44 protein-coding genes are annotated in these 57,671 nt (G+C 65.6%); 24 read left to right on the top strand and 20 right to left on the bottom strand.

Going from position 1 to position 57,671, the window contains the following annotated elements:
- Nucleotides 1-1,538: 1,538 nt before the first annotated feature.
- Entirely contained in the window at nt 1,539-2,315 is a 777-nt protein-coding gene (locus tag AB2U09_RS04685) for a class I SAM-dependent methyltransferase (protein ID WP_459191532.1), read from the bottom strand.
- Between the two features lie 873 nt (nt 2,316-3,188).
- On the opposite strand from AB2U09_RS04685, the gene AB2U09_RS04680 reads away from it, so the two are divergent.
- Together AB2U09_RS04680 and AB2U09_RS04675 are read left to right on the top strand one after the other, a co-directional pair.
- Nucleotides 3,189-4,262: a Gfo/Idh/MocA family protein gene (locus tag AB2U09_RS04680; RefSeq protein WP_459191731.1), complete on the top strand. Its 1,074-nt coding sequence runs from the start codon at nt 3,189-3,191 to the stop codon at nt 4,260-4,262.
- Nucleotides 4,263-4,306: 44 nt separating this feature from the next.
- On the top strand, nt 4,307-5,095 hold the full coding sequence (locus tag AB2U09_RS04675) for an IclR family transcriptional regulator (protein WP_459191531.1): 789 nt from the start codon (nt 4,307-4,309) through the stop codon (nt 5,093-5,095).
- 43 nt (nt 5,096-5,138) lie between these two features.
- On the opposite strand, the gene AB2U09_RS04670 is transcribed toward AB2U09_RS04675, so the two are convergent.
- Genes AB2U09_RS04670 through AB2U09_RS04660 form a run of 3 tightly spaced genes read right to left on the bottom strand, consistent with a single transcriptional unit; the run spans nt 5,139 to nt 9,321 of the window.
- A complete protein-coding gene (locus AB2U09_RS04670) occupies nt 5,139-7,157 on the bottom strand; it encodes an ABC transporter substrate-binding protein (RefSeq protein WP_459191530.1) in 2,019 nt (672 codons plus the stop codon).
- Between the two features lie 57 nt (nt 7,158-7,214).
- Entirely contained in the window at nt 7,215-8,303 is a 1,089-nt protein-coding gene (locus AB2U09_RS04665) for an ABC transporter permease (RefSeq protein ID WP_459191529.1), read from the bottom strand.
- Entirely contained in the window at nt 8,290-9,321 is a 1,032-nt protein-coding gene (locus AB2U09_RS04660) for an ABC transporter permease (RefSeq protein ID WP_459191528.1), read from the bottom strand. The genes AB2U09_RS04665 and AB2U09_RS04660 overlap by 14 nt, the downstream gene beginning before the upstream one ends.
- A gap of 199 nt (nt 9,322-9,520) precedes the next feature.
- Here AB2U09_RS04660 and AB2U09_RS04655 point away from each other — a divergent pair, with 199 nt between their 5' ends.
- Both AB2U09_RS04655 and AB2U09_RS04650 read left to right on the top strand, forming a co-directional pair.
- Nucleotides 9,521-10,633: an ABC transporter ATP-binding protein gene (locus tag AB2U09_RS04655; protein WP_459191527.1), complete on the top strand. Its 1,113-nt coding sequence runs from the start codon at nt 9,521-9,523 to the stop codon at nt 10,631-10,633.
- Entirely contained in the window at nt 10,626-11,747 is a 1,122-nt protein-coding gene (locus tag AB2U09_RS04650) for an ABC transporter ATP-binding protein (protein ID WP_459191526.1), read from the top strand. The genes AB2U09_RS04655 and AB2U09_RS04650 overlap by 8 nt, the downstream gene beginning before the upstream one ends.
- Before the next feature lie 89 nt (nt 11,748-11,836).
- Here the strand turns inward: AB2U09_RS04650 and AB2U09_RS04645 are convergent, their stop codons facing one another.
- Entirely contained in the window at nt 11,837-14,374 is a 2,538-nt protein-coding gene (locus AB2U09_RS04645; protein WP_459191525.1) for a beta-mannosidase, read from the bottom strand.
- A 280-nt stretch (nt 14,375-14,654) separates the two neighbouring features.
- Between AB2U09_RS04645 and AB2U09_RS04640 the strand changes: the two genes are divergently transcribed.
- The 3 genes from AB2U09_RS04640 (at nt 14,655) to AB2U09_RS04630 (ending at nt 17,268) form a co-directional block, all read left to right on the top strand.
- Nucleotides 14,655-14,942 carry a hypothetical protein gene (locus tag AB2U09_RS04640; RefSeq protein WP_459191524.1) on the top strand — a complete coding sequence of 96 codons (288 nt, stop codon included), beginning with the start codon at nt 14,655-14,657 and terminating at the stop codon, nt 14,940-14,942.
- 23 nt (nt 14,943-14,965) lie between these two features.
- Complete coding sequence (locus AB2U09_RS04635; protein ID WP_459191523.1) at nt 14,966-15,214, top strand: hypothetical protein; 249 nt, start codon at nt 14,966-14,968, stop codon at nt 15,212-15,214.
- Nucleotides 15,215-16,185: 971 nt separating this feature from the next.
- Nucleotides 16,186-17,268: an NAD(P)/FAD-dependent oxidoreductase gene (locus tag AB2U09_RS04630; protein ID WP_459191522.1), complete on the top strand. Its 1,083-nt coding sequence runs from the start codon at nt 16,186-16,188 to the stop codon at nt 17,266-17,268.
- 29 nt (nt 17,269-17,297) lie between these two features.
- Here the strand turns inward: AB2U09_RS04630 and melA are convergent, their stop codons facing one another.
- From melA to AB2U09_RS04615, 3 genes are all read right to left on the bottom strand, one after another.
- The gene (gene melA / locus AB2U09_RS04625; RefSeq protein WP_459191521.1) at nt 17,298-18,617 is read right to left on the bottom strand and encodes an alpha-galactosidase; all 1,320 of its coding nucleotides are present in this window, start codon (nt 18,615-18,617) and stop codon (nt 17,298-17,300) included.
- Between the two features lie 95 nt (nt 18,618-18,712).
- Nucleotides 18,713-20,776, bottom strand: coding sequence for an alkaline phosphatase PhoX (locus tag AB2U09_RS04620; protein WP_459191520.1), 2,064 nt, complete (start codon nt 20,774-20,776; stop codon nt 18,713-18,715).
- A 246-nt stretch (nt 20,777-21,022) separates the two neighbouring features.
- Nucleotides 21,023-21,469 (bottom strand): hypothetical protein, encoded by a 447-nt coding sequence (locus AB2U09_RS04615; protein WP_459191519.1) that lies wholly within the window; start codon nt 21,467-21,469, stop codon nt 21,023-21,025.
- Between the two features lie 942 nt (nt 21,470-22,411).
- Here AB2U09_RS04615 and AB2U09_RS04610 point away from each other — a divergent pair.
- Together AB2U09_RS04610 and AB2U09_RS04605 are read left to right on the top strand one after the other, a co-directional pair.
- Entirely contained in the window at nt 22,412-23,365 is a 954-nt protein-coding gene (locus AB2U09_RS04610) for an ABC transporter permease (RefSeq protein ID WP_459191518.1), read from the top strand.
- Nucleotides 23,366-23,397: 32 nt separating this feature from the next.
- The gene (locus tag AB2U09_RS04605; RefSeq protein ID WP_459191517.1) at nt 23,398-24,474 is read left to right on the top strand and encodes an ABC transporter permease; all 1,077 of its coding nucleotides are present in this window, start codon (nt 23,398-23,400) and stop codon (nt 24,472-24,474) included.
- A gap of 75 nt (nt 24,475-24,549) precedes the next feature.
- Here the strand turns inward: AB2U09_RS04605 and AB2U09_RS04600 are convergent, their stop codons facing one another.
- A complete protein-coding gene (locus AB2U09_RS04600; protein WP_459191516.1) occupies nt 24,550-26,742 on the bottom strand; it encodes an ABC transporter ATP-binding protein in 2,193 nt (730 codons plus the stop codon).
- 214 nt (nt 26,743-26,956) lie between these two features.
- Between AB2U09_RS04600 and AB2U09_RS04595 the strand changes: the two genes are divergently transcribed.
- The 4 genes from AB2U09_RS04595 to AB2U09_RS04580 all read left to right on the top strand — a co-directional run bounded on the left by AB2U09_RS04595 (nt 26,957) and on the right by AB2U09_RS04580 (nt 29,463).
- Nucleotides 26,957-28,051: a Gfo/Idh/MocA family protein gene (locus AB2U09_RS04595; RefSeq protein ID WP_459191515.1), complete on the top strand. Its 1,095-nt coding sequence runs from the start codon at nt 26,957-26,959 to the stop codon at nt 28,049-28,051.
- A complete protein-coding gene (locus AB2U09_RS04590; RefSeq protein WP_459191514.1) occupies nt 28,052-28,804 on the top strand; it encodes a hydroxypyruvate isomerase family protein in 753 nt (250 codons plus the stop codon).
- Nucleotides 28,805-28,863: 59 nt separating this feature from the next.
- Complete coding sequence (locus tag AB2U09_RS04585) at nt 28,864-29,100, top strand: hypothetical protein (RefSeq protein ID WP_459191513.1); 237 nt, start codon at nt 28,864-28,866, stop codon at nt 29,098-29,100.
- A 138-nt stretch (nt 29,101-29,238) separates the two neighbouring features.
- Nucleotides 29,239-29,463, top strand: a complete 225-nt coding sequence (locus AB2U09_RS04580) for a hypothetical protein (RefSeq protein ID WP_459191512.1) — start codon at nt 29,239-29,241, stop codon at nt 29,461-29,463.
- Nucleotides 29,464-29,594: 131 nt separating this feature from the next.
- Here AB2U09_RS04580 and AB2U09_RS04575 read toward each other — a convergent pair whose 3' ends face one another.
- Nucleotides 29,595-31,529, bottom strand: a complete 1,935-nt coding sequence (locus AB2U09_RS04575) for an ABC transporter substrate-binding protein (RefSeq protein ID WP_459191511.1) — start codon at nt 31,527-31,529, stop codon at nt 29,595-29,597.
- Nucleotides 31,530-31,831: 302 nt separating this feature from the next.
- On the opposite strand from AB2U09_RS04575, the gene AB2U09_RS04570 reads away from it, so the two are divergent.
- Both AB2U09_RS04570 and AB2U09_RS04565 read left to right on the top strand, forming a co-directional pair.
- On the top strand, nt 31,832-33,040 hold the full coding sequence (locus AB2U09_RS04570; protein WP_459191510.1) for a HEAT repeat domain-containing protein: 1,209 nt from the start codon (nt 31,832-31,834) through the stop codon (nt 33,038-33,040).
- A gap of 74 nt (nt 33,041-33,114) precedes the next feature.
- On the top strand, nt 33,115-33,258 hold the full coding sequence (locus AB2U09_RS04565; protein WP_459191509.1) for a hypothetical protein: 144 nt from the start codon (nt 33,115-33,117) through the stop codon (nt 33,256-33,258).
- A gap of 48 nt (nt 33,259-33,306) precedes the next feature.
- Here AB2U09_RS04565 and AB2U09_RS04560 read toward each other — a convergent pair whose 3' ends face one another.
- The 3 genes from AB2U09_RS04560 to AB2U09_RS04550 are packed head-to-tail and all read right to left on the bottom strand — an operon-like array spanning nt 33,307 to nt 36,710.
- Nucleotides 33,307-33,798 (bottom strand): DUF7519 family protein, encoded by a 492-nt coding sequence (locus AB2U09_RS04560; RefSeq protein ID WP_459191508.1) that lies wholly within the window; start codon nt 33,796-33,798, stop codon nt 33,307-33,309.
- Nucleotides 33,795-35,798: a DUF58 domain-containing protein gene (locus AB2U09_RS04555; protein WP_459191507.1), complete on the bottom strand. Its 2,004-nt coding sequence runs from the start codon at nt 35,796-35,798 to the stop codon at nt 33,795-33,797. Before AB2U09_RS04555 ends, AB2U09_RS04560 begins: the two co-directional genes overlap by 4 nt.
- Nucleotides 35,799-36,710, bottom strand: coding sequence for a DUF4129 domain-containing protein (locus AB2U09_RS04550; RefSeq protein WP_459191506.1), 912 nt, complete (start codon nt 36,708-36,710; stop codon nt 35,799-35,801). It abuts the gene before it with no gap.
- Nucleotides 36,711-36,827: 117 nt separating this feature from the next.
- Here AB2U09_RS04550 and AB2U09_RS04545 point away from each other — a divergent pair, with 117 nt between their 5' ends.
- From AB2U09_RS04545 to AB2U09_RS04535, 3 genes are all read left to right on the top strand, one after another.
- Nucleotides 36,828-39,491 (top strand): glycoside hydrolase family 2 protein, encoded by a 2,664-nt coding sequence (locus tag AB2U09_RS04545; protein ID WP_459191505.1) that lies wholly within the window; start codon nt 36,828-36,830, stop codon nt 39,489-39,491.
- Nucleotides 39,492-39,583: 92 nt separating this feature from the next.
- Nucleotides 39,584-40,540, top strand: a complete 957-nt coding sequence (locus AB2U09_RS04540; protein ID WP_459191504.1) for an aldo/keto reductase — start codon at nt 39,584-39,586, stop codon at nt 40,538-40,540.
- A 78-nt stretch (nt 40,541-40,618) separates the two neighbouring features.
- Entirely contained in the window at nt 40,619-41,077 is a 459-nt protein-coding gene (locus AB2U09_RS04535; protein ID WP_459191503.1) for a universal stress protein, read from the top strand.
- 48 nt (nt 41,078-41,125) lie between these two features.
- On the opposite strand, the gene AB2U09_RS04530 is transcribed toward AB2U09_RS04535, so the two are convergent.
- Nucleotides 41,126-41,890 carry an IclR family transcriptional regulator gene (locus AB2U09_RS04530; protein WP_459191502.1) on the bottom strand — a complete coding sequence of 255 codons (765 nt, stop codon included), beginning with the start codon at nt 41,888-41,890 and terminating at the stop codon, nt 41,126-41,128.
- A 110-nt stretch (nt 41,891-42,000) separates the two neighbouring features.
- A complete protein-coding gene (locus AB2U09_RS04525; protein ID WP_459191501.1) occupies nt 42,001-42,861 on the bottom strand; it encodes a fumarylacetoacetate hydrolase family protein in 861 nt (286 codons plus the stop codon).
- Nucleotides 42,862-43,453: 592 nt separating this feature from the next.
- On the opposite strand from AB2U09_RS04525, the gene AB2U09_RS04520 reads away from it, so the two are divergent.
- Nucleotides 43,454-44,941, top strand: a complete 1,488-nt coding sequence (locus AB2U09_RS04520) for an alpha-N-arabinofuranosidase (RefSeq protein ID WP_459191500.1) — start codon at nt 43,454-43,456, stop codon at nt 44,939-44,941.
- Nucleotides 44,942-45,037: 96 nt separating this feature from the next.
- Here AB2U09_RS04520 and AB2U09_RS04515 read toward each other — a convergent pair whose 3' ends face one another.
- Nucleotides 45,038-46,633, bottom strand: a complete 1,596-nt coding sequence (locus AB2U09_RS04515) for a GMC family oxidoreductase (RefSeq protein ID WP_459191499.1) — start codon at nt 46,631-46,633, stop codon at nt 45,038-45,040.
- Between the two features lie 152 nt (nt 46,634-46,785).
- Here AB2U09_RS04515 and AB2U09_RS04510 point away from each other — a divergent pair, with 152 nt between their 5' ends.
- From AB2U09_RS04510 to AB2U09_RS04490, 5 genes are all read left to right on the top strand, one after another.
- A complete protein-coding gene (locus AB2U09_RS04510) occupies nt 46,786-47,952 on the top strand; it encodes an ABC transporter ATP-binding protein (protein ID WP_459191498.1) in 1,167 nt (388 codons plus the stop codon).
- A gap of 166 nt (nt 47,953-48,118) precedes the next feature.
- Nucleotides 48,119-49,525 (top strand): extracellular solute-binding protein, encoded by a 1,407-nt coding sequence (locus AB2U09_RS04505; protein WP_459191497.1) that lies wholly within the window; start codon nt 48,119-48,121, stop codon nt 49,523-49,525.
- A 24-nt stretch (nt 49,526-49,549) separates the two neighbouring features.
- Nucleotides 49,550-50,488 carry a carbohydrate ABC transporter permease gene (locus AB2U09_RS04500; RefSeq protein WP_459191496.1) on the top strand — a complete coding sequence of 313 codons (939 nt, stop codon included), beginning with the start codon at nt 49,550-49,552 and terminating at the stop codon, nt 50,486-50,488.
- A complete protein-coding gene (locus AB2U09_RS04495; RefSeq protein ID WP_459191495.1) occupies nt 50,481-51,368 on the top strand; it encodes a carbohydrate ABC transporter permease in 888 nt (295 codons plus the stop codon). Before AB2U09_RS04500 ends, AB2U09_RS04495 begins: the two co-directional genes overlap by 8 nt.
- Before the next feature lie 217 nt (nt 51,369-51,585).
- Complete coding sequence (locus AB2U09_RS04490) at nt 51,586-52,311, top strand: hypothetical protein (RefSeq protein ID WP_459191494.1); 726 nt, start codon at nt 51,586-51,588, stop codon at nt 52,309-52,311.
- A 105-nt stretch (nt 52,312-52,416) separates the two neighbouring features.
- Here the strand turns inward: AB2U09_RS04490 and AB2U09_RS04485 are convergent, their stop codons facing one another.
- From AB2U09_RS04485 to AB2U09_RS04470, 4 genes are all read right to left on the bottom strand, one after another.
- The gene (locus AB2U09_RS04485; protein ID WP_459191493.1) at nt 52,417-54,015 is read right to left on the bottom strand and encodes a GMC family oxidoreductase; all 1,599 of its coding nucleotides are present in this window, start codon (nt 54,013-54,015) and stop codon (nt 52,417-52,419) included.
- A complete protein-coding gene (locus tag AB2U09_RS04480) occupies nt 54,012-54,569 on the bottom strand; it encodes a gluconate 2-dehydrogenase subunit 3 family protein (RefSeq protein WP_459191492.1) in 558 nt (185 codons plus the stop codon). Before AB2U09_RS04480 ends, AB2U09_RS04485 begins: the two co-directional genes overlap by 4 nt.
- A 648-nt stretch (nt 54,570-55,217) precedes the next feature.
- Nucleotides 55,218-56,657 carry an RtcB family protein gene (locus tag AB2U09_RS04475; RefSeq protein WP_459191491.1) on the bottom strand — a complete coding sequence of 480 codons (1,440 nt, stop codon included), beginning with the start codon at nt 56,655-56,657 and terminating at the stop codon, nt 55,218-55,220.
- A gap of 114 nt (nt 56,658-56,771) precedes the next feature.
- Nucleotides 56,772-57,671: PKD domain-containing protein (locus AB2U09_RS04470; protein WP_459191490.1), on the bottom strand; the 900-nt coding region annotated here is incomplete at its 5' end.

The following is a 57,671-nucleotide window of genomic DNA, read 5'->3' as shown; positions in this document are numbered from 1 at the left end:
CTCGAGCCGGCAGTCCGCGCCGTTGCCACTCGTTCAATTGCCGGCAACAGCCGTGGAGAGATCTGGTACCCCGATTATCGAATTGCATTCTATCACCCATTTCGTTTGTTCGTCCCGGATGCCCACTCCCCAGCGGGTATCCGGTAACGTAGTTGCAGCACCGGTCCGCGACTTCAGTAATGTTAGGGAGGTAACGGTTTTACTTAAAACTGGAGGTTTGTGATCCTGATCTTCCGCAATACACGTTTCTACGGGCCAAATTGTTGCAGTTATACAGTAGATAATCCCATGGCCCAATGTGACATACCGGTCCCACTACGGGATCTGGACACCGTTTCAGAGTGACCGAACGGTGTTCACGAGTGAGTGTGAGTTAGTAACAAACATCTCGGATGTTCGGTCACGTGGACGGACGGCAGAACTCCCTACGTCAGGGTCCGGTAAAGACAGGATACAGGAAACGACATCACGGGATGGGCCGCCAAGGCTTGCGTAATTACTCCACAGACCGTTGGCCCCCATTGCCAACATGTAAACTATCTGTAATAAAGTGTCCGTCATACCGGACACTCATTACGTTGACGTGCTCGGTCGGCATCTCACCATTACACGGAGGACGTTCTCTCATCTCACATCGGGACAGATAGTAATCAACTCACAACCACTTCGTGAGTGATCGTTGCGCAGAATACATACAGGTGGCTCAGCCGATGGCTACGGAGAAGTATACGAACGTGAAGGGCATGCACAGTGCATTCTCTGACTTCGAACAGCACAATGCAGCTGCGAGTACGTCAGCAACGGGACCGACGAGGACTTCCCAGTCGTCAGTGTCGCCGACGGCTCGAATATTGAGAAATGGAGATGACCGCGTGCACGGAGACGTTCCATGGGACGGTAGTCCCGACAGGTACTTGCCGCGCCGACCGAGGCAGTCAGCGGCTATATCTCGACAGATAGGGACTGAGATGACCGGTGAGGTATAGAAGATGGGACTCTACACGTGTCAGGATGTCTGTACCGAGACACACTACAGTGCCCTCGAACAAGAATCGCTGATTCAATACTGATACCGTCACGAGGACAGTTCCAACCAGGAATCAGCCGATAAGAGAGGGGCAACCCCGAGTAATTCGAGAAGCTCGCTTGCCGAGGAAACGATTCAGAGAACCCAATCTGCGAATCTCACGTCAAATTTCTCCGCGGGCAATCAAATCACGGCTCGAGCTCGGTAAAATCGGACTTCTAATCGTAGCTCTGCTGTCCAGTTGAACGACAGTAATCGCGGTGTGGTTGCACCGTTGGGGTCGAATGTTTGCTCACGCCACGGGTTCGGTCACCCAGAGAGGACGTTCCGAAGGCGCTCATCAGGTATTGACTCCAGTAGTATAGCCGCCGACTAGCAAGCGTATCGAAAGCTTCCACTGTGGGGAGTAAAGTACGATCGCGGACCGACTATTCTCTCGACCAGAATTCAACCACCAACAGCCGATCAGGAGTCGATACTCCTGAACGGACCAGGCCCGCGAAAGAGGATGCTATCCGTCCGTTAGCCGTTCTCTGGTCTTCGCCAGGTGCTGGTCAACGACAGTCGTATCGAGGTCGTATTCGGGATCAGTGTATGGTTTCACAGCAAATAGCGTATCATCAATCAATCGGTATCGTGATAGATATCCCTCATCGACGAGTAAGTTTGCGTGGCAAAACGTCCTGTAATTTTTCCCGCCCCCAAGCGGGTAACGCTCCGATTTCGGGCGATAATTCTTTTCAGGGGAGTAATCATCAATGATCACTGTCGCCCCCGGGAGAAGATGGTCATAGAAGAGCTCAAAGTCACGATCCAGGTTCCCGTCTGCATCAAGACAGAGTACTGAGACAGGAAGCTCTCCGGAGATCGCCGGCGGTAATTCGGAATCGCGGTCCAGGTGCTGGGTGACTACTTGAACTCGGTCAGCTACCCCCCATTCCCGAATATTCTGTTCAAGTATCCCGATGTTATCTTCTTTTGCCCCGTATTTAGAACGAGATCCCCCTTCGCCCTTTTCAACTGTAATGACCTCTCCATTACTATTACTGTCAGCTAGCCCTAATGCGAGTGCGATAGAGCCGGCTCCGTGGGCTGCCCCGACCTCGATTATATTTCCGTCTTGAGTTGCTTTTGCACTCTTATAGAGTTCTTCATACACCTCTTCCGAGAGCATCCCGTTACATTCGTGTTTGAGCTTCGAGAAGCGAGTTGGCCACAATTTCTGATAGATTTCTCTTGCTGCTGGCTTCAAAAACCATGGCAGTCTATCGTAGACTCCTTGAGCCATACACCCCCTCGGTGCACCAGGTAATTGGATTTGCCGGTCAGTTGAGGGGAGGGGCTCTACCTTGGCATCATCAGCATCCATCAGGCCTCTTTGAGTTCGACCCCTTACGGGAGGGTGTGACATCCTACCAGCAATCAGATTGATTGATTATACATACATCTATCATTTCTGGGCGTGCCGGTGTCGTACAGTTCGCACGGGTAGATGCAGGAGAGAACTAGCAGGGTAGAGAAGGCTCCGTCCCAGCTCGCGTCGAGGAGGGGACAATAAAGCCGCTTACCGATAGTTGGATGGATCCGCTATACTTTTTAAACCGAATGAGTGTCCTCTGTGCCTTGACAGCCGAACGATACGATCGCAGTCGTAGAGTTACTATTCCGTGAAAAAGGCATCAATACGGCTTTTTCCCCAGGGTCGATCTAGAGATCGGTACTCTACCGTTCTGGAAACCACGCTTCCGGCCTCACTCCGAGTCCGGCATGACATCCTGGGGGTCGACATCTCTTCGAATCATATGCGATTGGATAGAAAACAAGACTGATTAAATTACGATCACTTTTCGCTTCGTTTCGCCAGATCACCTCTCTCGTAATTGACCCAACATGGGGCTCACAAGGAAGCCGATCTCACGGATGTCGGTAGACACCACTTCTCTCGGTGTCCTGACCGGCGGTACGCACCAGAGGGCGGTCCGACCGCTTCCCATATTCTTCACCATGTCAAACCCTTCTAGAAGAGGTTTATACACCGTACATCCCTGGAATCCTGCACGTGACCGACCGGATGGAGAAGATCAGTGGAGTCGACGGGCGGTCCTCGCCGTCTGTCACCGAGAAAGGATTAACTGGTGTCCCACTGGAGGGGCTAGGAACCATGGACGAAACGGTGACCGTCGGGGTGGTCGGGCTGGGAACGCACGGGGCGAATCACGCGCGACTCCTGCGGGAGATGGGACACGAGGTGTTCGGCGTCGACGCGGACCCGACGGCGCGGACGGAGTTCGAGGAACGGTTCGACCGGCCGGCGTACGAGAGTCCGACCGACCTGTTCGACCGCGCGGTCGACGCCGTCGTCATCACGACGCCGAACAAATTCCACGAGCCCTCGGCCGTGGGCGCACTGGAGGCTGGACTGGACGTACTCCTCGAGAAGCCCCTGGCACACGACTTGGAGAGCGCCGAGCGGATCGCCGCGACTGCCCGCAAGACGGGCAACACCTGCATGGTCGGCTTTCACCACCGCCACAGGCGGGTCACCCAGGTCGCCCGCTCGTACGTCGAGAGCGGATACCTCGGCGAGTTGACCCACATCGACGCCAGGTACGTCCGGCGACGGGGCGTCCCGGGCCGCGGGACGTGGTACACCTCCGGGGAGATCGCCGGCGGCGGTGCCCTGGTCGACATCGGCGCCCACTGTCTCGATATGTTGCTGTACCTCTCCGGGTGGCCCGAACTCGAGTCGGTCAGCGCCGACGTCGACTCGCATTTCGGCCACCGCGACGACTACGCCTACCTGGAGATGTGGGGCGAAGACGACGACGCGAAGATGTACGACGTCGAGGACACCGTCACGGCCTTCTGCGAGTTCGCGAACGGGCTGACGGCCAGCGTCGAAGTCGCGTGGGCCGCGAACGACGAAGCGAGCCACGCCTATCGGATCAAGGGGAGGGAGGCCGGCGCGAAACTCGACATCACCAACTCGCTGGACGCGATCGAACCCGTCCCGGAGGAGCGCAACGACCTGACGCTCTACGAGGTCCGCAGCGGCGAACACGACCACTTCGTCGACTCGGAGGTCCACGTCCGGCCCAACGACCCCTACGTGGCCGAACTGGAGACGTTCGTCGAGGCCGTCGTCAGCGGCGACCGTCCCGCGGAGACGAACGTCCACGAGGCCATCGACGTCCAGCGCGTCATCCACCGGATCTACGCAACGCAGGAGTCGTGAGCGGGCGGCGACAATTTATTACCCTGGGGCGTATCTCGCGTGACATGACCGAACCCGGCGGGAAAACGGTCCAGTCCGTCGAGACCTCCCTCGCGATCGTCGACGCGATCCGCGAGCGCGAGCGCGCCGGCGTGACCGAACTCGCGACGGCGCTGGACTGTTCGAAAGCGGCCGTCCACCACCACGTGACGACGCTGCGCAAACACGGCTACGTCGAGCGCGTCGACGGCGGGTACCGACTCGGCCTGCAGTTTCTCTCGGTCGGCGGCCAGGTGCGCGAACACCAGCCGCTGTATCACCTCGCACGGGAAGACGTCGACGACCTGGCAGCCGAGACGGGCGAACAGGCCCGGCTCGTCGCCGAGCACGACGGACGGGGGATCACGATCTATCGCGCGACCGGCGAAGCGGAGGAGCACCCGCAACTCCACCTCGGTAGCGACGAACCGCTCTACTGCACCGCCGCGGGCAAGGCGTTCCTCGCCGAGTTGACCGACGACCGGATCGACCAGTACCTCGCGGAGACGACGCTCGACCCCTACACGTCGGCGACGGTCACCGATCCCGAGCGACTGCGTGCCGAACTCGACAGCATCCGCTCGGAGGGGGTCGCCTTCGACGACGAGGAACGGTACGAGGGCGTCCGCTGTGTCGCCGCTGCCGTCGACTCGCCCGACGGCGAACTGCTGGGTGCGATCAGTGTCTCCGGGCCGACCGACCGCGTCACCGACGAGCGGTTCCGCTCGGCTCTGCCGGACCAGATCCGGAACGTCGTCGGCGTGGTCGAACTCCAGAACACCTACGCCGGCTGGACCGACCAGTTCTCGCAGTAACGGACCGGGACGGGACACGGACGATGCAGCTATCCCGGTACGGTCACCTGCCGATACCGTCGACGTCGCCGTGGGCCATCCACTGCCAGTGGTTGCGCATGTAGTAGACGTCGTCGTCGGGGTTCGGAAAGACGAACTTCTCGGTGTTGCCGTAGTGGGTGAACACCTCGTCGAACAGTTCGAGGTTCGGCACCGCCCAGTTCGCGTACCAGGCGAACTCGGAGGCGAGCGACTGCAGTTCCTCCGTGGACTGCGTGCGGCGCATCGAGTCGTTGAGCACGAACGGTTCGAGCGTCTTCGTCTCCTCGACTTCCGAGAGATCGAGCGTCTCTGTACCCACCTTGGCGGGATACTCCGGCCGGATGGGCTGGCCGAGTCGGTCGTCGACCTCCTTGCCGTCGGTTATCTCGAGCGGTTGCGGTTCGCAGGTCTCGGCGCTCTTGCCGGGGTTTTCGAGCATGTTCAGCCCCCAGCCGCGCAGTTCCTGCCAGCCCTTGCCGTTGCGGCCGAGGCTGTACCACACCGCCGGATGAAGTCCCGACTGGAACCACGTCATCACGTCGAACTCGAAGGTGTTCTGCCACTTGTTCATCAGCCCCGAGTACGACAGCGACTGCACCTTCGTCTCGATCCCGAACTCTCCGAGTTTGTTGCTCAGGTAGTCGGAGATGAACTTGTACTTGTTCCACGGCGGCGTGATGTGCGTGAGTTCGATCGACCGCCCCTGGTCGTCGGTCCACGTCCCGCCCTGTTTGGTGTAGCCGGCCGCTTCCATCAGTTCCGTCGCGCGCTCGGGGTTCGCAGTCGACCCGTAGTCGATCAGATTACCGAGGAAGCCGTCCGGGAGGTAGTTGTCCTCCATCGGCCGGGAAGTCAGGTTCTGGGAGCGCACCGTCTGGGCGTTGACGCCGAGGCCACTGTCGAGGACCGTCGTGATGTCCTCGTAGTTGATCAGGTACGCCAGCGCGCGGCGGACCTCCGGTTTGGCGAGGTGGGGGTTGGCCTTGTTCAGTCTGAGGCCGATCTGTGCGCCCGTCGGCACGCTGTGGACGATCTCCATGTTCGGGTTGGGGACAGACGTTCCGGAGATCGCACCGACGTTCCCGGCGTCGACCTCGCCGTTCGAGATGGCCTGCGTGATCTTCTGGTTGCTCCCGAGCAGGTCGATAGTGAACTGCTTCAGGTTCGTATTCTCGGCGCGGGGGTGGTCGGAGACCTTCTCGTGGACGATCTGCTGGGTGTCCCAGTCGGTCGGCTTCCAGAGGCCACAGCCCCACCCCTCGTCGACGACTGTCTGCAGTGAGAGGCTCTCCTCGTTGATCTCCTTGTTGATGCTCTCGATCTCCGACTCGCTGGAGGCGTCGGCGAACCGCTCGAACCACGGCTCGTAGAACTCGTATTTCGGGAAGTTGAGGCTGTTGCGCTGGTTCAGCAGGGCGAGATCCGGGTTCGTCGGGCAGTTGTAGTTGAACCGGATCGTCGCCGGCTCGGTATCGATCACCTCGGCGGGGTTGTCGGGGTGTTTCTCCTGGTAGTGCTGGGTGAAGTTGGTGTAGGTCCGGGTAGAGAGGACGTCCTTCGGGCGGACCGGCGTTCCGTCCCACCAGGTGTACCCCTCAGCGAGCGTCAGGGTCGCCGAGCTGCCGTCGTCGGCGACCTCGAACGAGTCGGCCATGAACTTGATCGGCGTCCCCTGGAGGTTCGCCTGGATCGTCAGGTCCCCCCAGATCCGGTTGAAGAACCACTCCGAGTTGGAGTTCGGGCTCTGCGGATTGAAATTGCCCTCGACGGGGTTGAAGTCGCTCTTGAACGCCCAGTTGAAGTTCGAGTCCCGGGGTTCGACATCCTCGGCCACGGCCGTCTGCTCGGCCACGCTCTCCGTCGCTCCATTCCCCCCGCTCGTCTCGCCGTCGCCACTCGTCCCGGTTCCGCCATCGCCGGCAGGAGCATCCTCCTCTCCCCCGCCACTACACCCCGCAAGCGTCGACGCACCGACGCCCAGCACCGCTGACAACCACGTCCGGCGGCTCAGCTGGTCGTGTCCACCGCTATCATCCTGCATGGATGTCTGTGCCAATTCGTCGTTACTATAAAATAGTTTTGAATATTTGCGTATGTGTCAGTCGGCGTCGATGGCGGTCTCCTCCTCGTCCTGGAGGTGCCGGGCGCGGAGCCGGACGTTCCAGAGGCGGTCCAGCGACTGTGCGGTGAGGATCAGCCCGAGGACCAATGCGACGATGGTCAACATCGGGAAGACGAGCCAGTGGAGCTGGGCGACGTTGGTCAGGTCGGAGTTGTTGTACGCCTCCTGCATCATGATGCCCCAGTTCTGGGAGGTGGTCGGGAGCAGTCCGAGGAAGTACAGCCCGACCGCCTCGAAGATGATCCGCCGGGAACTGTTGGCGAAGTTGATCGAGATGTACGGCATCAGGTTCCGGACGACGTACTTCCGGAGGATCCGCCGGTCGGACAGGCCCATCACGCGGGCCGCCTCGATCACCTCGTTCTCCCGGATCGACAGCACCTCCGACCGAACGGTCCGGGCCAGCCCCGGCCAGTTGTTGATCCCGAGGATCAGGCCGACGACGAGCGGTCGCTCGGGCGCGTACACTGCCGCGAGGACGACGACCAGCGCGAGCGCCGGGATGGTCATCACCGTGTCGGAGAGCAGCATCAGCGCGTAGTCCCACCACCCGGCCTTGTAACCGGCGACGGTGCCGATCACCGTCCCGAGGACCATCGACAGCAACGCGCCGGAGGCGATCATCTTCAACATCGCCGGCGTCGCGTGGACGATCTGGCGGTCGATCTGCTGGCCGAGCACGCCCGTCCCGAGCGGGTAGGCCATGTCCTGGAACGGCGGCGCGAAGATCGGCGCCTCCATCGTCGTCGGCTTCGGGTAGACGAGGACGCCGACGGTTCCCATGAGGAAGAACCACGCTAACAGCCCGATGCCGACGACGCCGCGCGGATCCCCCCTGATGATCTGGAGCGGTGCGATCAGATGCTCGCGCACCCCGTGGCTGATCCGGTCGACTAGCGACTCCCGCTGGACGGACGTGTCCGGCGAGAACAGGTCCTCGTCGGCCGCGGTCCCACCGTCCGTGCGGACCAGCGCAGGCGGCGACCGGTCCCCGTTCGACGACGGGCGGTCCCCGGGCGGTGCCGTTCGCTCGTCGGTCGACTCGTCGCCGTCAGAAGGCTTCACGGTCACCACCTCCCTCGACGCGCGGGTCGATGACGCCGTAGGTCAGGTCGGCGATCAGGACGCCGAGCAGCGTGATCGCCGTGAAGAACATGAACGAGCCCATCAGCAGGGGGTAGTCGCGGTTGAGCAGCGCCTCGTAGGTGACGTAGCCCATCGCCGGGTAGCCGAAGATGGTCTCGAGGATGATCGACGAGGAGAACACCGTCGCGATGGCGAGCGTGAGGCTCGTGTAGATCGGGAGCAGGGAGTTGCGACCGACGTAGCGGATGGCGATCCGGGCGTCGCCGATCCCCCGGAGGTGGGCGACGCGGATGTACCCCTTCCCGAGTTCGCGGATGCAGTTGCCGCGGTAGGCCAGCGCCCCGCCGAACCCGGCGACGAACGACGCGAGCACCGGCAGCGCGGCGTGGCGGACGATGCTCAGCATGAAGTCCGGATTGAGCCCCGGCGTGTACGCGCGGTTGTAGAGGCCGCCCGACGGGAACCACCCGAGGTTGAACGAGAAGACGATAAGCACCACGATCCCGACGATGTAGAAGGGGACGGTCCGGTTGAGGATCGAGAAGCCGGTGACAAGTTTGTCGAAGCGGCTCCCCTCTTTGTAGGCCATCCCGGCGCCGAGCAACAGCGAGGTGGTCCGACCGAGGGCGATGCCGTAGACGCTGATGAAGATGGACCACTGCATCCGGGTGGCGAGTACCTCGGTCACGGGTTCGCTGAAGTGAAACGACCGCCCGAGGTCCTGGTGGAGGAACACCTGCTGCAGGTAGTCGAGGTACGCCAGCGGGATCGGACGGTCGGGGTTGATGTTCGTGTACGTCTCCACCATGGTGTTGATCCGTTCGAGCTCCGCCTGGCTGAACGACCCCGACGTGCTCATCTGTTGCATGAGCCGGAGCCGGACCATCTCCACCGGCCCGAACGGCATCAGCCGGAAGAGGGCGAAGGCCAGGGACGTGACCACGGCGAACACCAGTACGGCGTGGGCTGTCCGCTTGAGGAAGTAACTCGACGCCATGTGTTCGCCGTCGTAACTATCATGTTTATTCTTTGTGGTGCCGGCGGTCGGCGCTGCGCTACACCCGACAGGAGTTGGGCTACAGAGCGGACTGGGCGACGACAGCGAGAGAGGGGCGTTCGAGTTTCTTCGACGCACGCTGCTCCCGGTGGCCCATCTGAGGCGTAATTTTTTGTAGGAGGATAGAGAACTCCGGCGCATGCCAGTCGCGGAGTCACGAGCACGGCCAGCGGAGGATGTGGTCTTCGAGGTCCGGGACGTCTCGGTCACCTTCGACATGGAAGGCGGCGAGTCGCGGGTCCTCGACGGTGTGGACTTCGACGTCTACCGCGGGGAGACGCTCGGCGTCGTCGGCGAGTCGGGGTCGGGCAAGTCGATGTTCGCCTCGTCGCTGTTGAACGCCGTCGTCGAGCCCGGCCAGGTCGGCGGCGAGGTGACCTACTACCCCGAGGACGGCGACCCGATGACCGTGACCGACATGAGCGAGTCGAAACTCAAGGCCGACGTCCGGTGGTCGGAGATGGCGTTCGTCGTCCAGTCCGCACAGAGCGCGTTCAACCCGACGATGACCGTCCGCCAGCACTTCCTCGAGACCTTCGCCGCCCACGGAGTCGAGGAGGCGGCCGGTCTGCGTCGGGCCGACGAGATCTGCCGCGACCTCTACCTCAATCCCGACCAGGTGCTCCCGTCGTACCCCCACGAGCTATCGGGCGGGATGAAACAGCGCGTCCTGCTGGCGCTGGGCGTCGTGCTCGACCCCGAGGTGGTCGTCCTCGACGAGCCGACGGCGGCGCTGGACCTGCTGATGCAGCGGGCAATCGTCTCCCTGCTCTCGGACATCAAGGAGAAGTACGACCTGACGCTCGTGTTCGTCACCCACGACCTGAACCTGATCTCGCTCATCGCGGACCGGCTGGCGGTGATGTACGCCTTCGAGTTCGCGGAGGTCGGCCCGACCGAGCGGATCCTGACGGAGCCGGAGCATCCCTACACGCGTGCCCTGCTCAGTGCGGTCCCGAACGTTTCGGCGCCGATCGAGACGATGGAGGCCATCCCGGGGTCGACGCCGAACCCCAGTGACGTACCGAGCGGCTGTCGGTACCACCCGCGCTGTCCCGTCGCCGACAAGCGCTGTACTCGCGAGGACCCGCCGCTCGACGTGTTCGGGAGCGCCCACGCGGCTGCCTGCCACTACCCCGAGCGGTCACAGCGCGAGGTTCCGATCCCGACGGGGTCGGATCCGGTACACGACGTAGGGCCGAAGTCCGGCGGCGACGACGCCGCGAGCGAGGAGGACGACCGGGATGAGTGACGACGTCGTCGTCTCGCTGGAGAACCTGCACGTCCACTTCGAGAACAGCAGCCTGTTCGGGTTGCGGGACACGGAGACGGTCAAGGCCGTCGACGGCGTCTCGCTCGACGTCCACGAGAACGAGGTCCTCGCGCTGGTCGGCGAGTCCGGGTGCGGGAAGACGACGCTCGGGAAGGCCGCCATCGGGCTCCACCGCCCCAGCGAGGGCAGCGTTCGCTACCGCGGGACGGACGTGTGGGAGGCGAAAGACGCGAGCGGGCTGTTCGGCGGCGGGGACCAGGCCCACGACTTCGAGTCGATCCGCCGGGCGCTGCAGATCATCCACCAGGACCCCGAGGCGTCGCTGGACGCCAACTCCCGGATCGAGTCGATCCTCGCCGAACCGCTGCGGCGCTGGGAGCCCGACATGGGCCGCGCCGACCGCCGCGAGCACATCTACGGCTTCCTCGAGTACGTCGGGCTCGAACCCCCCGCGGACTACGCGGACCGGTACCCCCACCAGCTGTCGGGCGGGGAACAACAGCGCGTCGCGCTCGTGCGCGCCCTGCTGATGAGTCCCGACCTGATCCTCGCCGACGAGGCCATCAGTGCGCTGGACGTGAGCCTCCGGATCAACATGATGGACCTCATGCTCGAACTGCAGGAGGCGGTCGACACCTCCTACCTGTACATCACGCACGACATCTCCAACGCTCGCTATCTCACCGAACGGTCCGGCGGCCGCATCGGGATCATGTACCTCGGGAAGCTCGTCGAGGTCGGGCCGGTCGACCGGATCATCGAGGACCCGCAGCACCCCTACACGAAGGCCTTGCTGTGGGCGACGCCGGATCTCGCATCCGGCGAGCGGGCGACAGCAGCCCACGGCATCGAGGACGCACCGCTCCGTGCCATCGACGTCCCCGACGCCTCGAACCCACCCGACGGATGTCCGTTCCACGACCGCTGTCCGGAGGCCCGTGATGCCTGCACGGACGAACTACCCCCGAGGACGGAGGTCGCCAGCGGGCACCGGGTTCGCTGTTTCCGCGCCGAGGACGACCACCCCTACTGGGAGAGCCCCGAACTCCAGTCCGCGGAGAGCTCACCGACCGGCCGGTCGGCGGGCGACTGAACGCAGCGTCTCGCGGACAATCCCACTGCAGTCCGATTCTGGGCGGCCCTTTCCTGCCCTCGCACCGGACGACCGTCGAGCGGAGCCCGTCAGTACGTTTCTCGCAGGTGCCTGACGGAGAGTTCGTCTTCGAGGTGGGCCTCGACGAGCGCGTCGCGGCGGCCGTCGTAGGCGTCGAAGGTGAGCGTCCGCCGTTCACCCGCCGTGAGGTGGACGTAGTTGTCCGAGAACGCACCCGGCAGCGTCCCCGGGTCGAGTTCGACGAACAGCGCCGCTTCGTCGGCGGCGACGGTCACGTCCGCGCCGTCGATCTCGACCGATAGATCCGTCTCGGGCAGCGATAGCCGCTTGTAGTCGGTGAAGAAGGCCGTCGCCGGGTACGTCGTCGGCGTGTCCGCCGAAGGGCCGTCGGGCTCGAACGTCGCGCGAACCATCACGTCCGAGGGGTCGATGTCGTCGGTGAGGTCCGCTCGCTCCACGGTCGTCAGCGCGGTGCTCTCGTGAGCGTCGATGGCCACTCCGACGGTCTCGTCGCGAACGAGATCCCCGTCGAACGTCCGGACTTCGACGGTCACGTCGCCCGAGACGGGAGCCGTCTCGTCGCTGGTGACCCAGAGCGTCTGCGCGGTCAGGTCGTCCCAGTCGGGGTCGTCTGGATCCTCAGCCTGGGCGTTGTCGATACCGCCTCCGCCTTCGAACGCGGGATGGAACGACAGGAGCAGCGGCGCGAACTGCCGGCGCGCGGCGTACTGCTGGGCTTTCCACTTGCCGTCGTACTCGACGGATGCCCACGAGGCGACCGGCCAGAGGTCGTTGAGTTGCCAGTACAACGCGCCCATCGTCGTCGGCTTGCGGCGGCGCCAGTGTTCGATGGCGGTCGACATCGCCTCGGCCTGCAGCAGTTGCGAGAGATAGACGAAATCGGCGAAGTCGAAGGGGATCCGGAAGTAGTCGGCCATCCGCCGGAGGATGGTCGTGTTGCCGCCTGGATTCCGCTGGTGATGTTCCATCGTCGGCGACGTAGGGTTGAACTCCTCCGGTTCGGTGAGAACGGTCCGGAGCGAGTCTAGCGAAGGGAACGACTGGTAGCCGAACTCGGAGACGAACCGCGGTTCCGTAGTGAGGTACTCCTCGAAGGGCTGGCCGCTGTGCCAGACGTCCCAGTAGTGGATGTCGCCCTTCTCGAAGACGTACGGGTCGAGTTCGTCCGGGCCGCTGGATGGCGATCCGGGCCAGTAAGTGCGCGAGGGGTCTTCCTCGCGGCAGGCCGGCCCGACGGTCTCCGCGTAGAGTTGTCGGTAGTCCTCGCGGTGGTCCTCGTGGCGCTCGTGGTCGCCGTACCAGTTCTCCAGCGCTTCCTCGTTCTCGTTGTTGGCACACCAGAGCGCGATCGACGGGTGGTTCGCCAGACGACGGACCTGATAGCGCACTTCCGCTTCGACCGTGTCGAGGAACGCCTCGTTCGCGGGATAGAGCGAGCAGGAGAACATGAAATCCTGCCAGACGAGGATTCCATACTCGTCACACAGCTCGTAGAAGGCGTCTTCTTCGTAGTACCCACCGCCCCAGACCCGCAGCATGTTCATGTTCGCGTCGGCGGCGCTCCGGATCAGGTGCTCGTAGCGTTCGTCGGTGACGTCGCCGTACAGCGGCGCGGTCGGGATGGTGTTAGCCCCTTTCGCGTAGACCGGTTCACCGTTGACCTCGAAGTAGAACGACGTACCCGCTCCGTCGGGTTCGACAACCAGTTCGATCTCCCGGAAGCCGATCCGGTCAGTATGGGTATCGTCGCCGACGGCCGTCGTCAGGTCGTACAGCGGCTGGTCGCCGTAGCCGTTGGGCCACCATCGCTCGACCGTCTCTTCGTCGAGGGGGAGCGTGACCTCCACCTCCTGTTCGCCCTGGTCGAGCGCGATGGACTCGGCCACCGTCTGGCCGGCCACGTCGACGGACAGGTCGTATGTACCACCGGTCGGTGCGTCGATGCCGACGCGGACGGTCAGGTCGATCCCCTCGCCCGCGTGGTCCTGTTCGGTCTTCACGTGGCGGATCCGCGGGTCGGAGTAACCGATCAACGAGATGTCGCGGTAGATCCCCATCGTCGGGAGACACGGGCCCCAATCCCAACCGTAGTGACACTGCGCCTTGCGGATGAACGGTCGGCCCGGCTGGTCGACGGGGTACCGAATGCAGGGGACCTCGTAGGGGTGCGCCGCCGCGCGCTCCTCGCCGTATTCGACGGGCGAGCGGAACCGAACGGCGACCTCGTTCTCGCCGGCGTGGAGGGCGCCGGTGACGTCGAACTCGTTGCCGACGTGCATGTTAACCGACTCGCCGACCCGCTGGCCGTTGACGAACACGGTGGCCACGGTGTCGAGGCCGTCGCATCGCAGCACGACGCGGTCGTGTTCGAGGAGTCGGTCGTCGACGTCGACAGTGCGACGGTACTCCCAGTCGGTCCGTCCGACCCACTGCACGTCGAGTTCGTTGTCCCCCACGAACGGGTCTGGAATCGCGCCCGCGTCCAGGAGGTCGGTGTAGACGCCCCCCGGGACGCGTCCCTCGCGCCACGCTCCGCCGTCGCGCTGGCGATACTGCCAGCTACCGTTCAGCGACTGAGTACGCATACGGCTACAACACCAGCAGTCGTTCTTAAGCGTGTCGACGCCGACGGTGGGAGCCGGTATTCACCCTCGAAACGGCCCGATTCGCCCGGAATACGGACCAGACGTTTGCAGATGGCAAACGATCCCGTCGATTGCCCGAGTTCGTTTGCTCAATGCAAACATCGTCGGTCAGATACTCCACCGATGTGGCGTTTCCCACGGGCGAGGAGGTCCGTCTGGCGCGTAGTTACCCACCGGAGGCACCCGAACACTGAAGCGGGGTCGGTGACACTGCGAACGTATGGCGGAGACGTTCAGAGAGCAGCTCCTCGTTCAGGCGTGTGCGAACCAGCAGGTCATCGTGCTCCTGCTGGCGGCGAACGTGGTCGCGCTGGTACTCGATATTGCCATCCTCCTGTTCGTCAACGAGCCGGGTAGCCCGGGTGCGACGGTCGGACTGATGAGTCTGCCCGGTATCGCCTTCATGATCGCCTGGACGAGTTACGCGCTCTATCGCTGTCGGGACGGGCTGCCCTACGGTCGGTCCGGCCCGACTCTCGAGACCGACGACGGGCCCCCATCATTATAAGTCTGGATTGCGGACTCGAAACCATGTCCGCGTTGCAAGACGACGGGGAGCCCGTCGACTCCAGTTCCGAGGAGACACATCCGTTGTTCAAGCCGCTCGTCGCGGTGCGCAGTTCGTTTCTCAACTTCGTCGTCGCCCTGGGCGTCGCCTTGCTTCTCGGAGCAGTTGCGACCTCGGGCCCACTCGCCGGAATCCTCGGGGTACTCGGCATTAGCGCCGTCATCTACGCGCTACTGGGGGAACTCGGCCTCCGTGCGATCGGGTACAAGTGATGGACGAAACACGGACCGACAACCCGACTCACACCCGAAGAATAGCCGGGCATACACGGTGCCACCTGTCGTCCGTTTCGTGTCACGGTGTCCTATGACTGCCGCATCCACGTTTCGTTTACCTATCGCAAACAACCGATTACAGGTATAGGTCCGTAATTACAATCACGGGTGTTCGCTAAGTACCCTGTCAAACAGTATCGACGGACGTCTCTGGCCGAACAAGCGAAACGCTCGGTGAGGCTTCCAAGAACAGTTTCAAGACACACCTCGGCGCAATAGGGTCCTCGTCTTTTTACCAACTTCCAATAGTAGTAATTTCAATTATGTGGTTGAATTTTCTTCCTTCACGCGACCATCCGGCTCCCCATGCTGATCAGCGATCGGGACCAATCAGTCGCTCTCCAACCTCATTCCGGACGCAATTCCGACATGGCAGGCAGTGACCGCTTCGCTGTACGGATCGCTGATTCGGACGGGACGGTATTTCCAGCACTACCTCGGAACAGACGATCCACGGCAACCGTGCGACGATAGGGCCGAAATTTGACGGTTTCGGTCCTCTTGTGACCGTGTCTCCCGAGTTCACTGTCACATGCGTCTAGTTCTCCAGACAGTCGTCTGAAAGTATGCTGATCGCAAGGCTATCGTGCCCAGGCCGGCATCGCCGCCGGTACAAGACCATCTGGTCGCAAGGGACGATATCGGCGGTATCTGGACTTTTCGCGCCGTTTTTCCACCGATCCGAGCGCTGGGAAGACCCAACAAACCGACGCTGACGAGGGCACCCAATCTCTGGGGTTATATATTTACTATACTCGTATAGTTCGTTGATATAGTCAGTAAAATTATAATCATACCTGCAGACGCGGATCAGTGACCGGACGCGATACGAAACACCTGTGAGTAGTTAGGGCTCGCCGGCGAGTGACGGCCGTGCACTGACAACGCGACCGGCCCAAGCCGGTCCGATGGGCGACCGACTGACGTACGACGTCGTCGTCGTGGGCGGGGGACCGGCTGGAACCACAGCGGCGCTGTACACGACCCGACTCGGCCATTCGACGGCCCTCTTCGAGAAGGAGGGTGGCCGCCACGCCGCCGTGAGCCACGTCCACAACGTCTACGGTGTCTCCGAGGACGTCTCCGGCCAGGCCCTTTCGAGCCACGCCGTCGCGCAAGTCGAGGCGTACGGCGCCGACTACTACGTCGACCCGGTCGAGGAAATCTGCCGGTGGGACGGAGAACTCGACGACGATGGGACTGGCGCCGACAGCCGCTTCGTCGTCGAGGCCGACCACGCGACCGTCGGGGCCGATCGGGTCGTCCTCGCGACCGGATTCACGGACCGGGAGCCGTCTGTGCCCGGCCTCCGTGAGTTCACCGGGCGAGGACTGCACTACTGCCTGCACTGCGACGGGTACGTGCTCGGCGACGCGAGCGCGTACGTCCTCGGGCACACCGATCGCGCTGCCCACGTCGCGATGGTCCTGCTCAACTTCACCGCCGACGTCGACCTCCTGCTCGACGGCCGCGATCCCGAATGGGACGACGACGTCGATCGCCAGCTCCAGGCCCACCCCGTCGAGCGCGTCGGCGCCGAGGTCACCCGCCCGTTCGCGGACGAGGATGACGACGGCGCCGAACCACGGCTCGGCGGGCTCGAATTCGCCGACGGGAGCGAGCGGTCGTACCGCGGCGGGTTCGCAGTGTACGGCAAGGAGTACAACACCGGGCTCGCGGAATCGCTCGGCTGTGTGCTAGCCGACGACGGCGCGGTCGAAGTCGACGAGGAGTTCGAAACCAGCGTCGACGGCGTCTACGCGGTGGGCGACCTCACGCACGGGCAGAACCAGACCGTCGTCGCAGCGGGCGACGGCGCGAAAGCCGGGACGGCCATCGACAAGGATCTCCGCCGTTACCCCCGACCACCGGGCGAGACCGTCGACGAGTCGGCCGTCCCGGACGCGCCCGCCGACCTCCGAGCGCGGATGCGACTGCTGCGCGAGCGTGGTTCCCATCCCGGACTCGGGAAGTCGGAATCGGATCAATAGCGGGCCGAGGAACCGTGTGGGCGGGCCGCTCAGTTCAGTTCGGGCAGGTATTCCGCGTTGGCCTCCAGCAGGTCGTCGACCATCTCGTCGATGGCGTCCAGATCCAGCGCCGCGGCGGTCAGTGGGTCGAGTTTGATCGCGCGTCGGAGCGCGTCCTCGTCGTTGTCGAGGCCGGCGCGGACGGCCTGCTCCTGAACGTTGATGTTCGTCCGGTTCAGCGCCGCCAGCTGGCCGGGCAAGTCGCCGACCGTCGTCGGGTGGATGCCGGTCCCGTCGACCAGACACGGCACCTCGACGCAGGCGTCGTCGGGCAGGTTCGCGATCGCGCCGGTGTCGTTGCGGACGTTGAGGTTCATCCGGCGGACCGTGTCCGTCTCCCGCGAGTGGATGATGTGCGAGCCGTACTCCGACGAGCGGTCCAGCGAGAGGTCCTCCTCGGCGGGGTCGAACTCGGCCTCCAGATCGGGCTGGTAGGACTGCCAGTGCTCGAAGTACCGCCCGGTGGGCATCCACTCGATCGTGTAGTGGCCGAACTCCTCGTCGGGCGTGTAGTCGTCGATGATCCCCTGGTCGGTCCGGAAATACGGGAGGTACTCGCTGAGGTGGTGGCTCGACTCGGTGATGAACGCGCCGAAATGGTCCATGACGTCGAAGCGGACGGGGTCCCGTTCCCGGATCTCGGGGTCGTCGGCCGCCTCGCGGAGCGCGGGGTACAGATCCTCGCCGTCGTGCGTGAGATCGAGGTACCACGCCATGTGGTTGATCCCGGCGACCTGGTGTTGGATCTCCTCGGCCGGCACGTCCAGATAGCGGCCGATAGCCGCGGTCGTGTGCTGGACGCTGTGGCAGAGACCCACCACCTCGATGTCGGTCGCCTCGTCGACGGCCCAGCACAGGATCGCCATCGGGTTCGTGTAGTTCAGCAGGACGGCGTCGGGGCACAGCTCCTCCATCTCGCGGGCCATCTCGAGCATCATCGGCATCGTCCGGAGCGCCCGGAAGACGCCGCCCGGGCCGAGCGTGTCGCCGACGGCCTGCTCGACGCCGTGTTCCTGCGGGATCCGGACCTCGTTCTCGAAGGGTTCCTCGCCGCCGACGTTGACCATGTTCAGCACGTAGTCAGCGCCGTCGAGCGCCTCTCGGCGGTCAGTCGTCGCGCGGATCTCGGCGGGGAGGTCGTGTTCGTCGACGAGCGCCTCGCCGACGGCGGCCGTCCGGTCGAGTCGCCCCTCGTCGATGTCCATCAGCGTGATCGTGGCGTCCTGAAGCTCCTCGAACGAGAGGACGTCCGTCATCAGGTTCTTCGCGAAAACGATGCTGCCCGCGCCGATAAACGCGATCTCTGTCACGGATACGTTCTCTCAGAGCGGCCACAAAGAGATTCTGAAGCGGGCAACCAGTACAACGACGAAACGAGGGGGTCAGTCAGCACTCCCGGTACCGACTACCCCTGCCAGCGGGCCGTGTCCTCGTCGCGGAAGACGTAGAGGCAGTCGTTGCTGTACGAGCGGCCGAACTGGTCGGCGTCCTCACAGCACAGCACGCGGCCGTCGTCCATGACCAGCAGGTTGTCGACGTTGATCAGTGCGTCGTCGGCCACGTCGGCCGGGTCGCTGGCGTCGGGGCCGACGATGACCGGCTCGAGCGTCGAGACGTTGTAGTCCGATTCGAGCGTGCCGCGGTAGACGACCCCGCCGTCGACGCGGTCGAGCCCGACGTCGCCGACGTCGTCGGCGAGCGCGTCGTTCAGCTCGGAGATGGCGAAGTAGACGTAGTCGCCGGGCGTCGCCTTGTCGACGCTGTCGACGCCTTCGGCCTTGTTGAACTCGATGGACGCGCCGATCTCCTTGGCCGCCGCGCGGGTTTCGAGGAACGGCACCTTCCGCAGGTCCTCGTCGACGCCGTCCGGATCGCTGGCGCTCCACTGGTCGGCCCACTCGACGATGTCCTCGTTCGCGATGTAGTTCTGGTTGCCGTTCTCGACGACCTCGCGGTCAGCCTCTTCGAGGATTTCGGCGGTGACCTCGTCGCCTTCCCTCCACGAGGAGTGGGCGGCGAGGTAGTCCGCCTGCGTCACGTCGTCGTACTCGGCGATCCACGACTCGACCTCGCGGTTCGTCGCGCTGCCGAGCGGCCACCACTCGATCTCGAGGTCGACCTCGGCGGGCGAGCCCGACGTGGCCTCGTCCGCGTTGGTGACCTTCGGGGCGTAGAGCGTCCCCTCGACGTCCATCGGGGTCTCGTAGCTGTGGATCGGCCGGTCGGCCTCGAACTTGTAGATCCCCTTGCTGTCGCCGTCGGAGCACTGGTAGACCGTCTTCTTGTTCTTCTGGACGTCGGGCGACTCCCAGGCGGACCGCCCCATCACGTAGTACTTCACCGGCTTCGGCGTCTCCGCAGCCGGTTCGCGGACGTCGACGTGGTAGCCGTAGCGGTAGGGGTTGGGGTAGACGTCGCTGATCGGCTCTGTCGTGTTCTGCCGGTCGCTCCCCGCGGCGTGGGGCGGCGCCGACTGGTCGACGCGATCGGCACCGAGGTAATACGCGAGGAACTCGACGCCCGTCAGCGCCCAGTACCCCTGCACGGACCAGGCGTTGTCGCCGTAGTACTCGTCGATAGCCGACTGGATCGAACTCGGGTTCGGCCGGTTCCAGAACTGGCAGCCGCCGATATGACCCTCGCCGCTACCGGCGTCGACGATGTCGCCGACGGTCGACGTCAGCGACACGCGCGTGTGGGCGTAGTTCTCCTCCGAGGAGAGCATCGTGCCCCACGGGCTCAGGTCGCCGTAGCAGTTGATCCGTGTCCCGCCGATGTCGCGGAAGGCGTCGGTGTTGGCGAGGTTGATCGCCTCGTCGAGATCCGCGTGCCATTCGCCGTCGCTGTCCTGCTGGATCGGGATGCGCGAGATGTTCCCCGGGCTGTTCTCCCAGTTGGTGAAGAGGTAGCCCTCGGTGTAGGCGCCGTTCGTCGGGACGAACTGATTGCAGTCGGGGTTGAACCCGGCGTCGCCGTACTGGGTCCCCGCGAAGTTGTCCTGGGTGAGGTCCCAGCCGTCGGGCGTCTGGGCGACCCCGAGCCGCTCGGTCCCACCGTTGATGGGGTCTTGCTCCTGGGCGAGGAACGTGTACTCCCCCTCGGCACTGCGGACCCGCTGGCGCTCGGCCTCCGTCTCGGGCACGGGCAGTTCGTCGAAGTCGTCGTTCGAGCCGTCGAACTCGAACTGGAAGCCGCTGAAGTAGCCGATGCCGGCGCGGCTGAACTCGCCGACGTTGTCGCGGCTCGGGTGCTGGAGACTGTAGAGCAGCGATCCGTCGTCGAAGACGTACGGACCGGTCACTTCCGCACCGAACGCGGTCGAGGAGAACCGCTTGAGTTCCCCCCGTACCGTCGGTGCGCCCTCCGTCTGTTCGTCGTCCGTCGCCCCGCTCGCGACACCTGACACGCTCGCACCGAGCGCCGCCGCAGCGGACGACGCCAGGAGCGTTCGCCGGTTGAGATCGACCATACGTCCGGGTCGTCCCGCCTTCGAAACGTGAACCCTTCTAATAGTGATATATCTCGATTGTATGAAGAACGATCCCTATTGTGTGCTACATACTCCACTCACCGCAACCAGGGACGGACGCGATCGAGGCGGCGGCTGAGCAGTGACCGGGAAACAGGACAGCGGCGTGGCTCGCCACTGGGATCGAGGGACTGCGTAAGGGAGCGAAAGAAGGGGTGATAGGGGCGTCCGCGAACGGGCGGCGTCTCAGGCGGCGTCGGCGGCCCGTTCGAGGTCGCGCTCGGCGACCTGCGTCCGGATCTCCGCGGCGCGGCGGCGGACGGCTTCCACGTAGCGTTCGATCTCGTTCGGTCGCTTGCCGTAGAAGGAGGCGACCCAGTTCGTATCCGTCCCGGGCATCGTGAGGAAGTACGACGCGAGCGTGTCTCGGCCCGCCTGGACGACTTCCGGCGGGACACCGCGCTCGCCGGTGCCCTCCTCCTGGAACCCGTTCGTGTCGAAGTAGACGGCGGCGTAGAGCGTCGCCGTCTCGGGGTCCTCGAAGGTCACCTCGACGTGTTCGGGCGCCTCGAACCGGTAGCGCGGCTCGGCGCCCTCCTCGGAAACGACCTCGACGACGCGAACGCCGAGAACGTAGTCTTCGTGGACGGTGCGGTCGGCTGGACTCGCTGATCCGTGCTGGGAACCTGACATAGTGGTCTGGATGGCCGTGTGCGCTGTCGGAGGTCCGGCCGGTCGGGCGACCGGACCTCCGATTCATCGGACGTTCCGGGACGCCGATTATCAGGGTTGCTAGTAGCGTTCTGACGGGTACGTACCGCTCGTGGGTACTATTGAGACGGTCCCGCCGCCTGACAGAACTCCACCTGTGACCACCAGTCCGATCGCAGCCAGATTCAGCGACCAGAGGGGAGACAGGGGGCAGATCCAACTTGCCGTTTCGGCCGTCGGATCGCGTCGAGATCCGATTGGGGATGCGGGGTCGGCGGGTGAATTCTAACTGATTCAGCAATGCTATCACGTTCTAATAGTAAATTTTAATCTGAGACAATAGTCGATATATCGGGAGACCATCACTAGATCGCAGCTCTGAGCAACGCCCGATCGACAGACTGCAGGACTCGGATCACGAGCCGTGGGACAACATTACGAATCGCAAATGGAACCGTTCGGGCACCCGCCGTTACTGCACGGAAACGGTGTTTACTGGCGACCTGCCCCATCCCGTGGATCTGCTTGTGGAACTGGCAGAGGCGATATCGAGAACAGCACGTCTGAACCCGGAACCTGCTCAGATTCGCTCTGTTGACCGTGTCGATCGCTACGACCTGTCCTGTCTTTCAAATATTGATTACTATCGTATTATTTATCCATTTTGTTTATAGAGTATTTATTATCTGCTGGGGAAAGCGATCAGGAGCTGTTCTCACGCGGCCGACCAACTACGAGAGAGACGCGAGTTATCCGACGAAATACGGGGAGTATCGCCTCACTAGATTGTGAACCACCAAAAGTTTGAAGGTGAACTCACTTTTTGCCCATAGATAGCCGATGAATTATTATGTAAAAAGGACGGGCCAGGCGGTTTTCACCGTGTGGGCGACGTTAACATTCACCTTCGTGTTGACGCGCTACATGCCCGGTGGGCCGCTGGATTTCATCAAGGCCCAGATGGCGCTCGGGAATCTGGGTCCCGGGTCCAGCGGCGGCGGATCCGGGTCGGTCGACATGGCACAGTTCTCGCAACTCGCCCAGGATTACATCGGTATAGATCCGTCGAAGCCGATCTACCTACAGTACGCCGAGTACATGGCGAACCTCCTGCAGGGAGACCTGGGACAGTCGATCTGGTACGGCGAACCGGTCGCGCAGGTGCTGTTCCCGGCGGTCCCGTGGACGGTCTTCCTGGGCTCGATCGCCGTCACGGTGTCGTTCACCACCAGAGTTGTCATCGGCGCCTTGCTGGCGTACGTGGAGGGGTCGAAACTCGACCTCGGCGGCACGACGGCGCTGATCTGGGGCCACTCGATCCCGTTCTACATCATCGCTATCGTCCTGATCTACGTGTTCGGGTACCAGTACGGCTGGTTCCCGATCTCGGGGCGGGTCAACGCGAGCGCCACACCGGGGCTCAACATCCCGTTCATCCAGGGGATACTGTGGCACGCGGCGCTCCCCATCGTCTCGCTAGTCTGGGTCTCGTTCGGCCAGGGAGCGCTCGCGATGCGGGCGAACTCGATCCAGGTGCTCGGTGAAGACTACCTCCGGGCCGCGAGACTCCGCGGGATCAACTCCGACCGCATCGCGCTGCTGTACGTCGGTCGCAACGCGATCCTCCCGATGTACACGCAGATGCTGATCCAGATCGCGTTCGTGTTCGCTGGGTCGGTGTACCTGGAGTCTATCTTCGCGTACCCGGGCGTCGGGTACTACCTCTTCCAGGGGATCCAGTCCCGGGACTACCCGCTGATGATGGGCGCGTTCATCCTCATCACCGTCACCGTCGTCATCGCGATGTACGTGGCGGACCTGACCTATTCGTTCCTCGATCCGCGGATCAAACAGGGTGATGCCAGTGAAGCGTACTGAGGCGACCGACCGACGCCACGGAGGTTCACAACATGTCTGACCAGACCGCGAGTCCGGTCCGTTCGCTCGAAGAGGAGTACGACGGCGCAACCAACGTCTCGCGACTCGACCGGTGGCGGACCCAGATCGACCTGTGGCTGATCGCACCGGCCCGGATCATGTGGGAAGACACGCGCACGCGACTCGGTGCGTTGATCGTCCTCTTCTACGTCCTGATGGGGACCGTCGGCGTCGTTCTCACCGACCCGCCCACCCAGAACGAAGGCGAGCCCCTCATCGGCATGTTCCCCGGCGGAATCGTTCCGTCCGGGGAAACCCCCTGGATCTCGGCCGGCCAGACGGCGATCGGCGGAGCGACCGTTCCGTGGCCGGAGTTTTACTTCCCGCTCGGGACCGACCTCATGGGGAACAGCCTCCTCGAGATGACCGTCCACGCGACGCCGGCGATGCTGAAGATGGCGTTCGCGGGCGGGGTCGTTACCACGCTCATCGGCACCGCGGTCGGCACCGTCGCCGGGTACAAGGGCGGCCGGACCGAGCGGGTCCTCATCACGGCCGCGGACATCCAGATGGCGATCCCGGGGCTCCCGCTGCTCATCGTCCTGGCCGTCGCGCTACAGCCCCGAGATCCGCTCCTGGTCGGGTTCCTCCTCAGCGTCGACGCGTGGGCGGGGCTCGCCCGGCAGCTCCATTCGCAGGTGCTCTCGCTCCGCAACGAGTCCTACGTCGAAGCGTCGCGGCTCATGGGCTTTTCCTCGCCGCCGATCATCTGGGACGACGTCCTCCCCAACATCATGCCGTACGTGATGATCAACTTCATGGGGAACTCGATCCGCGTGATCCACGCCTCGGTCGGGCTGTACTTCCTCGGCGTACTCCCGTTCACGACGCTGAACTGGGGGGTGATGATCAACATGGCCTACAACGAGGGTGGCCTGTTGACCTGGAACGCGGCCCACTGGTTGCTGATCCCGATCGTCGCGATCGGACTGCTCGGGTTCGGGATCACGCTGTTCTCACAGGGGATGGACCGCCTGTTCAACCCGAAGGTCCGGGCGCGGTACGCGAGTTCGATCGACACCGATGGGAGCGACGCGATGAACAGGTGACCGACGACGGGAGCGGGTCGCGACTGCCGGAACTGTTTTTACGATGTCTGTGACGGAACGGCCGTGATTCCGCGGCTACGAGAGCGATTCCGCTCCGGCGTCCGTGCCGGTGCCGCGGTCCTCGGCCTCGTCGAGTATCGGATCGCTGTCCCAGTACTCGTGGTCGGGATCGACGCGGAAGCAGGACACGTCGCTGACGCCGTCCATCCCGGCGTACGCGTCGGGACTCCGTTCGCGGCAGATCTCGCGGGCCTCGGGACAGCGCGTGTGGAACCGACAGCCAGCGGGCGGGTCCGCCGGGTCCGGGATATCGATGCTTCGGACGGGGATCTCCGCCGACTCGTCGCCGGCGTCGAAGTCCGGGGTCGCCCAGATCAACGCTTTCGTGTACGGGTGCTGGGGGTTCTGGATGATCTGCTCCGCCGGCCCGACCTCGACGATCTGCCCGAGGTACATCACGGCGATCCGGCCGTCGGCCTTCTCGGCGAGGTACCGGGCGTTCGAGAGGTCGTGACTGATGAACACGAACGACGTGTCGAAGACGTTCTGGAGCTCGAGGAAGAGATCCATCATCTCGACGCGGAGGCTCACGTCCAGCGCGGAGACGGCCTCGTCGGCGAGTATCAGGTCGGGGTTCATGAACAGCGCCCGGATGAGCGCGACGCGCTGTTTCTCGCCGCCGCTCAGCTGGTGGGGATACCGGTCGGCGTAGTCCTCGGGCGGCGTCATCCCCACGTGTTCGAGCATCGTCAGGATCTGGTTGTTTCGCTCCTGACGAGACATGTGGGGGTGGGTCTTGTGCAGGGGCTTCGACAGCGTCCGCTTGACGCGCTTGTTGGGGTTGAGCGAACTGCCCGGGTCCTGATGGATCATCTGGAGCGCCAGCCGGATCTCCTCGAACGGGATCCTCGCGTCCCCGTTCCCGTCCCGGGCCTCCCAGACGTCCTGTCCCCGATACGACACCGAGCCCTCGGCGGGGCGGTGGATGCCGATGAGCGTCTTGCCGAGCGTCGTCTTGCCGCAGCCGGACTCGCCGACGACCGCGACGACGTCGTTCTCGTAGACGTCGAGGTCGACGCCTTCCACGGCCCGGAGCGTGCTCGTCCCGCCGAGGAGGCTGTGGACGCCCTCGTTCACTTCGAACTCGATAGTCACGTCGTCGAGTTCGACCATCGGGTCGGTCCCGTCCGGCGTGACCGTCTCCTCGGCAGTGTACTCCCTGTCGCGGTAGTCGAAGTCGATGGGGATCTCCCGCGCGGCGTCTTCCCAGTGGTAGCAGGCGACGTCGTGGGTCCCGTCGACGGGTCGCATCTCGGGTTCGTCGTCCCGACACCGGTTCGTCGCGAGGGGACAGCGCGTGTGGAACCGACAGCCCGCCGGGACGTTGATCGGGTCGGGGCTCGACCCCGAGATGGTGTCCATCTCGTCCAGCGGCGCGTCGAGGTTCGGCGTCGATTCGAGCAACAGTCTCGTGTACGGGTGCGAGGCGTTCTCGATGATCTCCCGGGTCGGTCCCACCTCGGCCAGCTGGAAGGCGTACAGCACGGCGATCCGGTCCGAGAGGTTCGAGACCAGCGGGAGGTTGTGGCTGATGAACACCATCGTCAGCCCGTACTCCTCCTGCAGGTCGCGGAGCAGGTTGATGATGGACTGCTGCATCAGCAGATCCAGCGAGGCGGTCGGTTCGTCCATCACGAGGACGTCGGGTTCGAGGACGAGCGAGAGGGCGATGAGCGCGCGCTGTTTCATCCCGCCGGAGAGTTCGTGGGGATACGAGTCGAGGACGCGGTCGGGATCGAGATACAGGTCTTCGAGCAGGCGGTAGGCTCGCCGCATCCCCACGTCGATCGGCGTGTCGTGGGCCTCGACGGTCTCCTCGAAGTGGGCGCGGAGTTTCATCGTCGGGTTCCACGAACTCATCGCGCCCTGGAAGACCATCGACATCTTCTCCCACCGGAACTCCATGAGTTCGTCGTCGGACAGCTCGAGGACCTCGACGGGGTCGCCGCCGTCGGGCGGGTAGTACTCGACGCTCCCGGAGACCTGTCCGGGGTCGACGACGGCGTCGAGCAACGAGTCCGCGAACATGGACTTGCCCGAGCCCGACTCGCCGACGACCCCGAGGATCTCCTCACGTTCGATGTCTATCGTTGCGCCGTCGAGGACGGTGGAGACGCCCCGCTCCATCTCGAATTCGACCGTGACGTCCTCGACCGAGAGGATGTGGTCCCGGGTGGCTCCCGCTCTACCCAGAGTCTCCGTGGACATATGAGCTATCTGCGCTTCCCGATCCCGTAAGTGTTATCCCACCACACGATTGTGGATATATGACACAGCCAGAGCAGGCCGGGTCGGTGAATCCCGGGACCGGCCGGACGATCGGTGGAAGTTCGCGATTCACGTCGTGGCTGCCGGGGCCGTTCCGGCGGAGAGACGTTCCGTGATACGCACTATTAAGGAATTGATGTCTGTATGGACTGACATGCCTTTCGACGTAGCGGTGATCGGTACCGGAGCGGAACCCGACGACCCGGGCGGTGACGGATACGCGATGGCGTATCACCACGCGAACGGGTACGAGAAGCTGGACGAAGTGAACCTGATCGCGTGCGCGGACATCGTCCGCGAGAACGCCGAGGCGTTCGCGGCGGAGTACGACATCGACGAAGGCGGCATCTACGAGGACTACGAGGCGATGCTCGAAGAGATCGAGCCGGACGTCGTCTCGGTCTGCGTCCCGCCGGCGATCCACGCGCCCATCTGCGTCGACTGCATCCGCAGCGGGGCCGTCGAAGCGATCCACTGCGAGAAGCCGATGGCCGACACGTACGGCGGGGCGAAGCTGATGGCCCAGGAGGCCGAGCGCCACGACGTCCAGCTCACCTTCAACCACCAGCGGCGCTTTTCCGACGCCGTCCGGACGGCAAAGGAACTGCTCGACGACGGCGAGATCGGTGATCTACAGCGCGTCGAGTTCTCGGCGGGCGTCGGCATCTTCGACTACGGGAGCCACTCGTTCGACCTCTGTAACTACTTCAACGACGAGACGCCCGCCGAGTGGGTGATGGGCCAGATCGACTACCGCGAGGAGAACGTCCTCTTCGGCTCGCACAACGAGAACCAGGCGATGGTCATGTGGGAGTACGAGAACGGCGTCCACGGCCTCGCGGGCACGGATAGCACCGGCGCGGGCGGTCCGGCCGCGGCCGTCGCCTGTCACAACCGTCTCGTCGGCTCCGACGGCGTCATCGAGGTCGGGCCCGCCGAGGAAGACGCGCCCCCGTTGCGGATCCGCCGCCACAGCGACGCCGAGTGGGAAGCCGTCGAGACCGAGGACGGCCTCCACAGCTGGACGTTCGTCGACCGGGCGATCGCGGAGAACGTCCGCTGTCTCCGAGAGGACGACGAGCCCGAACTCCGCGCGGAGAACGCGCTCAACGCGACGGAGATCATCTTCGCCACGTGGGAGTCCTCCCGCAAGCGCGGTCGCGTCGACCTCCCGCTCGACATCGACGACAACCCGCTGGTCGAGATGGTCGAGTCGGGGGAGCTAACCCCCGAACCGAGGGACGGATAGATGCCGGACGTCTCTGTCTGCGTCGAGATGGTCTTCGACGACGAGCCGTTCCACGAGCGCGTCTCCCGAGCGGCCCGGGCCGGCGCGGACGCAGCAGAGTTCTGGGGGTGGCACGACAAGGACCTCGACGCTATCGAATCGGCCGCCGAAGCGGCCGAGATCCCCATCGCCGCGTTCGGCGCGGGCGGAACCCTCACCGACCCCGAGGAGGCCGAGGACGCGATCGCGACGATCCGCGAGTCGATCGAGACGGCCAGCGAACTCGACTGTTCGACCCTCATCGCGACGACCGGTTCCGATCTGGACCGGCTCGACCGCGCCGCCCAGTACGAGAACATCGTCGACGTGCTGTCGGAGGTAGCCCCCGACGCCGAGGACGCGGGCGTGACGCTCGCGCTGGAACCGCTCAACACTGCGGTCGACCACCCCGGCTACTACCTGACCACGTCCGCGGAGGGGTTCGACATCGTCGACGACGTCGGTTCGCCGAACGTCCAGCTGCTCTACGACGTGTACCACCAGCAGATCACCGAGGGGAACGTCATCCAGACGATCACCGAGAACGTCGACCGGATCGGACACGTCCACATCGCCGACGTACCCGGCCGCCACGAGCCCGGAACGGGGGAACTCAACTACGAGAATATCTTCTCGACCCTCGACGACGCCGGCTACGACGGCTACGTCGGCTGCGAGTTCCGACCGACAGGCGACCCCGAAGCAGCGATGGACGCCGTTCTGGATTGCGCCTAGCGGCCGGTCTGTTCGGTCCGGAGGAAATTTTAAGAGGCGTGCACGAGCAACGGTAACTAATGACATACAAAGAGTACTACCAGACCGATCGGTCGGTCGAGCGGTTGTTCAACGACCACCGGTTCAAGCTCTACTACCTGCTGTTCATCGCTCTGACGCTCGCCTCCGCCGTCGCCGCGGAGCTCGTCGGATTTTCGACCGTCGGCGGAATGCTAGTCTCGTACGTCGTCCTCTTCACCGTCGTCTCGGCCCTGTTCATCTTCGTCCCGGTCCTGGTCCTCTCAAAGCTCGCCTGAGAGGCGCCGGGTTCCGCTGTTCTACCGCTCCTGCTGGTCAACCGCTCCGGTTGTTCGAGCGTACCCATGGGCCCCATCGCTGACTGTCGGGGGGACTGGCGGGGGAAACTATACAGGGTCCTGTCATCAACTCCGCGTATGGAACTCGAGGAGCTAGCCCGGAGAGCGGTCCCGGTCAACGTCATGCTGACGGCGCTGCTGGCGTTTTCCGCGGGCGCCATCGTGTTCACCGACGTGGACATCAGCCCCGCAACCCGCTACATCATGTACTTCTCCGCGGCGTTCCTCGCGGTCAACTTTCTCGTCATCTACGCGGTGTACCGCTACCGGATCCAGCCCGAGCACGACGATTACACCGCGTAACACGGCGTTGCGAGCCATCGAAGTCAGCACCGACTCCGCTGTCTCTCACGTGGGCCTGCCGAACGCCCTACAGCCGACTGAAGCGGAGACCAAACACGGAAAATCCGTCCAGAACAGAGTAGCCGACGTATTCACCGCGTCTTGCCGGTGATCGACGGGATGCCGCGGCGAAGCTGGCGCCAGTTCTCGGTCGCGCCCCACACCGGGTGGTGTTCGTCCGTCGCGGTCGCGACGCCGTTGTCCGCCTTCTCCGGCATGGGCTGGGGCCACTCGAAGTGGCGCGTGTTCACTATGGTCTGGTTCGGGTAGGGGAACAGGATGATGTTCGGCATGTGGTACGCGAAGGTCCAGATGATCTTCGGCAGGACCTCGTTGTTCGCCTCGACCGACTGCGTCGCGAGTTGCTTCCACGCTTCGCCGGCGTTGAACGTCTCCGACGTCTCACCCTCGTAGTCGCCGATCTCCGCGGGGATCTCGTAGTCGATGACGCGCCTGCTGTCGTACCACGCGCCCGGACTAAACCGCGCCTCGACCTCGCCCTCGTACGGGCCGTCGGCGCTGGTCCAGACCTGAGCCGCGCCGAACGAGCCCTCGCTCAGCTCGCTGAACACGACAGACGACTCCGGCGTCGAGTGCTCGACGTCGAACCCGAACGAGTTGAGGTCCTCTTTGATCGTCTCGAACATCGCGCGGTTGCCCGCGTACGACTGGATGGTGAACGAGATCGGCTCGCCGTTGGGCTTCACCCACATGCCGCCCTCCTTCGTGAGTCCGGCCGATTCGAGCCGCTCGGCGGCGACGTCGGTGTTCTGCCCGGCAGTGACCTCCAGTTTATCGACGACGTCGGGGAAGCGCTCGGCGGCCGCCGGCGTTCCGATGAGCGTCTGTTTCTCCCAGGGACTGATCGCGCTGGCCGCGCGGGAGCCGAGCTGGTTCTGGATGATGTCCTGTTCCGACATGACGTGGGCGATCGCCTGCCGGATCTTCCCGGCCCGGGCCGGGACGACGCCGTTGTCGTGGTCGGCTTTGAGCCACGGGTCGACCTTGTCCCCTCCGTAGTTGATGACGAAGGTCCAGCCGAAGCTCGCACCCGGCGCGGAGGAGACCTCCGTGACGTTCTGGGGGGCGTTCGAGATCGCCGACGGGAGCCCGCCCTGTTCGATGTCGATCTTGTCGCTCGCCAGTCCCTGATACCCGGAGTTGCCGCCGCCGCCGAGTCGGACGAGTTCGAAGTTGTCGAAGTTCGCCGCTCCGGCCGACCAGTGGTCCGGGTTGCGCGTGAACTCCGCCTTGTTCTGGTTGACGTTCTCCAGCATCCACGGCCCCGAGAGCAGCGGGTCGTCCGCGAGCGTCTCCGAATACTCTTGGACCTCTGTTCTGATGGAGTTGCGTTCCTCTACCGTGGTGGCGTCTTTGATCGCTTGGAGCTTCCCGGCGTACCAGCCGTCCCGGTACTGGTCGATCTGGATGCGCCAGAGACCGGTCGCCAGGTTGGCGTTCCAGCCGTCGGGATTCAGCTTCCGGACGAGCGTCTTGTCGTTGTCGCCCTCGACCTCCCAGCCGACGACCAGCGGGTTTTCGGCCCGGTTGGCCTGCGGCGTCATCCGGCGGGCGAGTTCCTCGGAGACCTTGAAGTCCTCCGCGGTGACCTCGTCGACGATCTCGGTCCCCCGGTGCCAGTGGACGCCGTCTTTGATCGTGATCCGCTGTTCGTTGTTCTCCTCGTCGATCTCGGAGGGTTGCTCCTCCGAGTGTTTGACCTCGTCCAAGTTCATCCACTGGCCGGTCGTGAGCGACTGACCGCCGAGGCGGGCGTAGATGAGGCGAATCGTCTCGTCGTAGTTCTTCGGACTGAACGGGTTCGTTTCGTGCTCGGTGAGCGGGTCCCCGCTCCGAGCCGCCGCCCACCGCAACGGCGTGTCTACCATCTGCGCGGTCGATCCGCCGTCTGACCCGTCCCCGGCTCCGCCGTCAGATCCACCGTCTGATCCGCTCGTCCCGCCGTCGGAGACGTCGTTCGCTCCGCCGCCACTGCCGTCGTCGCCGTTCTGGGAGCATCCTGCCAAGATAGCGATACCCGAAACCGCTGAGAGTCCCTTTAGCGCCTCTCGTCGCGAATACGGTCCACTTCCAGGGTTGCCATCTGTTGGCATGCATCACACAACTCGTCTACCCCTGATAAATTTTGCCCAGAAGATAATGTACAATCGATTCGGAGGAGCATCGGCTCGGAACGGGACGCAGTGGCGCCGAGACTGCCCACAGCATCACGGCAGTCGGTTGATAAATGGGTCGGCGCGAGGCGATTCCCGCGAGAACACGTGGCCACCCCGTAACGATTTACGTTCGCCCGCGGAGAAGGATTCACATGGCCGAGCAACCGGACGTGATCCGTAAGCGTGCCGATGTCGACCCAGAGGCGATCGCCCGATCGCTCGACGCGTACCCGCAGGAGGCGGACGCTGTCGGCGAAGCGCTCCGTTCTCTCGACGCCGAGCGCCGACACGCCGCTGCGGCCACCGTCGCCGATCGACTCACTGCCGGCGACGTCGCTATCCGGCGGGCTGCGGCCCTCGCGCTCAGCGTGTGTTTCGAGACACACCCGGAATCGGACGCAGCACCGGAACTGGCTCGCGCCCTGGAAGACAGCGACCACGTCGTCCGGAAGCACGCGGGGACGGCGCTCCGGGCAATCGCGCATCAGGATCCCCGAGACGCCGTCGTGGCGGTGCAATTCCTGCCGGCGCTGTTCGACCCCGAGAGCCCCGACCTCCTGCACGCGGGCCTCGATATCGCGTCCGACGTCGCCGAGGTGGATCCCGACGCCGCGGCCCCGTTGCTCGATCCGCTGCTCGATACACTGCGCGGGCTCGCCGACCAAGACGCCCGTCCATCTGAAATCCCGGCGACGGGTGCCGCACCCCCGCCTGCAGTTCGGGAATACCAGCAGCAGTCCGCGACGCAACTCGATCGGCACCGGGCTCAGGCCGTTGCGGTCGTGGAGCGACTGCTGGCGTCGCGACCGGACGCCCTCGCGGCTGTCGATGCCTCACTCTCGGACTTGCTCCGACGCGAAACGCTCGGGGCCACCCGGGCGACGCTGGCGAAGACGCTCGGACAGGTCGCCGAGTCCGAGCCCGAGACGGTCGCGTCGGCTATCGACGATCTCGCTTCCCTCCTCGCCGACGAAGATCCGGTCGTCGCCGCGAGCGCCGCCTGGGCGCTCGGCATGATCGCGGATCCGCACGGGCGACGAGTCGCCGACGCGGTCCAGTCGGATACCGATGCGCTCGCCGCGCTCCTCACCGTGGACCCGCACGGTGCACGCATCGCGAGCGCGACGCTGCTCGCCTACGTCGCCGAACACCGCCCCGACGCGCTTGACCCGGCGACCGATCCGCTCGTCGCAGCGCTCGACGACGAGCACCCCGACGTCCGTGCGAGCGCAGCGCTCGCGCTCGGACACGCTGGACGAACGGACGCGCTCGCGGCCCTACGTGACGCGACCGACGACCCGGACGAACAGGTGCGCGCGACGGCGAGGCAGGCCCTCGACCGCATCGAATCCCGCTCGTGAGCGAGGCGCGGACCACTCGGTCGGCGTCTCGATTCCGGGACGCGCCTTTTACTGGCTCCGTTCCAAATCGCAGTATGAGGTGGCACGCGGCCCTCGTCGCGCTCCTCGCGGACGCGCATTTAGCGGTGCTCGACGGGCGGTCGTACGTTCGCCGCGTCGAGCGGCCGGCGCGGGCGGATCGGGAGTTCAGCGTCGGGAACGAAACGAGCACGGACTGACACCGAAGGTCCCGACCGCGCTCCGATAGCCGGGAACGGAGGACAGCATCATCGGAGCGCCGAGGCCAACAGTGCGGCCGCGACGAGCAGACACAGGAGCGCGAGGAACGGCATCCCGCCGCTTGCCGTCCGATAGACGGCGTATCCGCCGGCGGCGGTGAGGGTTCCGACGAGCGCGCTCGCGCCCAGACGAACGGCTTCCAGTCGAGCCGTGTCGGCGGCGCTGCCGAGCTGGTCGCCGATGGTGATCGCCGTCCCCCCTGAATCCCACGCGACGACGGTCGCGGTGACGCCGATCAGCAACACTTCCACCGGTGCGCCGCCGACGCCCGCGAGGACCGACGCGAGTAGCAGAGCCGTCGCGCCGGCGGTCACGGCTCCGTTGGCGCCGCGGGTCACGCCGACAGCGAGCGCGAGGAATCCGAGGAGCCCGGCCAGTAGGGCGGTCTGATCGTAGACCCCCGGTGCGAGAGCGATCAGCCCGATCGCGACCGCGGCGCTCCCGCTGAGAGCGGCCGGCGAGCGGTCGACTTCCGTCACGGCGACCGCCCCCGTTGGCCCCGCGAGAGCGCGACGGCGAGGGGCTCCTCCCAGCCCCAATTCACGACGGGGATGCCTGAACGCCGCAGGTCGGTGACGCGCAGCTTCCTGACCACGCCGGCCAGCCGGTGCTTGGGTAGCCGGTCGGCGGTCGGGTCCGGGCCGACGACGGTGACCGGGTAGCCGTACGCCTGCAGGTGGCGGGCGACCCGCGGGACGGCGTCGTCGACGAGCGGCGAGACGACGATGATCTGCGCGTCACCCGGCAACCGCCGGCGGAACTGGCGCTCCCAGAGCGCCAGCAGCACTCCGTCGCCGCGGGGCCGCGGCTGGAGCACGGGATGGCGGGCGAACAGATCCCGGGCGCGGGCCCGGTGGTCGGCGCCGGCCCCGGGCGCGAGCCAGCAGTCGCGGTCGCCCAGCGCGGCGACGCCGACCCGGTTGCCCGCGTCGGCGAGGCTGGCGAACAGACTCCCAGCCGCTTCGACGCTCCGGTCGATCGCGTTCGGGCCGTCGATGGAGGGGGCGACGGCCGACGTCGCCGTCCCGTCGACCACGATGACGACCGTCGCCGCCCGCTTCTCGCGGAACTCCAGCGTGGCGAACTCGCCCGTCCGCGCCCGTCGGTTCCAGTCGACCCGGCTCAGCGGGTCGCCGGTGCGGTACTCGCGGGTCGCGTGGAAGGTCACGCCGTCGCCGCCCGTCGGGGCCGCGACGCGCCCGGTGTAGCCCGTCACCTGCCGGCGGAGCGGGACCTCGGCCTCGGTGGGGCGCAGGCGCGGCACGCACGTAATCTGCGTCTCGTCGCGGATCCTCGTCTCCCGCTCGACCGTCCCGGCGAGGTCCCGCGTGAGCGCGAGCAGCGGACCGAACTCGTGAGCGCCGCGGCGGGCCGTCACCGCGTACGAGAGGGTCGCCGCTTCGCCGGGCCGGAGCGACGTTCCCGCGCGCGGCGAGCCGTCGTCGACGGCCAGCGGTTCGGGGACGCCGTCGATCAGACGGACGTCCGGCAGCGTCTCCTCGCCTTCGTTTCGGACCGTGACCGTCACGCGGACCTCGTCGCCGGGGTCGGGCTGCGCATCGGACACCTCGCGCTCGATCGACAGCGACGGGTCCGGTCCCGGTCCGGAACGTGCAAACGCGCCGTATCCGAGCCCGACGACGCCGCAGAGCAGCACTGCTGGCGTGCTCGTCAGCGCGCCCGCGCCGAGACAGACGAGCGCGACGGCGCTTACGCCGAGCCAGTGACCGGTCTCACGTTCGGTCGTTGCGTCCGGGTCCTCGCCTTCAACTCGACTCCCGTCGTCTCTCCTCCCCCCGTCTGCCCGACTACCGACTCGCCGTCCGGTCGGAATCGTATCCGAGACGGTTCGCGGTCGGTCGCTCCCGTCGCTACGGTCGGCGTCGTCCGCGTCGGGAGACGGTGACGAGGACGGTGACGACGGCAATCTCGCCACCGCGGCGATGGCGTCGACCGCGTGTTCGAAGCCGCGGTCGAACACCGAGCGGCCGCGAAGTCGCCGCCGGAGTCGGTCGCGGAGCGAGGCCGCGGGAGCAGTCCCGTCACCGAGATACGCCGCGGCGTACGGATCGTCGGTCCACGTTCCCGCCTCGATCCGCCTGCGGGCCTCCTCCCGGTCGCAGCCGCCGTAGGCCGCCAGCGCAGCGACGGCGACGGCTTCGAGGCCGTCTCGGGTTCGCGTCCGGACACCCGAGGCCGCGCTCCCGGCGACCGACCGAAGCACCTCGTCCACATCGTCTCCAGGTGCCGGCGATCCGCCGGCCAGTTCCGGATCCGGCGTCACCACCCACTCGAGGTCGCCGCGCCAGCGCGTCCGGGCGATCCGGACCGCCTGGACGAGCGCGACGACACCGAACGCCGCGACGAGGGCGTCGACCGCGCCGAAGCCGCCGAGCCCCGGCGCGACCGACAGGGCGAGTCCGAGTGCGAGCACCCCTTCGCCGGCGACGAGGAGCATGCGCCGTCGCAGGTCGCCCATCTACTCGGCACCTCCCGACGTCGCGTGGTCGCCCTCGATCCGGCGGAGCAGCGCCGCGCTCCGGCGTTCGTCCGCGTCGGTCGGCGCCCGGTCGCCGTAGCGGACAGCCTCGAACAGCGTCGTCAGTTCCCGGACGTCCTCGGGGGCCAATCCGGCGTCGACGGCCACGTCGGCGAACTCGCCGGGCGTCGTCGTCTCGGGGTCGGTCACCTCGACCCGGTCGGTCATCTCGCGCCACGCGCGGTAGATCTCGTTGTCCACGGCTTCCGCGGAATCGGCGGACTCGATGCGGTCGGCCGCCCGGCCGGCCGCCTGCGCGATGACCTCGGCGTCGGTCGGGTCCTCGCCGGGTTCCTCCGGGTCGGGGTCGGCCGACTCCGACCGGAGGCTGGTCGCGACGAACGCGCCGGCGAGCAGTCCGAACCCCGCGAGCAGCAGGACGAGGAGCAGCGGCGGGAGCGGCGTCGTCGAGCCGGTGTCGCCGCCGCCCCCGCCCGAAGTCGGTGGGGCGAGGACCTCGACCACGGACTGCGATCCGGCGAACAGCCCCGGGGGCAGTAGCGTCAGGAAGACGATCGACCCGACGAGCAGGACGGCCAGCGCCGCGACGAACCGGAGCGTGTCCCGCCAGTTGCGGATCGCGTACCAGGTCACGACCGCGAGCGTCACGGCGAGCATCGCCAGTACGATCTCGCGGAAGTAGGGGACCCCGACGAACACGGCGCCGCCGGATCCGAGCTCGCCGATAGCGTCGCCCAGTCCGGGGGGGCCGCTCCCCTCACTGCCCCCACCGCCGCTCGATCTACCGTTCCCGCTGGGCGACACTGACGACGAGAGCGTCGCTGCGGAGAGTGCCACCGCGAGCGTACCGGTAGCTGCGACTGCGATCCGCTGTGCTGTCTCACCGTCCACGGCCCCGCATACGGAAGTCTCTGTTAAGGATGTTCGGGCCGTCGGACCCGTCCGCGCCGGCCCGGACGCGCTGTACCGACGGTAGTGTTTTGCCCTACCGGGCGCAATCGAAGCGCCATGGAGTCACCGAACGGCGAGAGGCGAGTCACGGAATCGCTCGACGGCGAGTGGCTGTTTCTGACGGCCCCGGACGGCGACGAGGAACGATCGCTCGCCGACCCCGACGCGGACTGGAGCGAGGCCGAGCGCGTGACCGTCCCGCACGCCTGGCAGGAGGACGAGACACATCGCGAGTACACAGGGACGGCGTGGTACCGCCGAACGGTCGAGTCCGACGGAAGCGGTGACCGCGCCTTCCTGCGGTTCGGCGCCGTCGACTACGAGGCGACCGTCTACGTCGACGGGCAGGAGATCGGGACCAACCGCGAGGGCTACCTCCCCTTCGAGGTGGAGGTGACCGACGCCATCTCGCCGGGCGAGAGCGTCGTCGCCGTCGAAGTGACCGACCCCGAGGACCTCTCGGAGATCCCTCACGGCAAGCAGGGCGAACCGTGGTACACCCGCGTCAGCGGCATCTGGCAGTCGGTCTCCCTCGAATCCCGGCCCGAGCGGTTCGTCGAGGACGTACAGGTCACGCCGGATCTGGACGACGACACCGCGACCGTCGAGGTGACGGTCGACGGAAGCGCCAGTTCCCTCGACGCTGCCGTCACGGTCTCACGTGACGGCGAGGAAGTCGCCACGGCGACCTGCGACATCGAAGGCGGCGAAGGAACCTGCACCGTTTCCATCCACGACGCCGACTACTGGACGCCCGACGACCCCGCGCTCTACGACGTTCACGTCGCACTTCGGGACGACGGCGACGCGGTCGACGCGACGGAGACCTACTTCGGGATGCGCAGCGTCGACGCCGACGGCGACCGCCTCTATCTCAACGGCGAGCCGCTGTACGTCCGCGGCGCGCTCGACCAGGCGTACTACCCGGACACGCTCTATCGGCCCTTCGACGACGATCTGTTCGAGTACGAGATCCGGACCGCGAAGGAGCTGGGGTTCAACATGCTCCGCAAGCACATCAAGCCGGCCCACCCCGACTTCGTCGAGGCCGCCGACCGCCTCGGCATCCTCGTCTGGCAGGAGCCGGCGAACCCGACGATATACTCCGAGCGCTCCAAGCGGGAGGTCCGCGAGCAGTTGTACGGGCTGATCGACCGCGACTACAACAGCCCCAGCGTCGTCGCCTGGAGCCTCTACAACGAGGAGTGGGGCATCGGCCTCGACCAGGAGGACTACTCCATGCACGATGGGCGCCTCTGGAACGACGAGGAGAAACAGGCGTACCTGACCGACCTCTTCCACGAGGCCAAGGAGTGGGACCCGACGCGGCTCGTCTGCGACAACTCCGGGTGGGCCCACGTCGCGACGGATCTCAACGACTACCACGAGTACTACGTCAGCCCCGACCGGGCGGAGCCGTGGGCCGACGCCCTCGACGAGATCGGGGCCAACCCCGGGGACAACTACGCGACCGAGAACACGCCCGCGGAGGACGCGCCCGTCCTGATCTCGGAGTTCGGGACGTGGGGCTTCCCGGACCTGCCGAAGCTCCGCGAGCACTACGACGGCGACCCGTCGTGGTTCTCCCACGACTTCCTCGACGACCCGCTCAAGCGCCCGGAGGGCGTCGACGAGCGCTACGAGGCGACGGACCTCCCGGAGGTCTTCGACGACTACGACGACCTCGCGGAGGCGTGGCAGCGTCGCGAGGCCGTCTCGCTTCAGGGCGTCGTCGAGGAGATGCGGACTCACGACGCCGTCGCGGGCTACGTCGTCACGGAGTTCTCCGACATCGAGTGGGAGTTCAACGGCATCCTCGACTACCTCCGCGACCCGAAGGAGTACCTCGCCGACGACTTCGCCACGGTCAACAGCGAGGTACTGGTCGCGATCGATCCCGAGAGCCACGCCGTCGCGCCCGGCGACGAGGTGACAGCGACTGTCCGCATCGTCAATGACACGACGGAGACGCTGGAGGGACAACTCCGGTGGAGCGGTCCCGGAGCGGAGGGATCGCAGTCGGTCACCGTCGACGGATTTGGGACGACGACCGCCGAGGGAGCGATCACGCTGTCACCCAGTGTAGACGCTGAGACTGACGCTCACGCGCTCGACGTGACGGTCGATGTTGCGGACCGGGACGTCTCGAACGCGGAACCGGTGTTCGTCGTCGCGAGCGAGGCGCCCGACCGGACGGTCTACGCGGACGAGCCGCTCGCCGCTGCACTGGAAACGGGGGGCGTCGACGTCACCGACGACCTCGACGCGGCGGACGTGGCTGCGGTCACGGAGGTCGACGGGTCGGTCGCCGAGTTCGTGGAGAACGGCGGGTCGGCGCTGGTCGTCCCCGAACCCGACGGACGGATGGTCGATTCCGACGCCTTCGACTACCGGAACCTCCCCGCGGGCGAGAGCTGGAACCTCGTGTCGTCACTCCTGTATCAGGACAGCGACCTCCTCGGCGACCTGTGTACGGACGCCCGCGTCGGCTGGGCGTTCGAGGATCTGTTCCCCCACGACCTGATCGAGGGGCTCGACGCGTCGGCCGACGAGATCCACGTCGGGTCCGTCGAGGGGTGGATCGCCAACTGGGGCAGCCCGCTCGTGGTCCGCGACCGGGGCGACGGCCGACTCTGCGGCTGCACGTTCCGCGTCACCGACCGCTACGGCGACCATCCGACCGCGACGGCGCTGGTCGACCGGCTCCTGCGAGACCTGTAGCGGCGCCGGGCGGCCCCACGCCACGGCCGGTCGGACAACGCCTCGGCTACGCCGACCGCCAGTGCTTTTGTCCGCGACGCCAACACACAGGCGTGAACGAACGACCGCTCGGTACGACTGGTGAGAGCGTCAGCCCGCTCTGTCTCGGCGCGATGTACTTCGGGAGCCGGACCGACCCGGAGACCTCGCGAGCGATCCTCGACCGCTACTACGAGGCGGGCGGCCGCTTTCTCGACACGGCCAACATCTACGCGACGTGGGTCGACGGCCACGACGAGCCCGCGAGCGAGCCGTTCCTCGGCGAGTGGCTCGACGACCGCGGCGTCCGCGACGAGATGTTCGTCGCGACGAAGGTGGGGTTCGACTACGGCGACGTCCCGCAGTCGCTGGACCCCGACCTGATCGAACGCGAAGTCGAGAAGAGCCTCGACCGCCTCGGCACCGACTACGTCGACCTGCTGTACGCCCACGTCGACGACCGGGAGACGCCGCTCGGCGAGACGATGGCCGCCTTCGACCGGCTGGTCGAGTCGGGCAGCGTCCGCCACCTGGGCGCCAGCAACTACCACGGCTGGCGGCTCGCTCGCGCCAACACGCTCGCCGAGGAGCGCGGGCTCACCGAGTTCAGTTGCGTCCAGCCGCGGTTCTCGTATCTCGTCCCCCACCGGAACGCGGACTTCGCGCCCCAGCGGCCCGCCACCGACGAACTCGTCACCTACTGCGACGACCACGGCCTGACGATGCTGCCGTACTCGCCGCTGTTGCAGGGCTGTTACGGCCGTGACGACCGCCGGATCCCCGAGGGATACGTCACCACGGAGAACCGGCTGAAGATGGAAGCGGTGCAGGACGTCGCCGAGCGGAAGGACGCCTCGGGCAACCAGGTCGTGCTCGCGTGGCTGACTCAGCGGGATCCGCCGACGATCCCGGTCGTCGGCGTGAGCTCCGTCGAGCAGCTCGAGGAGAACCTCGCGGCGCTCGACCTGGAGCTCACCGACGCCGAGATGGAGCGGCTGAACGGCATCGAGACCCTCGGCGGGTTGCAGTAGCCGCCCGTACCCCGACTCCGGGTCGTTCCCGTCCGCACCATCATTTTATGAGGGATCGGACGAAACGATAGAGGCAGCATGCCGATCGAATCCATACTGTTACCCGTGGGACTGGACGACAGCGACCGCGTCGACCGACTCGTCGCGGAGACGGTCGCCGTCGCGAAGCCGGCAGACGCGACCGTCTCGGTCCTGCACGTGTTCAGCGAGTCCGAGCTGGAGAACACTATCGACAGACTCGACATCGAACGCGGCAGCGAGGCCGCTACCCCGGACGTGGTCGCCGACCGCTTCGCTCCCCTCCGGGACGTGACGTCACAACTCGCGGACGCCGGCGTCAGGTACGACGTTCTGGGGGAGGTCGGCGACGCCGCCGAGCGCATCGTCGCTACCGCCGAGGAGATCGACGCCGACCGGATACTTATCGGCGGGCGCAAGCGGTCGCCAACGGGGAAGGCCGTCTTCGGGTCGACCGCTCAGTCGGTCATGCTCGACGCGCCCTGCCCCGTCACCTTCGTCCGCACCGGGAACCGCTGACGGCGAGTTTCCCTCGGTTCCCGGGATTCACAGCGATCTGTCGCCGGATCACCGGTGGCGCATGTTGACTTCGATGACGTTGACGGTGCTCTCCACTTTCTGCGGGATCCGCTCGTGGAAGTGTTCGCCTCGCATCCGGCTTTTGATCCCGGAGACGCTGACGGCGCCGACGACCGTATCTCCGGACGTCCGGATGGGGGCGGCGATACACCGGATCCCTTCCAGGCGTTCCTCGTCGTCGGTCGCGTATCCGCGCTCGCGGATCGCTTCGAGCTCCGCGCGCAGTTCGGCTTCGTCCGTGATCGTGTTCTCCGTCACTCCGGGAAGCCCGTGTTCCTCGATGATCCCGTCGAGTCGATCCTCGTCCATGTAGGCCAGCATCGACTTCCCAAGCGCGGTGGTGTGAAGGTGGACGCGCTTGCCTTCGAAGGTGTCGAGCGAGAGCGCCTGGTCGCCCTTGCGCTTGAGGAGGAAGACTCCGAGCCCGTTCTCCTCGACCATGAGGTTCGCGTGGTCGCCGACGTCCAGCGCGAGGTTCTGTATCTCCGACTCGGCGATCCGGCAGAGCTGCGACCGCGTGCGAGCGTATCCGCCCAGTTCGAGGAACTTCATGCTGAGCACGTACTCGTCGCCCTCGCGAATCAGATACCCCAGGTCCGTCAGCGTCTGGAGGTGGTCGTGGACGGTGCTCGTCGGCTTGTCGAGTTCCTCGACGAGTCCGGTCAGCGTCAGCCCGTCGTTGTCCTTGATGCGTTCGAAGATACGGAAGCTCACCGCGGTCGCGCGTATCTTCGGTTCGCGGCGGACGTCCATACCTGAACGGTCGAAGTAACAACGCTTAATAGTTCCGGCCATTTCGGAATCGGGCACGACCGAACAGACCGAGCCCGTGAAAACGGGAGTTGCCTGCATCGGCCGAGGGGTCAGACCACGACGACCTCGTTTTCGAGCGTCCCGATGTCCTCGATGGTTATCTTCACTGTGTCGCCCTCCAGGAGCGTCACGTCGGCCGGCGGGATGATCGAAGTGCCGGTGAGCAGGACGGTCAGTTCCGGGACGTAGTTGTGGCGTCTGAAGTACGACGCCAGCTCCTCGCAGGTACGGACCATCTCCGAGGTCGAGGTCGACTCCGCGAACACCGACTCGCCGTCGCGCTCGATGGTCATCGTCATCTCCAGATCGTGTGGGTCGTCGACCAGCGCGACGGCGGGCCCGACCGCGCAGCTCCGGTCGTAGATCTTGCTCTGGGGGAGATACAGCAGGTTCTCGCGCTCGATCGACCGACTGCACATGTCGTTGCCGACGGTGTAGCCCACGACCTCGCCGTCGAGCAGGACGAGCGAGAGTTCGGGCTCGGGCGCGTTCCACTCGGAGTCGCCCCTGATGCCGACCGCTTCGCCGGGGCCGACCGTCCGGGTCGGCGTCGCCTTGAAGTACACCTCGGGGCGGTCGGCCTCGTACGCGTTCAGGTACGTCTCGCCGAGTCCGCCCTCCTCCTGGCGGTCTTCCTGGCTGATAGCGTAGGTGACGCCCGCGCCCCAGATCTCGTCCGGCTGGACCGGCATCCGCAGGTCGCTGCGGACCGCAGCCCGCTCGACCAGCGGCGCCTCCTCACACAGCGCGGCCGTGAGTTCGTCCAGCGGGCGATCCGCGATGGTCGCCGCCCGCGCGAGTTCCCGGAACGAATCGACGCTCGCCCCGGTCTCGCTCAGATCGTACAGCTCGTCGCCTCGCTCGGCGACGACAGCGCTGCCCGTCCCGCGACTGGTCTTGAAGTATCTCATTCGTCACTACTCGATATCTCTCGTCCGGAATAAATAGTTTGCCGCGATGACGACCGATCCAGACTTCCGACGACAGGCCCATCGAAGGCCGGTCCAGAGACGGGTTGCTCCCTCCGAGAGATGTACGTTCGTCCGATTATACAGTATCTGTTCCGAGATAACCGGAACGGATTCAGCCCGCAGTCGGCGTCGAGTCGACGCCCTCGAATTACACACCTAATAGCGTAATGTAAATGAATCTTTAACAAATAATCACGCGCAATAGCGCCCCACGAAACGGCAGTGAACCAATCCGAAGTTGTCTAACACGGACGATCAGGATGTATCAAAGTCGCGTCCAGTCAGATTCGGTATATCCTTCGATATCGGCTGACAACACCGAAAATCCGGGTGGGTGTGGTGGTTACTCATAGCACATGCGTTCCGAAAGTATCGGAATCGAACCCGGCTCCCACGCCATCACCGATGGCCAGACGATCACATTCCACACGCTACTGGCTGCGAGGATCCGACGAAACTCCGCCGCGCGAGGGGGCACCGAAATCTCCCCGATCGGTTGTTTTATTGTTGAGTCAGCGGGGGTTGTATTCGTATGTCAGACACTCGCATATCGGTTCATCCGGAAGCGGGCATCGACCGTATCGAACCCGAACTCCACGGGCACTTCGCCGAGCACCTCGGACGCTGTATCTACGACGGCGTCTGGCACGACGAGACCGTCGACGAGGACGGCTTCCGTGAGGATGTCGTCTCCCTGCTCGACGAACTGGAGATGCCGGTGTTGCGCTGGCCCGGCGGTTGTTTCGCCGACGACTACCACTGGGAGGACGGCATCGGCGACGAGCGGCCGCGGCGTCGAAACCTCTTCTGGGCGCAGGGCCGCGAGGAGGTCCCCGAGGAGCCCAACACCTTCGGCACCGACGAATTCCTCGAACTCTGCGAGCGCGTCGATACCGAGCCGTATCTCGCGCTCAACGTCGGATCGGGCGACCCGCAGGAAGCGACCAACTGGGTCGAGTACTGCAACTACGGCGGCGACACGGAGCTGGCCAACCGCCGTCGCGAGAACGGCCACGAGGAGCCCTACGGCGTGAAGTACTGGGGCATCGGCAACGAGAACTGGGGCTGCGGCGGCCAGATGTCGCCCGAGCAGTACGCCCGGGAGTACCGCCGCTTCGCCACCTACGTCGGCGGGCTGGACAACCTGATGGTCGAGGAAGCCCACGAACTCATCGCCGTCGGGTTCGAGCGCCACGAGTGGAACCGCCGGTACCTCGAAGAGGTCGGCGAGACGGCGTGGGGCGTCGAGTTCCCGCTCGACCACCTGACGCTGCACCACTACTACGGCCGCGACATGTCCGTCGCCGAGGCCGACGAGGAGAAGTACGACGAGTTCCTCGCCGAAGCGCTGGAGATGGAGCGACACATCGAGCGCATCGCCGGCGCCATCGACGCCGTGGCGACGACCCGCGACATCGGCGTCATCATCGACGAGTGGGGCGCCTGGCACGTCGAGGCGACAGCCGACTCCGGCCTCGAACAGCCCGGAACTGTCATCGACGCCCTCTCCGCGGCCGCCGTGCTGGACATCTTCAACCACCACGCAGACGTGATGACGATGTCCAACATCGCCCAGACGGTCAACGTCCTGCAGTGCCTCGTCGAGACCGACGGCGACGACGCCTTCGCCCGGCCGACCTACCGCGTCTTCGACCTGTACGCCCCCCACAAGGGCAACGAGGCCCTGACGACCTCGGTCGACGCGCCAACGCGCGAACTGGACGACGGCGAGTTGCCGCTCGTGGGCGCCTCGGCCTCGGTCGCCGACGACGGCGAGGTGTACGTCACCGTGACGAACCTCGACTGCCGCGGGAACCAGACCGTGGAGATCGACGTCGGGAACGCCGCTTCCGACGCCGCCGAGGCGCAGGTTCTCTTCGACGGCCACGACCCGGGAGCGACGGTCGACGCCGACAACGCCGGCGAGTTCGAGCCCGAGGACCTCGACGTGTCCGTCAGCGACGGAACGCTGACCACCGACCTCGGCCCCGCGACGGTCGCGGGCATCTCGATCCAGTGAGAACCGCGCCTGCCCGGTAGCGCTCGACTCCCCCGCCGCGTCGGGCCGATCCTCGGCCCGTCCGCGATCTCTCGGACGACGCCGTGACCCTCGCCTCTACAGCTCCTCGTCGACGTGCTCGACCGCTTTGAGCGTGAGCGCGACGATGGTAAGCGTCGGGTTCATCGCGCCGCCGGTGGGGAAGACGCTGCTGGAGGCGATGGAGAGGTTTTCGAGGTCGTGCGTGCGAAGCCGCGAGTCGACGACGCTCTCGGCCGGATCCGTCCCCATCCGGGTCGTTCCCATCGGGTGGCGTGCCGGGCCGGGGTGGTGGACGCCCGTCTGTCCGGTGACGCGCGCGCCCATCGTGGTGAGGATTCGTCGCTGAATCTCGTGGGCGCGCTCCATCGCGGCGACGGCGTGGTCGCCGACGTCCCAGGAGACGTCCGGAACGGGGTTGCCGTGGTCGTCGGTCTCGTCGGTGTCGAGCGTGACGCGGTTCGTCGGGTCGGGCAACTGCTCGACGAGCGCGCCGATCTGCAGGTGGTTGCCATACTCGAAGTCGACGGCCTCCAGCAGGTCCGCTCCCCACCGTCCGTCCCCGAGCGCGACGTCCAGTGGCGACGGGCCGGCGTAGTTGAAGAACTCGAGTTTGATGCTGCCCGGGGTCGGTTCCTCGTGGTCGTAGAACTGGTGGGACTCGCTGGTGATGAACCCGATCTCGTGTTGTTCGGTCCGCTCCAGCACGAGTGCGTTCGTGCCCGCGAAGGCGTGTTCCATCAGGTACCGCCCCACCGCACCGGAGGAGTTGGCCAGTCCGTCCGGGTACTGTTCGGACTTCGACAGCAGCAACAGGCGCGGCGTCTCGATGCCGCCACAGGCGATCACGAACTGGCGGGCTTCCTGGCGGTGTTCGGCACCGTCGGGGGTCGCGTAGACGGCAGCCTCGACGCGGTCGCCGTCGTGGCCGTGTTCGAGTCGCTGGACCGGCGCCCGGTCGACGATGCGTGCGCCTGCTTCCTCGGCCTTGCGGACGTGAACGGTCGCGTCGTACTTCGCGCCCGAGGGGCAGACCGGCGCACACGTGCCCCATCCCTGGCACGCCGCCCGACCGTCGTACGGTTCGCTGTTGCGCGCCTGCGGGACCGAGTGGACCGCGACGTCGAGTTCCTCGCAGGCCGCGGCGAACAGCGAGTCCGAGTAGCTCGGGGGGAACCGCTCCATCGGGAACGGCTCCTCGCGGGGCGGGGCGAAGGGGTTGTCCTCGCTTCCGGCGACGCCCATCTCGCGCTCGGCCTCGGCGTAGTAGGGCCGCAGGTCACCGTAGGAGATGGGCCAGTCGGTCGCGAGGCCGTAGCGGGACTCCATCTCGAAGTCCTTCTCGTGAAAGCGGGGCGTGAGTCCTAGCCAGTGCAGCGTCGTCCCGCCGACGCCTTTGACGCGGGTCGTGTTCAGCGGGTAGTCGACGTTCCCGCTCGACGTGTAGGCGTCCCGCGGCCCGCCCATGTCCCAGATGTCCGTCCAGCCGTGGGCGGGGCGCAGGTACCGCTCCATCCGGCGCTGTCGGTCAGCGAAATCGAACCGCGGGCCCGCCTCGAGAACGACCACCTCGTGGCCGCGCTCGACGAGCCTGGCGGCGGTGACGGCACCGGCGGGCCCCGCCCCGACGATACAGACGTCGACGCGGTCGGACGGTGTCCGCGGGTCGGTCACTGTCCACCTCGACGCGCGGGCGCCGCGATCCCGGGACCAGCCGCTCTCTCGGATCGCATACACCCCGGTATCGGGATGGGAATGTTAACTGTTTCGCCGGTAGTGCACAGATGGCCAAAGATATTTTAACAGGTCCCGGCTTATGGAGCGGTATGGCTAGTGTTAGCATCGACGACGTGACGAAGATCTACGAGGACAGCGACGAGGGGCGGATACTGGCCGTCGACGGTGTCAGTCTCGAGGTCGAGGACGGCGAGTTCGTGACGATCGTCGGTCCGTCGGGGTCGGGGAAATCGACGCTGCTGCGGATGGTCGCCGGACTCGAGGACATCACCGATGGGACGATGAAGATCGGGGACCGGGTCATCAACGACGTCCAGCCCCAGGACAGGGGAGTGGCGATGGTCTTCCAGAACTACGCGCTGTACCCGCACATGACCGCCCGGAAGAACATGTCCTACGGGCTGAAACTGACCTCGGACCTCTCGGACGAGGAAGTCGCGGAACGCGTCGAGGAGGCCGCCGAGATGATGGGGATCGAGGACCAGCTGGACAAGAAGCCGGGGAGCCTCTCGGGCGGCCAGCAACAGCGCGTCGCCACCGGCCGGGCGATCGTGCGCGACCCCGAGGTGTTCCTGTTCGACGAGCCCCTCTCGAACCTCGACGCGAAGCTGCGCGTCCACATGCGCACGGAACTCCAGCGCATCCAGGAGGAGCTCGGGACGACCTCGATCTACGTGACCCACGACCAGGAGGAGGCGATGACGATGTCCGACCGGATCGTCGTTCTGGACGGCGGGAAGATACAGCAGGTCGGAACGCCGGAGCAGATCTACAACGAGCCCGCGAACCTGTTCGTCGCGGACTTCGTCGGCAGTCCGTCGATGAACACCTTCGACGTGCAGCTGGACGGGAACACGCTCGTGGGCGAGGCCTTCGACTACCACCTCTCGGACCAGCACCTGGAGCAGGTTCGCGAGGACGCCAGCGACGGGGAACGGCTCGTCCTCGGTATCCGTCCGGAGAACATCCATCTGACCGACAACGGTGAGAAAAACGCCATTCAGGCACACCTCGACGTCCGCGAGCCGATAGGCAGTGACAACTACCTCTATCTCACGATGGGCGGGGCCGAGTGTCGGGTCCGCGTCCCCGGCGACGTCAAACCCGAGGTGGGGACCGACATCACGGTTCGGTTCGACGAATCGAATCTCCATCTCTTCCGGGAGAAGAACGGCCAGAACATCCTCGCGGACGTCGAACCGACCGCACAGGCGACCACGACCGGCGAGAGCTCGGTCGCGGCCGCCGAAGACTGACCGCGATAGCGCTCGAGCGGGCCGACCGCCCGCTGCGCGTCGTGGCTGTTGGTCCCCGGCATCCGATCACGCTCGATCCCTCTCAGGTGCTCTCGTTCTGCGGATTCTACATACTTGTATTATTTATTACAAAACTCTTATATGTGGCCGTTCTATATCGTTCCCTATGTCACTCGATGACAACGGCGTGAACAGGCGTCGTCGTAAATTTATCAGAGCGGTCGGTGTCACCGGCGCTGTGGGGCTAGCCGGTTGTAGTGGTGGTGGCGACGGTGGTGATGGCGGCGGCGACGGTGGCGGCGACGGTGATGGTGGCGGCGACGGTGGCGGTGGCGGTGGAACGGCCACGGGGACCCCGTCGGCGACGCCCCCGGACGCCGACACGGTGCTCACGTACTGGACGCTGTTCGGTGGTGGCGACGGCGTCGTGATGGCGAACATCATCGACAAGTTCAACCAGGAACGGCCGCTCGGCGACGGCGTCGGGATCAGGCGCCAGCGCGTCCCGTGGGACCAGTACTACGACAGGTTGTTCACGTCCCTGACCGGCGGCGCGGCCCCCGACATGGCGATCATGCACGGGTCGCTGCTGCGGCGGTTCAGCGACGTCCTCGTGGACCCGACCCAGCACCTCGACACCAGTCTGGAGGACGAGTACCTCGCCTCACACAGCGACCTGGTCACGATCGACGGCGAGGCCCAGGCCCTGCCGATGGACTTCCACCCGGCAGGCATCTACTACAACAAGACCATCTTCGAGGAGGCCGGTCTCGACCCGGAGAGCCCGCCGAGCAACTGGGAGGAGTTCAAGGCCGCGGGCGATGCGATCGTCTCGGAGACCGACAACCACGCGTGGGTGCCGACGCCCTACCAAGACGGGGTCGGCTCCTACCGCGCCTGGAGCGGCTGGGTCAAACAGGCCGGCGGCGAACTGTTCAACGAGGACGCCAGCGAGCCCCGGTTCAACAACGAAGTCGGCAAGGAGATGACCCAGACGTTCTACGACATGACCGGCGACTGGGGCTGGGCCGAGCAGACGTCCGAGGAGAACTGGGGGAACCGCGTCTTCCAGAACGGAAACCTCGGGATGGTCACCAACGGGACCTGGTACGTCAACGTCATGCGCGAACTCGACGACTTCGACTGGGGCTTTTTCAAGCCCTACGTCGCTCCCGGGCACGAGCAGAACGCCGCCTGGGCGGACGGACACACCGTCATCCTGCCCCAGAGCGCCGACCGAAACGAGCGGAAGACCCGGCTGGCCGCCGAGGCGGCCAACTGGATCACCACCCAGAACCCCGAGTGGGGGACCGAGGCGGGCCACCTGCCCGCCAGTAAGGAGATCAACGACTCCGGCGCGCTCGAGGAGTCGCCCATCTACGACAAGACGCTCAGCAAGTTCCTCGAGATGGCCGAAGCCGAGGAGTACTTCTTCCACCCGCAGTGGCCCCAGGGCGACCCGAACGACGAGTCCAACTGGAGCTGGCTGGTCGACGTCTGGGCGCACAACTCCGAGCCCGACGAGGCTATCCAGGGAGCCGAACAGACGATCAACAACGCCATCGGAAACTGACATCGCAGAGTACACACTCCCATCATGTCGATACGTAACCGATTGGCAGGCCTGACTCGGACCGAGGAGGGTCACAAGCGCCAGAACATCGGTCCCGTCAGCCGGGAGACCGTCCAGGGCTATCTCTGGGCCCTGCCGTATCTGGTCGCGTTCGCCGTGTTCCTCCTGTGGCCCCTTGGCAAGGGACTGTGGATGAGCGCCCACGACTGGAACCCGCTGCTCCCCTCGGCGTCGGAGTGGATCGGGATCCAGAACTACGTGGAACTGATGAGCGACCCGTTCTTCTGGCGAGCCCTCTGGAACACGATCTACTTCGTGATCCTGACGGTGGCGCCGATGGTGGTCCTGAGCCTCGTCCTCGCGCTGGGCGTCAACCGCAACGTGAAGGGCAAGACCGCGCTCCGGACCATCTACTTCAGTCCCTACGTGTTGACGATCGCGGTCGTGGCGATCGTCTGGCTGGAGTTCCTGTCGACGGACTTCGGCCCGATCAACTACTACCTCGATATGTTCCTGGGGATCCGGCCCCAGTGGCTGACCTCGGAACTGCTCGCGATGCCGTCGCTGGCGACGACGACGATCTGGTGGCTGCTGGGGTTCAACTTCGTGATACTCCTCGCGGCCCGGCAGAACGTCCCCGAGCGGCTGTACGAGGCCGCGCGGCTCGACGGCGCCAGCACCTGGCGCCAGTTCCGGGACATCACGCTCCCGCAGATGCGAAACGCCATGCTGTTCGTCGTCATCATCCAGTTCATCTACCAGTTCCAGGTCTTCGGCCAGCCCTACGTCATGACCGGCGGCGGCCCGGACCAGTCGACGCGGACGATCGTCTACTACCTCTATCAGACGGCGTTCAACCAGCAGTCCTTCGGGTACGCCGCGGCGATCGGGTACATCCTGTTCGCCATTCTGGTCATGATCTCGCTCGTGAACTACTACGTCATCGGAGGAAACAATGAGTGACGCACGCCCCGACGATTCGATAGCCGGCCGCGCCTCGCGGTCGTTCGACGGACTGACGAGCAACCTCACGCTCGAGAGCGTGGGCGTCTACGCGTTCCTCTACGGGGTCGCGCTGATCTTCCTGCTCCCGTATCTCTACATGCTGACGCTGTCGTTCCAGCCCCGGAGCACCGCGATCGACGGCATCCCGTACTGGATCCCGCCGGAGTTCACGCTCGAACACTACCAGTACCTGTTCGAGAACTCGCTCATCGTCGACTGGACGATCAACACGTTCGTGATCGCGGGCGGGGCGACCCTGCTGATCCTGGTCGTCGACGCGATGATCGCCTACTCGCTGTCCCGACTGGACTGGCCCGGGCAGGCGACCATCCTCGGGATCATCGTCGCCAGTTTCATGGTCCCGTACTATCTGAACATCGTGCCGCTGTTCACGATCATCGCGGACCTGGGCCTCGTCAACAGCTACTGGGGCGTCGTCCTGCCAGCGGCGGCGAGCCCGCTCGGGGTGTTCCTGCTCTACCAGTTCTTCAAGGACATCCCCGACGAGTACGAGGAGGCCGCACGCCTCGACGGGTTCTCGACGTTCCAGATCTTCACGCGGCTCATCCTGCCGCTCTCGCGGCCGGTGTTGACCGCGCTGGCGCTGTTCCAGTTCGTCTTCAACTGGAACGCGTTCCTGTGGCCGCTCGTCGTGTTGCAGGACAACGCGGCGTTCACGCTCCCGATCGGGCTCGTCTCGCTGCTCAACGCCCAGATCTACCGGCCGGGTCGCACCATGGCCGCGGCGCTCATCGCGTCGGTGCCGCTACTTCTGGTCTTCCTCCTGCTCCAGCGGTACCTCGTGCAGGCGGTCGAGATGCAGGGCGTCACCGAGTGACTCCCTGCCCCGCAGACCGGCGACCCGTCGATCCGTTCTCCCCGTTTCACCGCTGCCGAGTCACGATAACAGTCCATCCGGACGCCGACCGCGACACCCACAGCGGGTCAAACACAGCAATTTTGGCCGGAACCGAACCACGGAGGCGGGTCGGTCCCACAGTGTCGAACATGACCGACTCCGGCGCCGCCGTTCGACTCCTGAGAGGGGACGACCCGTGAACGACGCTCGAGCCGCGTCCGACGCCGTCGACGACGCCGATAGCGACGACACCGACGTCGGTATCGAGGCCGTCCACGGCGCTTTCAGTGCGACGTTCCGGTTCGTCGTACAGAACGCGCTCCCGGTCGTCGGCGTGAGTCTCGCCTGGGCGCTGGCGTCGCTCCCGCTGGTCACGGTGGGACCGGCGACGCTGGGCGCGTACGCGGCGATCGCCTCGCTGCGCGAGCAGGGGTCCGTCGACGTCGGTGCGGTCCTCGGTACGGTGCGCGACCACGGCCTCGACGCCCTTCTGCTCGGGGGGGCCGTCGTCCTCATGGCGGGAATCAGCGCACTCTACGCCGTCCAGTTCGCGCAGACGGAAGCGACAGTCGCCGGCGTCCTCGGGGCCGCGGGGCTGTACGTGACCGTCTACTTCGTACTGGTGCTGGTTCCGACGTTCGTCGGCCTGGCCGCGGGCGTCCCGCTCGCGGAGGCCATCAGGACGAGCTACCGGTGGACCCTCACACACTCGGTCGCCGCGCTCTCGATGCTGCTGCTAACCGGCCTGCTCCTGCTACTGTCGCTCGTGCTCACCGTCGCGTTCGTGCTCGTGTTCCCGGCGGTCGCCGCCTGGTTCCACACGACGTTGCTGGAGCCGCTGTTCGTGCCCGAGGCCGAACTGGTCAGCGGCGCCGAGGACCGCTCGGAGTCGGCCGGGTACGCCGGGCCACGGGACGGCTAAGCTTCGCTGTCCGGACGAGTCAGTCGTCCGGTCGATCGACATCGGTTCCGGTCGGTCTCGAACGGGAGCGCAGACGGACGGGAGTGGACGGAGACGACCGGGCCGTCAGAGGGCGGCGTCGACGTGCTCGGCAGCTTTCAGGGAGAGCGCGGCGATGGTGAGCGTCGGGTTCATCGCGCCGCCGGTGGGGAAGACGCTGCTGGAGGCGATGGAGAGGTTGTCGAGGTCGTGCGTTCGCAGTCGCGAGTCGACGACGCTCTCCGCGGGGTCCTCGCCCATCCGCGTGGTCCCCATCGGATGGCTCCCCGACAGCGGGCTGTGAGCCGGAGTGGCGTAACCGATGCGGGCGCCCGCCTCGGAGAGGATATCGCGCTGGACCTCGATGGCTTTCTCGGCCGTCGTGCGGCCGTGGTCGCCGACCGTCCAGTTGACCTGCGGAACGGGGTTGCCGTGGTCGTCCGTCTCGGAACTGTCGAGCGTGACGCGACTCGCCGGGTCCGGGAGTTGCTCGACGAGCGCTTCCGTCCCGATGTGACCGCCGTAGGCGCGGTCGACCGCCGCCGTGACGTCGTCGCCCCACCCGCCATCGCCCAGCGCCGCCTCGACCGGAGAAGGGCCGGCGTAGTTGAGGAAGCCGACGAAGAAGCTCCCGGGCGTCGGCTCCTCGTGGTCGTAGAACTGGTGGGTGACCGACGTGGAGAAGCCGACCTGGTGTTGCCCGGTGGGTTCCGTGAGCCGCCCGGTGACGACGTACAGCAGGTGGTCCATCAGGTAGCGGCCGACGGCGCCCGAGGAGTTGGCCAGCCCGTCGGGGTGGCTGTCGGACTTCGAGAGCAGGAGCAGTCGCGGCGTCTCGATGGCGCCGCAGGCGATCACGAACTGCCGGGCTTCCTGACGGTGTTCGCTCCCGTCGGGCGACGCGTAGACGGCCGCCTCGACGCGCTCGCCGTCCGGCCCGTGTTCGAGCCGCTGGACCGGCACGCGGTCGAGGACGCGAGCGCCCTCGGACTCGGCCTTGCGGACGTGGACCGAGCCGTCGTACTTCGCACCGGAGGGGCACACCGGGTGGCAAGTGCCGTAGCCGACGCAGGCACTGCGGTCGTCGTACCCCTCGCTGTTGCGCGCCTGCGGGACCGAGTGGACGTCGATGTCCAGTTGCTCGCAGGCCTCGCCGAGGATGGTGTCGGAGTGGCTCGGCGGGAATGCCTCCATCGGGAACGACTCCTCACGTGGCGGGGCGAAGGGATTGTCTTCGGCGCCCGAGACGCCCATCTCGCGCTCGGCTTCGGCGTAATAGGGTCGCACGTCGTCGTAGGAGATGGGCCAATCGGTCGCGAAGCCGTAGCGGGACTCCATCTCGAAGTCCTTGGGGTGGAGGCGCGGGGTGTAGCCGATCCAGTGCAGCGTCGTCCCGCCGACGCCCTTGATCCGCGTCGAGTTCAGTGGGTACTCCACGTCGCCCGTCGACGTGTAGGCGTCGCGGTCGCCGCCCATCCCCCAGACGTCGCTCCAGTCGTGCGCGGGGCGCTGGTGGCGCTCCATCCGCTCCAGTCGCTCGTCGAGCGGAACGCGCGGACCGGCTTCGAGGACGACTACGTCGTGCCCCCGTGTGGCCAGCGAGTGGGCGACGATGCCGCCGGCGGGCCCCGCACCGACGACGCAGACGTCTGCCCGGTCTGCGGGCGTGCGATCCGTCGCGCTCATCGGTCCGGTCCCTGCTGGTAGGCGTCTAGCCCGCCCGGATGGCCCGGCGGGTTCTCGATGCCGACGAGTTGTCCACCTTTCGGCGAGCGCAGCAGCCCGTAGAGGAGTTCGTTGACGAGGTAGTACCGGATCCGCTCGCGCTCGTCGCCCTCGGGGTCGGGGTCGACCTGCGACATCCGCAGGGTTTCGAGGAGCGCGTTCCCCTCACCCGGCTCCAGCTCGCGGAACGACGCGCTGTACTCCGAGCGCGCCCGGTCGTCGAGTGCGTTGGCTGCGTCGATCATCGCCGTGCGACGGTCGTCGTCGCTCTCGATCCGCCCGGAGACGAACGTCCGGGCGAACGACTCGACTTCGGTGACCTCCGCGGGGTAGACGACTTCGGCGAGTGCTACCGCAGTGTCCAGCAGTGCATCAGCGCCCCCTGCTCCCGACGGCGTCCCGTCGGGTTCGTCACCCTCATCGCGATCCGTGAACTCGGACGCGCCGTACACCACACCCCCACCGACACCGATGGCCGCAAGCGCCGCTACCGCGTCGCGGCGTGTCAATTCCATGAGGACACTCAGTGCGTAACCTCAGTTAACTCTTGTGCCGGCTTCGAGACACGAACTCGTCCGCTGAGGGCGCTGCGGAACCTACAGCGACCTGGAATCCCCTCGCAGAACCATATGATTCCAATCATAAATTGAAATCAGATAATTCTGCATACGATCGTAGTATCTCCCCAGATGTTTCCCGTATTCAGGGTTGAACCAAAGTATTCCCGGCTATCTGGAGAGGTGCGAGAGGAAGTGTCGCGATCACTCGGCACGAAACGGCACGGCAGCGACCAGCGAACGATCGCCCCGATAATCACATATTTAGCCCCTGAAATGAGATTCTATTCTCAATTAGAATTGTAGGTCAGAATCGAAGCCAACGCGTCAACAAACAGATCCGGAATATAATCTTCGTTCGCGCACTACAGAAACGGCTCGAAATCGGCTCAAAAACGCTTTCGGACCGTCATCGACGATAACTTGATTTAAAACCGATCAGATAGATTTAGAATCCGAGAATTCTTCACTCAGATATTTTATCAGACATGATCCGGAAGCCGACTTCCCGCACGCTAGAGGCGCCGCTGAGGAAGAGATGATCTGCAGAGAGGGGATGGTCATCAGCGGAAGCATTCAGCGGAGCAACGGTGCCCGCGGAACCCGCTACTCCAGCGCCTTCAGGTTGTGAACCGGTTCGAGCCAGTCGACGACCTCGGCGGTCGGCTCGACGGCCGCGGCGATGGCTTCGGCCGGTTTGTAGGCCATCGGCGCCTCGTCGAGGACGTCGTCGACTACCGACTCGGAGTAGACGCCGTCCATCGCGTCCGCGAATTCGTCGAGCGAGAGCGACTCGTGAGCCTCGCGCCGTCCCATCACGCGACCGGCGCCGTGGGGCGCCGTCTGGTGGTACGCGTCGTTGCCCCGACCGCGGGCGAGCAGCGACCCCTCGGCCATGTTGAACGGGATGACCAGCCGCTGGCCGTCCCGTGCGGGCGTCGCACCCTTCCGGATGGTCAGGTCGCGGAAGTCGACGTAGTTGTGGACGCTCTGGAAGCGCTCGACCGGCTCGATCCCGAGCGCGTCGCAGATGGTCTCGCTCATCAGCTCTCGATTCCAGCGGGCGTACTGCTGGGCGAACAGCATGTCGACGTAGTAGCCGTCGGCCTCGCGGCCCTCCAGCCAGTCGAGCGCCTCGTTGCGGTCGGCGTCGCCGGGTTTCGAGAGCGTCTCGAATACGGCTTCGACCTCGTCGCCGTCGAAGTCCGTGCGGATGGCTTCCTTGCGGAGGTGGGACTCGCCCATGCCGCCCGTGACCCATGTCTTAAGATCGGCATCTGAGACTGTCTCGGGGTCGAACTTGACGTACGCCGCGTACTCGTCGGGGATCGCAGAGCGGATGGCATCGGCCTCGCGGCGCTCGGTGGCGCGGGCCTGCCAGTACTCGGCGACGGCCTTGCCGAGGTAGCGCGACCCGCTGTGGATGACCAGCCAGTACTCGCCGGCGTCGCGAGCCCGGGCGAACTCGACGAAGTGGTTGCCGCCGCCAAGTGTCCCGGCGCTCCGGATGACGTGGCCCATCCCCGCTCGCCCGGTCAGCACCCGGTCGCACAGCGACTTGAAGTACTCGCCGTCGTAGCCGTCGAAGTCGAACGAGACGGGATCGATCGACCGGCCGAATCGGTCGCGGAATGCGGCGTCGAACGAGTCGAACACGTCGTTGGCGCGCTCGAACGGGAACGCCTCGACGAGGTGGACCGAATCGTCGTAGTCGTGGACCGACCGGCCCATCGGGACCGCCTCGCGGACGCGGCGCTCGCGCTCGGCGTCGGACAGTGGGAGTTCGTCGCCGAGGTTCGTCGCGGCCATGCCACAGCCAACGTCGACGCCGACGATGTTCGGGACGACGCGGTCGGCCAGCGGCATCGTGAACCCGATCGGCGCGCCGGCGCCCCAGTGGGTGTCCGGCATCACGCGAACGGGCTCGGTAAAGGCCGGGTGGTCGATGAGTTCCTGGATCTGCGCCAGGCAGTTGTCCTCCACGAGCGATTCGTCGTCGACCAACACGCGAGCGGTCGTGTGCTCGCCGTCCAGTTCGATCGCCATCGGAACCGTTCGTGACTCCGCGGCCGCCCCGAGTAAGCCTTCGGGGGCCGTGCCAGGGATTCACGAGTAGAGTGGTGGCCTCCGACGCCACGCCCGCTCCCCCGGAAGCGGCAGTCAGCTATCGGTCTCGTCGGCGGCCTCCTCGACGGAGATCTCGACCTCGTGGGTGGTCGAGTGGCCGGTGTTGTCGGTCGCGGTGAGCGCGACGGTGTAGGTGCCCGGCGAGCCGTAGCTGTGGGAGGCCCACCAGCCCTCGGCGGTCTCGCCGTCGCCGAAGGTCCACTCCAGCGAATTGATCCAGCGGTCGTCGCCAGAGGTGTCCCGGGCTTCGAACTCGACGGTCTCGTCGACGGTCGGCGCGGTCGTGCTCGGGTCGGCTGTCGCGATCTTCTCGGTCAGTTCGGTGACAGTGATCGCCAGTCCGTGGGTCGTCGGCTCGCCCTGGTTGTCGGTGGCAGTGAGCCGGATCTCGTACTGACCGGGGTCGTCGAACGTGTGACTGACCGACCATCCCTCGGCGGACTCGCCGTCGCCGAAGGTCCACTCCAGCGAATCGATCCAGCGGTTGTCCGGCGTCGTCTCGTGGGCCTCGAACTGGACGGTGTCGCCCTCCGTCGCCTCTGTCTTGCCCGCGCGTAGCAAAGCGAGGGGTTCGTCGGAAGTCTCGGCGAGCCACTGCCTGATGAACCCGCCGTGTTCCTCGGGCGCCGAGCGCAGCGTCCACTCGTCGGCGCCGCCCATACCGGGCGAGTCGAACATCGTCGGCGCCCAGGAGTCGTCGAAACACCAGGCGGCCCACCCCATGTTGTCGTAGCTCTCGACCCACTCCCGAAACGGCTCGCCCCAGTCGGTGTTAGTGCCGGAGTCGAGGCCGTCGCTGTAGGGGTCCCAGCCGAACTCGGTGACGAAGACGGGGACGTCCTCGGCGGGCGCGCCGTAGGTGTCGTCGAACTCCTCGGGCGTGCCGTTGTCCGGGTAGATGTGCGCCGCGTAGACCAGGTTCTCGCCCTCGAA

It is taken from the genome of Halosimplex yunnanense, assembly GCF_054504345.1.
This window is presented reverse-complemented; position numbering and strand designations above follow the sequence as displayed.

What these genes read in the sequence shown, in the direction of transcription:
- AB2U09_RS04685 (WP_459191532.1), bottom strand. Translation starts at nt 2,315, where the DNA reads ATGGCTCAAGGAGTCTACGATAGACTGCCATGGTTTTTGAAGCCAGCA.
- AB2U09_RS04680 (WP_459191731.1), top strand. Translation starts at nt 3,189, where the DNA reads ATGGACGAAACGGTGACCGTCGGGGTGGTCGGGCTGGGAACGCACGGG.
- AB2U09_RS04675 (WP_459191531.1), top strand. Translation starts at nt 4,307, where the DNA reads ATGACCGAACCCGGCGGGAAAACGGTCCAGTCCGTCGAGACCTCCCTC.
- AB2U09_RS04670 (WP_459191530.1), bottom strand. Translation starts at nt 7,157, where the DNA reads ATGCAGGATGATAGCGGTGGACACGACCAGCTGAGCCGCCGGACGTGG.
- AB2U09_RS04660 (WP_459191528.1), bottom strand. Translation starts at nt 9,321, where the DNA reads ATGGCGTCGAGTTACTTCCTCAAGCGGACAGCCCACGCCGTACTGGTG.
- AB2U09_RS04655 (WP_459191527.1), top strand. Translation starts at nt 9,521, where the DNA reads ATGCCAGTCGCGGAGTCACGAGCACGGCCAGCGGAGGATGTGGTCTTC.
- AB2U09_RS04650 (WP_459191526.1), top strand. Translation starts at nt 10,626, where the DNA reads ATGAGTGACGACGTCGTCGTCTCGCTGGAGAACCTGCACGTCCACTTC.
- AB2U09_RS04645 (WP_459191525.1), bottom strand. Translation starts at nt 14,374, where the DNA reads ATGCGTACTCAGTCGCTGAACGGTAGCTGGCAGTATCGCCAGCGCGAC.
- AB2U09_RS04640 (WP_459191524.1), top strand. Translation starts at nt 14,655, where the DNA reads ATGGCGGAGACGTTCAGAGAGCAGCTCCTCGTTCAGGCGTGTGCGAAC.
- AB2U09_RS04635 (WP_459191523.1), top strand. Translation starts at nt 14,966, where the DNA reads ATGTCCGCGTTGCAAGACGACGGGGAGCCCGTCGACTCCAGTTCCGAG.
- AB2U09_RS04630 (WP_459191522.1), top strand. Translation starts at nt 16,186, where the DNA reads ATGGGCGACCGACTGACGTACGACGTCGTCGTCGTGGGCGGGGGACCG.
- AB2U09_RS04620 (WP_459191520.1), bottom strand. Translation starts at nt 20,776, where the DNA reads ATGGTCGATCTCAACCGGCGAACGCTCCTGGCGTCGTCCGCTGCGGCG.
- AB2U09_RS04615 (WP_459191519.1), bottom strand. Translation starts at nt 21,469, where the DNA reads ATGTCAGGTTCCCAGCACGGATCAGCGAGTCCAGCCGACCGCACCGTC.
- AB2U09_RS04610 (WP_459191518.1), top strand. Translation starts at nt 22,412, where the DNA reads ATGCCCGGTGGGCCGCTGGATTTCATCAAGGCCCAGATGGCGCTCGGG.
- AB2U09_RS04605 (WP_459191517.1), top strand. Translation starts at nt 23,398, where the DNA reads ATGTCTGACCAGACCGCGAGTCCGGTCCGTTCGCTCGAAGAGGAGTAC.
- AB2U09_RS04600 (WP_459191516.1), bottom strand. Translation starts at nt 26,742, where the DNA reads ATGTCCACGGAGACTCTGGGTAGAGCGGGAGCCACCCGGGACCACATC.
- AB2U09_RS04595 (WP_459191515.1), top strand. Translation starts at nt 26,957, where the DNA reads ATGCCTTTCGACGTAGCGGTGATCGGTACCGGAGCGGAACCCGACGAC.
- AB2U09_RS04590 (WP_459191514.1), top strand. Translation starts at nt 28,052, where the DNA reads ATGCCGGACGTCTCTGTCTGCGTCGAGATGGTCTTCGACGACGAGCCG.
- AB2U09_RS04585 (WP_459191513.1), top strand. Translation starts at nt 28,864, where the DNA reads ATGACATACAAAGAGTACTACCAGACCGATCGGTCGGTCGAGCGGTTG.
- AB2U09_RS04580 (WP_459191512.1), top strand. Translation starts at nt 29,239, where the DNA reads ATGGAACTCGAGGAGCTAGCCCGGAGAGCGGTCCCGGTCAACGTCATG.
- AB2U09_RS04570 (WP_459191510.1), top strand. Translation starts at nt 31,832, where the DNA reads ATGGCCGAGCAACCGGACGTGATCCGTAAGCGTGCCGATGTCGACCCA.
- AB2U09_RS04565 (WP_459191509.1), top strand. Translation starts at nt 33,115, where the DNA reads ATGAGGTGGCACGCGGCCCTCGTCGCGCTCCTCGCGGACGCGCATTTA.
- AB2U09_RS04555 (WP_459191507.1), bottom strand. Translation starts at nt 35,798, where the DNA reads ATGGGCGACCTGCGACGGCGCATGCTCCTCGTCGCCGGCGAAGGGGTG.
- AB2U09_RS04545 (WP_459191505.1), top strand. Translation starts at nt 36,828, where the DNA reads ATGGAGTCACCGAACGGCGAGAGGCGAGTCACGGAATCGCTCGACGGC.
- AB2U09_RS04535 (WP_459191503.1), top strand. Translation starts at nt 40,619, where the DNA reads ATGCCGATCGAATCCATACTGTTACCCGTGGGACTGGACGACAGCGAC.
- AB2U09_RS04530 (WP_459191502.1), bottom strand. Translation starts at nt 41,890, where the DNA reads ATGGACGTCCGCCGCGAACCGAAGATACGCGCGACCGCGGTGAGCTTC.
- AB2U09_RS04525 (WP_459191501.1), bottom strand. Translation starts at nt 42,861, where the DNA reads ATGAGATACTTCAAGACCAGTCGCGGGACGGGCAGCGCTGTCGTCGCC.
- AB2U09_RS04520 (WP_459191500.1), top strand. Translation starts at nt 43,454, where the DNA reads ATGTCAGACACTCGCATATCGGTTCATCCGGAAGCGGGCATCGACCGT.
- AB2U09_RS04510 (WP_459191498.1), top strand. Translation starts at nt 46,786, where the DNA reads ATGGCTAGTGTTAGCATCGACGACGTGACGAAGATCTACGAGGACAGC.
- AB2U09_RS04505 (WP_459191497.1), top strand. Translation starts at nt 48,119, where the DNA reads ATGTCACTCGATGACAACGGCGTGAACAGGCGTCGTCGTAAATTTATC.
- AB2U09_RS04500 (WP_459191496.1), top strand. Translation starts at nt 49,550, where the DNA reads ATGTCGATACGTAACCGATTGGCAGGCCTGACTCGGACCGAGGAGGGT.
- AB2U09_RS04495 (WP_459191495.1), top strand. Translation starts at nt 50,481, where the DNA reads ATGAGTGACGCACGCCCCGACGATTCGATAGCCGGCCGCGCCTCGCGG.
- AB2U09_RS04485 (WP_459191493.1), bottom strand. Translation starts at nt 54,015, where the DNA reads ATGAGCGCGACGGATCGCACGCCCGCAGACCGGGCAGACGTCTGCGTC.
- AB2U09_RS04480 (WP_459191492.1), bottom strand. Translation starts at nt 54,569, where the DNA reads ATGGAATTGACACGCCGCGACGCGGTAGCGGCGCTTGCGGCCATCGGT.
- AB2U09_RS04475 (WP_459191491.1), bottom strand. Translation starts at nt 56,657, where the DNA reads ATGGCGATCGAACTGGACGGCGAGCACACGACCGCTCGCGTGTTGGTC.